Here is a 43,024-nt window from a genome sequence, read left to right on the forward strand (position 1 = left end):
TGCCTCCGGCTTCCTTCAGATTCCGCCTCGCGACGGACACCCTTGCCCTTGGCTACGGTAGGCGCTCGCCAGCCCCCGTTCAGGACTTTCACCCTAAAGATGACGCCCATGCTGGGCGTACTACAAAGAAAAAAGCATCTGCGTGATTTCGCAGATGCTTTTTTTGAAGCTCTAGCCGTTCAAACTGCCATTGCGCTTAACCTGACTATTCCCACTCGATCGTTGCCGGCGGTTTGGAGGTAATATCATAGACCACACGGTTGACGTTATCCACTTCGTTGACGATACGCACGGAGATTTTTTCGAGCACATCCCAAGGAATGCGGGCCCAGTCCGCCGTCATGCCGTCGATGGATGTTACGGCGCGGATGCCGACGGTGTAGGAGTACGTACGGGCATCGCCCATGACACCGACACTCTTCATATTCGGCAGTGCAGTGAAGTACTGCCAGATTTCACGGTCAAGCCCCGCTTTGGCGATTTCATCGCGGAGAATCGCATCGGATTCACGCACAATCTCCAGCTTCTCCTCCGTCACTTCGCCAAGCACGCGAATCGCAAGTCCCGGACCCGGGAACGGCTGACGCCATACGATTTCCGCCGGCAAGCCGCACTCTTCCCCTACCTTGCGCACTTCGTCCTTGAACAGCGCCTTTAACGGCTCAACCAGCTTGAACTTCATATCTTCCGGCAGGCCGCCGACGTTGTGATGCGATTTGATCGTTTGCGCCGTGGCCGTACCGCTTTCCACAATATCCGTGTAAAGCGTGCCTTGTGCGAGGAACGCAAAGTCGTCGAACTGCGCCGACTCTTCTTCAAATACGCGGATAAATTCGTTGCCGATGATTTTCCGTTTTTGCTCCGGATCGTCCACACCGTTCAATTTGCCGAGGAACCGCTCGCTCGCGTCGATTTTGACGACTTTCATATCGAACTTGCCGACGAACGTTTCCATGACGCTCTCCGCTTCGCCTTTACGCAGAAGACCGTGGTCAATAAACATACAAGTAAGCTGGTCGCCGATCGCCTTGTGGATCAGAATCGCCACGACGGACGAGTCCACGCCGCCGCTCAGCGCGCAAAGCACCTTCTGGTCGCCTACCTGCTCGCGGATTTCGCGAACCGTGTCTTCAATAAAGGTTTCCATGCTCCAGGTCCCTTCACATTCGCACACATGAAACAGGAAATTGCGGATCATGTCATTGCCGTAAACGGAGTGACGCACTTCCGGGTGGAACTGGACGGCGAACATTTTTTTGTCCGGATGGCTCATCGCCGCAATCGGCGCATGTTCGGTGCTCGCATCGACCACGAACCCTTCCGGCGGCTGAACAACCAGATCGCTGTGGCTCATCCAGACTGTCTGCTTCTTTTCAAGACCGTGCACCAGACCGCAGGCATCGGCAAAATCAACCTCCGCCTTGCCGTATTCCCGTTTCGAAGCGCGCTCCACTTTGCCCTGCAGCTGATGAGCCATCATCTGCATGCCGTAGCAAATGCCGAAGATCGGTACGCCGAGCTCGTAAACGGCAGGATCCACCAGCGGGGACTCTTCCCCGTATACGCTGGCAGGACCGCCTGAGAAGACGATACCCTTGGGTTTCAGCTCTCTGATTTTCTCGACGGGGGTGTTATATGGCAGCAGCTCGCTGTACACGCCCAAGTCGCGGATCCGGCGGGCGATCAGCTGGTTGTACTGTCCTCCGAAGTCGAGCACCACAATGATTTCATTAGGTTTTTCCATGGTTAATAGGTTCCTCCTGCTTGTATCGTTCCTTTTTTTCAATGAACCTAATTATAAGCTTCCGTCGGATAAAGGGCAATGCCTGTACATCAAAAGTCGTGTCGAAACGTGTACAAAGCTGACCTGTTTTGTCCACAGCTGTAAAAAAGCAGCCGCAAAAGCCTGCATCCGGCGAAGCTGCGGAACAGCAGCTTCGCGGCTACAGGCTTTGCTTTAGGCTCCGCCAGGCTTCGGCCAGCGTGCGCCGCGTCACCAACGTATCCGGACAGACCGGATCGGCGTAGTACAGCATCTCCAGCTGCCTTGCCAGCTGGAGCAGGGCCATGCGCTGCATCTCGGTCCGGCAGCGGCGGGAGGCGGCGTACTCACGAAGCGTCATTGACGGTTCCGCATGCCCGTACGAGCGCTGCAGGCGGCGCCACAGCCGATCGCCGAAGCGCTGCAGCGCCGCACGGCGCAAGCTGTACACCGCGATAGCGACTGCGCCCACCGAAGAGGAGGCCGCGCGAGCTTTCCTTGTCCACAAGTGCATAATGAGCATAAAAGCCGCCATTCCCGCAGCTGCGATCCCCAGGGATAACTGCGCCAAAGAGCTTATCCCTGGTGTGGACAGCAGCTTGGGGATGAATGCCCTAGCCGCGTTATAGGCTGTGGACAAGCTGTCGTAAGCCCAACGTGCCATGGATAATAGGGAGTCCATTTCGCTTCGGAGCTGAAGCCGCATCCGCTCCCAAGCATTGGTGCCGCCTGTGTCAGGGTCGGCCGACGCGGGCGAAGCTGACGCCTCCCCGCTGCCGGATCCGCCGGAGGCGGGCGTCGGCTCGAAGGGAACCCATCCGACGGAAGGAAAATACACTTCCGCCCAGGAATGCGCGTGGCTTTGCCTTACCTGTACGGTATACCGCTCGCTGCCGGGCTCCCCGTCTACGGCCAGAACCTCGCCGGGCGTAAATCCCTTAACCCATCGGGCAGGTACGCCGACAGAGCGGAGGAGCACCACCATGGAGGTGGAAAAGTGGTCGCAGTATCCGGTTTTTTGCTCGAACAAGAACAGGTCCGCCGCATCTTCCTTTCCCTGCACCGTTCTGGTCTCCCGAAGACTGTAAGTGTAATGCTCGCGAAGGTAGCGCTCCACAGCCTCCGCTTTGGCCAAGGTCGAGGTCTCCCCGCCCGCGATGCTCGCAGCCAGCTGCTTTACGCGCACCGGAAGCGAATCAGGCAGCTGCAAAAACCGTTCTTTTATCTCGGGAGAATAGGAAGCATCGCTTTCCTCCAAAAGAGTCTTGAGAACCGTCCGGTCCGCAGGGGCCAGCGACTCAATCTCATACTCGGCCAAAGGATCTTCCATAGCCGGAAGCGTGATCCGTTCCGACCACAGCTGTCTCCAGATCACATTCACGGGAATAGCCTGTCCTCCGGCGGATTGCAGTGAGTTCACCCGGATGAGCTCGCCCCCGGCAAATAGCTGACCGTTCTGCACCGCATCTTGGATGCGGATCGTTTGCTTCACGGGAACAAAATACGCACGTTCTATAGCCGCATCCGGATCCCATCCCGGGGAATCGGCCAAATACTGCACCATGCGGCTGTCCGGCTGAAGCCACCCTTGCCCGGTATAGTAGCTCTTTGCCTCCCCCCGCCAATAGGTAAGCCGCGGAGTCACGGCGACAAAGACAGGACTATGATCGGGCTGCAGCGGCTGTCCGAGCCGGGTATCGTCCGAGCCATAGCCTGTACGTCCGCTGTTGGCTATATCCGCGGCATGCCTTTGCTTCCAGGCCTCGCTGTGGAACCGCTCCTCGAACGCCCGAATGTAGCGGGACCAATCGAGCTCACGCATCTCCTGCGGATGCAGCAGCGTTCCAAGCCAGCCCGCAGCCATACAGGCCGCGGCTACCAGCAAACCGGCCAACGGTGCGGCAGGGCTCTTCATCGCGGCGTCCCGCTCCCCGGACACAAGGGCCTGAGCCGAAGCGTCGGAATCCTCCAAACGCCAGTCATGCCATCTTCCCTGCTGTAGCAGTCCTTGGAGCAGCAGGCTGATGCCCGTGCAGCGCAGAACGGCCGGGAACATATCGATGGAAAAGATCAATTGGACAAATACCAAAAAGAAGAGCGTCATTCCCCAGAACCACAGCACCTGCCGCCGCTCCAGCACAAACGATTGAAGCACGGAGATGAATAACGCCCATCCCGTCATAAACAGCAGGGTCCGCGTAGCCGGCTCCCATGCCGCCAGATTGCCTTCCAGGCCCTCCGCCGCGTCCTTCCCCACCTCACGCCCGAACTCCGCCCACCAGTCCAGGGAAGGAACCCCTTGTCCATTGTGCAGCCAAGCCGTCATACCGACGATCCACAGCATCTTGACCGGCCATAGCGCCCAGCCGGGCAAACGAAGCGTATCCGCCGCCACCAGGAACACAAAGGTAACCGCAAAAGGAACGATGGACGTCACCTCGGTGATCTCTCCAAGCCGGCGCAGCGGGTAGAGCCATTCCAGCAGCAGCAGGAGCAGCAGCCCGCTGAGCGCCGCATCGGCCGCCCATGACCCGGGAGCGGCCGTTCGCAAAGCCGCGGCATGACGGGCCGCGGCTTGTTCAGGTGCCGGATATGGCATGGCCGGCACCTCCCTTCAGCGGCGCGGCCGGACCGCCTGCCGGCGCCAGCGTCACGCGGCAGCCGAGCGACTCGACCTGCCGCTTCCACGCGAGCACGGGAGCGGTCAGCGCCCCCGGCCCGTGCACAAAAATCACGCGCGCGGCGCCCCGCGGCAGCCGGCGCAAAGCCGCGGCCAGCTGCAGGTCGGCGCGGGCCGTGACGAGCGTGACCGCCCCGCCGCCGGCCTGCCGGGCCTCGCGCAGCGCGAGCTCGGCGAAGGCTTCGGGGCGGGCGCCGCCCCGCGGCACCGCCGCCAGCAGCTGCAGCAGCTCGCCGAGGCGCTCGCGCCCCTGCGCCTCCGCTACACTCCCCTGCCCGTCGCTGACGGCAAGGCGCACGCGCCCGCCCAGCTCGAGCCCTCGCCGGGCAATGCCCGCCGCGGCCTCCACCGCCGCCTCCAGCGCAGGATCCGCCCACAGGGCGGCTCCCATGCTCTCCACGGCTCCGGCCGCGTCCAACACCACGAGCTGCCGCACCCCGGCGGGCAGCTCCATTTCCTTCGCGCGCAGCTTGCCCGTGCGCGCGGTGCTGCGCCAGTGGATCCGCCCCAGCGGATCCCCCGGCGCATAAGGCCGCGTGCCGCTCACCTGCGCCGCGGCCGTCCATGCCTGCGGCTGCCATGCCGCCGCACGCGCGCCTTCCGGCAGCGCACCCGGCTCCGCAGCCGCAATCCCCGCCCGGGGCAGCACCCACAGCTGCCCCCCGCCGCCGCTCCTGCGCTGCACACGCAGGAGGCCGAAGGCATCGCTGGCGCGAATCACCTGCGCCTCACGCACATATACCCCGCGCGCCGGAGCTTTGAGGGCGCAGCGTACCACCACCGTTCGGCCGAAGCCTGCCGCGCCTACACCGCGCAGCGTCATCCGCTCGCCCGTGCCCTCATGGACCCAGATCTCTTCCAGCCGAAGCCAGACCCCCGGGGTGATGCCTGGAGCCGTCAACCGGTAGGAAAACGCAGGAGACTCCCCTGTAAAGATACAGAGCGGGTCCCTAAAATCTTTGCCCTCATGATACTCTGAATCTCGTTTCGCTTCCGGTCCAAACCGCTCCTGCACAACTTGGATTCCCCGCTTTACGGACATATATACAAGCAAAACATACGTACACAAAAACAACGAAACATAGAACAAAAACCAGGCCGTTCGGCCTCCCCAGGATACCGCCCACCATCCCGAAGCAACCGGAAGGCCGATTATACCCAAGAGGACGATAACACTACGCATCACCGCATCAGCCGCCCCTCTCAACCGGCCGCATGCCTGCGGACCGGTACCGGCGCTGCGGAAACAACCGCATCCATGACCGCTTCAGCGGTACGTCCCCCAAGCAGGGCGGAGGACGACAGCAGCAGCCGATGCGCAAGGACGGGCACGCTCAGCTCTTTGACATCGTCGGGAATGACATATCTTCTGCCCTTCAGGAAAGCCTGAGCCTGAGAGGCCCGCATCAGCGCAATCGACGCCCGCGGACTGGCCCCCAGCGTCACGTCCGGATGCTGCCTCGTAGCCGTGGTCAGCCCGACAATATATTGCTTGATCGTCTCATCGACATGGACCGTACGGGCTTCTTTTTGAAGGGCCGTAAATTCCTCCTGAAGAACAACCGTCCGGATGCGCGACAACGGAAACGCTTCCTCCATCCGGCTGAGCATCTCCACTTCATCCCGGGCGTCTGGATAGCCGAGATGAAGCTTTAATAAAAAGCGGTCCAGCTGTGCCTCCGGCAGCGGGAAGGTTCCTTCGAAATCGACGGGATTTTGCGTCGCCAGAATAAAAAACGGCTCCGGCAGCGGATACGTTGTCCCGTCGACCGTTACCCGCTTCTCCTCCATCGCCTCCAGCATGGCCGCCTGTGTCCGGGGCGACGTCCGATTGAGCTCGTCGGCCAGAATGATATTGGCCAGCAGCGGTCCGGGGCGAAATTCAAAATCAGCGGTCCTTTGGTTATAGACCGAGACTCCCGTCAAATCGGACGGCAGTAAATCAGGCGTACATTGAATGCGCTTAAACCGGCTGTCCATCGTTCGGGCCAGCGCGCGGACGAGCATCGTTTTGCCGACGCCGGGTACGTCCTCCAACAGAACATGGCCGCCGCAGAGCAGCGCTACGAGCAGCTTCTCGATCACGCCGCGCTTGCCTATGATCACCTTTTCCACTTGATACACAATACGTTCCAATACCAGATCCGGCGAATCCGGTTGAACGGAGGGCGTCGTCATCTCCTCATACCTCCCGAAAATTTCGGCAAGTCGGGCAGCGCCCCGGCTTCGGCAAATCGCTCTAACCTTTCCACCGTCAACGCGGACTCCCCGTCTTGCACTCTATGTTTCTAGTATGTCCGGGTTTCAGAGCTTTTAGACGAGCAAGCCTTCTACTTCAGCTTTTGATAGGATCCCAGCCAGCTTCCGTATGGACTCGAAAGAGAAATACTCACTTCCGCAGTTCCCGGCTCCGCCTCGGCAAGATAAGCCGTTACCCGGCCGCCGAACAGTTCCACCGTTTTGCGCAGCGGAACGTACAGCACGCCATCATTCACTTCCATTTCTGGCAGCGAAACGGTCTGCCGTTCTCCATCCGGCTTCCGCACGCGAAGCTCCATTTGTGCAAAATCGTATTCCGCCTTATAAAGCCCCCTGGTAACCGCAACGGTGCGAGTTTCTTCGTTCCACTCCACCTCACCTCCCATCAAGGAGGAGAGCTGCCGGATCGGCACCGAATAATTTCCGCCCCGATAAATCATTTCCGTCCTTCCCAGACTGACAGTGGTTCCTTCCGCCCGCAGCCGAAGCCGTTCAGGACCGGGCACCGCTCCTGCATCGGCATTTACTGTTTTGAGGGCCTGACCCATGTCCGGCTCAGACCACAGCTTCCCACGCTCCCTTGCGGCCGCAGCCATTTGTTCAAACTTCTGCTTGCTAACGATACGGGGCCCCTTCTGCTCGCCAAGTGAAAACTGGATCGGTTTCACGCCGGAGGAAAGCGGGGCAAAGACATATCCCTTTTCTTTAAACAGACGGATGATCCGCGGAAGCGCTTTTACACTTTCTTCATGCTTCGTGCTGTCGTGCATCAGAACGATCAATTCGTGACGGAAGGGTCCTTTTTCCACCGTACGATAAATGCTCTCCGCCGTCATGCCGGGCCTCCTCGAATCCCCGCTATCGATGTTCCAGTCATACACCCCGTACCCCGCCAAGCTTAAATAGTAATGGTAGAATGCATCAAAATGGCCGAACGTCCCGCCGGGCGCACGCACTAACCGCGTTCGCTCTCCCGTAATGTCCGCCAGCGCCTTCTCCGTTTGCTGCACCTGCTCCCAGAACACACTGAAATCGGAGTAAAGCTCATGATATCTATGATTATACGTATGGTTGCCCAGGGCATGCCCTTCCTGTACAATACGCTGCACAATCTCCGGCCGCGCTTGCGCCTGTTCCCCCAGCACAAAGAAAGTCGCCCGAACCCCTTCATCCCGCAAAATATCCAACACCTTCGGAGTCAGCCCGCTGGGTCCATCGTCAAAGGTCAAATAGACCGTCGGGTTCTCCGGCGCTGTATACGTTCTTTCGGCATCCATCCGTTGACCTGCTTGCAGCTGCGCAAATACAGCACCTTCTTCCCCCTTATCGCCGGAGGCAGTCCATCCCATAATCGGAGAGACCGTGCACAAAAGCATCAAACAAAGCATCAGTAAGTAAAACGGTACAATTCGGCTGCGGCTAAAAATACATATGGCGCGCATCATGAGCAATCCCTCCGTAAAGTCTATTAAAACCACGTCAATAGACTTTATGGGAGAAGCAGCCTGATTATGTCCTGTTCACGATTGCAGTTCTGAAGCTCACTAATATATAACTTGTAATCATTCATCGCCCGAGAAAAATTTAACTGGCATAATAATACGCTCGATATACTATTTCATCCATTAATCATCAAACTTGTAAAGCAATCCATGGGATAGTGTCGGAAGCATTCCGAAAAGAATTTTTATACGAGGGAGGTGATCATATATGGCCACCATCATGCGAAAAAAACGAGGCAAAAAACGTAAAACCGGGAGAACTTACAGTTGACAAGACCAGCCTTCTGCAGGGTTCTCCCATTGCGTCAGGAACTCGGGAACAATAGCCGAGCCGGCAGAGAGCTGCCATGCTTTGGAGCCATGAACCAAGGCTTACAACGCCTTCACAGCCTCCAGCACCTGCTCCACATGCCCCTTCACTCTGACCTTGCGCCATTCTTTTACCAGTCTGCCTTCTTCGTCGATCAGGAACGTGGACCTTTCAACCCCCATGTACTCTTTACCGTACATCTTCTTTAAGGTCCATACCCCGAACAGCTCACATACCGCATGATCCGGATCGGAGAGCAGCAGAAAGGGCAGCTCGTGCTTCGCCGCAAATTTCTCATGAGATTTCAAGTCGTCGGGGCTAATGCCGATCACTTCCGTGTTAAGCTGCTTGAACTGACCGTTATAATCGCGAAAATGACACGACTCTTCCGTGCACGTCGGCGTCATATCCTTGGGATAAAAATAAATAACGACCTTACGGCCGCGGAATTGCTCCAGCGATACTTCTTCTCCACCACCGGCTTGAAGTGTAAAATCGGGCACAATTTGCCCCACTTCGATAGATGACATGAATGCTCCCTCCTTGCCAATTTATACAAGCATTATAACGTCTTGGCAGGTCATACTCAACAATGCCCAATCACAATGATGTTGCTTGAACCGTTGCATCCTCAATTGATTCTCTTAGCCATCCATTTCGTCGCTCTATCTCCATATGCCTTCCATGGTCAGTATACTTCAATGATTTTTCTGCATATAAGCATACTCATTCTGAACCTGCGGATTTTACAAACTGCCCTGACAAGCATCGTTATCTCCCAAAGTATACAAAAAGAAAACCACACCACGAGAGCTAGTCACATTGTGGCAAATAATTTATATTCGAAAACGTTACTTTAGCAAATCAAAAATAATAAATAACAAACCAACAAGAACAGTACCCAATCCCCCATATTTCACTTGTTCTCTAGTTTTTATTCCCTGCAATCTAATCTTTAGAAAAAAATCAGGAATTAATATTTGTAGAACACCAACGACCATTCCTATAAATCCCATAACCGATATAAAACTCATTGAAGTTGTCCGCCCCTTTCCAAGAACCCTTCACCATTGAGCATGGACCTCTATCAATAAATCGGACACATCGAACCGAGAAAATTACGCAGCTTTTCGGTACATTCGTTCAAACTGGTTGGGCGTAAAGTAGCCAAGGGAGGAATGGATCCGTTTCCCATTATAGAAACAGGTAATATACTCGAAAATTCGAGCTTTAGCTTCTTTACGCGTCCTGAATTTCTCAAGATAAACCAGTTCCTTCTTCAGCACACTGTGGAAGGATTCAATACAGGCATTGTCGTAACAATTGCCTTTACGACTCATACTGCCTTTCATCTTGTACTTCGTGAGTCTACCTTGGTAGTCGTGCGACGCGTACTGGCTGCCGCGATCGGAATGATGCAAGAGGCCTTCGCCGGGGCGTTGCCGGCTATAAGCCTGATCCAACGCCTTGACGACCAGCTCCTTTGTCATCCGCTCATCCATATGGAAGCCAACGATTTTACGGCTGTACAAGTCCATAACGCTGGCTAAATATAGCCAGCCCTCGTCAGTCGAAATATACGTAATATCCGTCATCCACACCGCATTGGGAGCTTTCGCGGTGAACTGCTGATTCAGCACATTCTCTGTCACGGGCAGATTGTGTTTGGAGTTGGTGGTAGCCTTGTACTTCTTTACGGTGCGGGACTTCAGACCGAGTGCTTTCATGATGCGTGCCACGGTTTTCTCCGACACCTGAACGCCTTGTTTCTTCAAGGTTTCCCATACTTTTATGCTCCCATATAGGCGCCTTGAATCCACGAACACTCGGCGTATCCGTTGCTCAAGCCATTGTCTGCGTTTCGCGCGTTTGCTTTCTTTACGCTGGGTCCATGCATAATAGCCGCTTCGAGAAACTTCAAAAACAGCGCACATCTTTGCGACACGGAGCTTGAAGCGGTGATCGTAGATAAATTTGTAGATCAGCGTCGGTCTTTTGCAAAGTAGTGCATGGCCTTTTTTAAGATGTCATTCTCCTCTTCGAGCTCACGAATGCGCTTTTGAAGTTCACGCGCTGCCTTGTCTTCGGGCTTTAGTTGGCCGCTGCCAGGGAACGCTTGCTTGCCATCTTGCTTGAATTCGGCGACCCATCGATAGACCGTATTCTCATGTAAACCCATTTCGCGGGCTACCTGCGCCACCGATTTCCCTTCTTCTTGGATAAATCGCACGGTTTGGATCTTGAATTCTTTGTCGTACTTTTTTGTCATATTGGACACCTCGATTATGAATGCATTTATTTTCGCACTCTCGGTTCTTCGTGTCCAGAATTCAGTCTAGCATCAGAAGGTCAACGCCCACGTAAATCAATTTGTCTTGTTGTACCATGTTGATTCACTCCTTGTTGGTTGTATTGAATGGTTACTGATGGGTTGAAATTGCATCCTCAGCACAAGTGAACACCGCCACAAAGACACGTAAGCATAGTTCCAACCCATGAGTAACCACCCAATCGGATGGTCAGGAACACTTCGGAAAATCCAAGTCGCATCCTCAGTTCGAGCGGACAAAAGCCGCAAAGACACGTTAGCGAATCATAGATTTCCATATATGTTCCGTTTAGATGATTGCTTGGTGAAGCCCCTCGGCTTCAATGCCGCCGTAGCGGTAAAGCCCTTGGTAGAAGTCTCTGCGGTCTAATATCCGCTTGACCTGTACCTTCGTGAACAACTTGCCTTGCTGTGTGGTAAAGCCTTCTTGATTCAATACTGACGCTAGTTCAGATAGCGTCCATGTCGGGTTCTGTTCCCGTATGTCAAAGAGCCGTTTTACTGCTTGGGCTTGCTTGTCATGTACTTCGATTGCTTTATGTCCCTTGCCTGCTTTGTAGCCGAACGCCACACGACCTCCGGCATAGCCGCCTTGCTGTGCTTTCTTGTTGCGTCCTCGGCATAGCTTCATGGCGATTTCAAGCCGTTGGTAAGCGTCAAGCAGTTCCATCAATCCATTAATAAGGAAGTCGCTTGGGTTTTTCTTGTAGATGCTATAGGTAGGCTGTTCGATGCTTTTGACATCTATGCCGTATTTCTTGAACTCCCGATGTACCAATACTTTGACGATGTCAGAACGCCATAAACGGCTTGTATTGAGCACGACAACCGCGTCTATGTCTTGGGCGGCTATAGCGGCTAGCATCGCCTGAAAGCCAATTCTATCCACCTCTAGGGCTTCTTCATCGATCTTAGCCCCTGATATACCTTCGTCTGTGTAGATATGCAATAAGTTCCATCCTTGAGCCTGACAATAGGAGCGGATTTCGTCTTGTTGGTAAGCTAAACTGTATCCGTCCTTGGCTTGTCCGCTTGTCGATACTCTGACGTAACCGATAACATTCATGCCGTTTCCTCCCCCACCGTTACGATAATTGAGATTAACGTAACGCTTAACCGAATCATTAAAGTTATTATATACCGCTTAACCGAAACAAACAATGACTTTCTACATGTACGGTGATATAATTGCCTCATAAATTCAGTACGGTTAAGCGTTACTCGTCAGGAGGATAAGCATGGCAATTCGAGTAAAGTTGCGCCAGTTGTTAGAGCAGAAAGGAATATCTCAACGGGAACTGGCACGATTAACAGGATTACGAGCAAGCACAATCAACCATCTTTGTTCTGACAATGTTGACAGGGTTTACTTAGAGACATTGGAACTCGTTTGTAAGAAACTGAACGTCAGGATTGAAGAACTAATAGAGATTGATTAAGCAAGCATACCGCCTACGGCGACAGCAGAATTTCTCTATTCATGTAAAAAGTTATCTGCCATCTTTACCAATCCCCTTCTAGAACCAAGAATCTCCCCCGAAATCGCAGACCGCCAACGACGTGTCTGCCTATTTCTCTTTCTCTCTATCTCTTTACTTGATTCTTTTTAAGTTCTTATTATTCTGAGATGATTTGCAACTCCCTCAAAGTCGACATTTAACCGTACCGACAGTGAGAGTTACCTGTCTCATAGTTTTATTTCACCTCTGAGAGCCTTAATTATTGCCCTTGAGTTTGGTCTCCTTCGTCCTTCAGATGCTCGTCCCAATCACATTCGTCTCCATCTTCAAAGCCAATGCTTTCGAAGTAAAGATTGGCATAGTACTGGAAATCAGAATATATCGGTAAGGATGTCTTTATCCCTTTATCTAGCCAAAGCCTCTCCCTAATCTCGTCTAGCAGTTCCATTACGGTTTCATATGCGATATCGAGATACGGTTGCTTCGAATGATATGCCTCATACAATCTATTTGCATATGATTTATATGAGTCGCCGTTAATGATATTCGTAATAACGGATTGAATCAGGGTCTTCTTGATATACCTTGGCTGATAAAGTCTTAGGAAGAAATGTACGTTCTCAGAGAGCACTAGATACGGGTTAGCCTCTAACTGGTCAATTCTATAACGATTTACTTGCCCCCTTCTGCGTACTGTTTTGATGAACTTTTTTTCCTCAAGTGAGGTTATAGCCGACTTTACAGTGGATTCACTAATACCCAAATTACATGCAATAGTCTCTTGAGAGGGAAAGGCTTCTTCGTTCTCCCCTAAATGAGATAGGATGTCTAGTAGTACGCCTCGTTCATTCATGCTCATGCCATAGCACTTCCTAATCATATGAGGATACGGAATGTAATACTTATTTTGTTGGAATGTGCTATGAAAGCAGTGCCAATTCTCGTCCGATGATAGCTTTATCAATCTTTCTTGAATATTTTTCGCCATGCTAATTCTCCCTTTCAATTTCGGTTTATATAACGAGTGGGCGGCTAGCCGTACCGTGTCCTACTTCTATGTAAACTGCTCGTCAGCAGAGTTCTTTCTTCGCTGTAACAATCGCTTTAATGGTCAGTTGAGTTGCGGACAGAATCAAAATTCTTTAACTTAGTCGCCCCTACTATGAATTGTCGTGCTATCCATCCTAGAAGATGCGACTTCTGACCGTTTCACTGTCCCTATCGGGACAGGGTATTATACAGTTGCGGTTAATTATGAAATAAACGGGGGAAAGAGAAGATAACAAAAAACAGGTTAATTATGGTGGTATCTGACCATAATCGACCTGTTCAATGTAACGGAATAGAGTTATTTAGGATATAAAATTCAAGCATTGATGTGCGTACAAGCATGAAGAAAAACAATTGTACAGGAATTACGAGGATAAAGTTTATTCTCTTGTGATACAGTAGTTCATTCGGCACTGGATGGGGTCTTTCAGATTAGCCACCGCGCCGAACATAAAAAGAAAACCACAACACGAGGTTAGTCGCATTGTGGTATCCGTTAGGGCATTATTTTTTCTTAGTTAAAATTTTGACAATAACATCATACAGAGCATACTCGGCTGTTCCACCTTTACCAATAAGACTGTTGCCATCCGTATCCGTCACAACAACCTTAAAACCTCTTGCCCGTTCTTTTGTTTCCAAAGTAAGCGCATAATCGTTATCACTCAACCAATACAATAAGTCATATAGACTAGGTAACCAAATGCCCTTTTGATAAACATTAGAACTAGCTAAAACATTTCCTTCTGGTAAAATCCTACCCCCAAGCACCCATTCCTCATCATCTAGCTGATAGTAGTCGAATGGGGCAATCTCATCCTCATAGTACGTCCTTTGGAATCCCATTTCTTTAAGTTTTAATGCAAACTCTTTGGACAAATACATTTGTATTAGCACCTACTATTTTATTTTTATTCTTAATCCGGTCGTACCTTTATGTTTGTTGGGAATATAATTACCATATTCATCAGAATCAGCCACCCAACGTAGTTCATTACCTCTTTTTTCAAATACCTTGTAAGCAGAACCACCATGACCTTCGGTATCTCTTGACCAATATAGTCCAGTCTTCGAGTCTTGATAAGCAGATACCTTAGAACCATTAATATTATAATCTATCTTATTGCTAGCGCCCGTCTTAATATCCCAAGGTGTCGTCCTATTCATCATTCCAAGGATTAATGCTTGTTGAGGGTCGCTTAATGCGAGAAAATCATATGCAAACCCTGCTTGAAGGTCAGGAAATCCATTTTTAATTTGGTACTCCATATAACTTTGAAGTGCCCATTTCCTCATCTGTAACTGGTCAATTCTATTTGAATCCAGGTAAACCTCATTGTCACCACGAATCCATAATACATACTTATCATCGACAGAGAGAGAATTTTTACTAAAGTATTCTCCATATTCCTCCCCATCACTTAACGCTTTCTCCCCAATATGGTTATGGTCGGGACTCCAAGTTGAGGACGCATCCTCACAAGCCCCCGGATGACTCCAATTTCCATCCGGTGAAGTACACCAATGACCACTTGGGTCTATCCAATTTATCGGATTATTATGCACATAAGTATACCCGTTCTGACTCTGCGGATTCCACAAACTGCCTTTATACGTATCCTCACTAATAAACCGGCCGATCTCCGGCTTATAGTAACGGGCACGGGCATAGTTCAGTCCGGTGGAACGATCATACTCCAATCCGGTATAGCCGAACATATTTCTTTGTGCCGACGAGACTCCATATTTCCATTGGCTTTGGGGGATACCGAACTCATCATACTGCCAGCGGCCATCCAGGTGTCCCCTTTGCTCCACCATTCCGATTATACTGCCCAGAGCATCCTGAAGATAGTAGCTCGTATTTGCCCACTTACCATGATGATCATGATCATCATCATGATCCCCGTTTATTTTTTCCGGGTATGTCATGCTTAGACGCTCTTGTCCGGCTCCGTATACAAATGAAGTGCGCAATTGTTCCCAGCGGCCGTCGTTATGATGGTCATCACGGCTCTCATGGCCTTCCCCATGGTAATCCTTATGTCCTTTGGCGGTCACCTGAATGACTTCAGGCAGAAGGAGACTTACGTCGTTTGTATAACTAAAACGCGTCACATATTCTTCATCATCGTCATGATCATCCCAATGACCGAACCCGAATCCAAAACCATGATCTTTTCCGTCCCAATCCTTCCCAGAACCTTCCTTTGACTCTTCCCAAGATCTTATATCCTGACCTACACGGTTACCATCACCGTCATAGCTGAACCGGGTAAGGTCACCTTTGAGATTTGTTTTTTGTGCAAGACGATTGGCCGCATTCCACTTGTACTCTTCAAGAACGTAAGGAAGATGCTCTTTATCTCCATGATAATCATCCCGGTCATCTTTGTCATTGTCTTCATAATAGTCGTCGTCTCGGTCATCTCTGTTGTTGCCTTCTTGATGGCCACCTTGGTTCCGATCAAACCTTTCGTTCGATCTGCCTAAATATACGTTGCCGGAAACCGACGAACCATAGACATTGTTGGAAACTCGCTCATCATCATTAAAATCCCAGAAATGATCATCATCATCAGCTATTTTCCCTGTTACTTTCAACAGGTTACCGCGATCATCGTACGTATAATCTTTGAAATATTTCCCGTTCTGCCAATGGGTTAAACGGTCTGCCTCGTTATACGTATAATGTTCCAAACTTTTCTTTTTGCCGTAGGGGACCGTCTTAGAAAGTCGATTGCCGACCGTATCATAACTGTAATCTGTCACTTCCGGTTTGCCGTGTTTCCAATCATCATACTCATTATACTGCTGAACCCGTGTAAGCTGATTTAACGCGTCATATGCGTAGTTTGTGATTAGCGGTTTGCGGTGGTCATGATCATCCTCATGATGTTCGCCATATTGTGTATAGCGGTCACCTTCTTCGTGAGGCTCGTCGTTTGGTTCATCGTGCTCATAGCCGTGCGAGCGCTCCATTTGCGTTCGATTGCCTACAGGGTCATACACATATTTTAACTGTTCCATGGCTTTGCCGAACCGATTGGCATGGCGGATTTCAAGTACTTGCCCGAGGGCGTCATATTGATAAGTACTGACTCCTTCCGTCGGTAATGTCTTGGAAGTGATATGCCCTTTAGCATCATATTCATACCGGGTCGTCTGACCATTCCCATCCGTGACGCTGGTCATTCGGTCCATCAGATCATAGCCATAATTCACAGCTTTGCCGTCCGGATATACTACTTTACTCCGTTGGCTGGTTGGGGTCCACTCGTAACCAATCGTTTGGTCGGCCCCATTCTTCACTTGCGTCAATCGGTTTAACGCATCGTACAGATAACTAGTCGTTCCCGTCGAGTCCTTCATGGCCGTACGCCTGCCGAGCATATCGTAGGTATAATTTACATTACTGCTATCGGCATACAGAATGTCGGTCAGACGGTTCATCACATCATACTGATAGGAAGTGGATTGTCCGTCCGGGTGAATCATGCTAAGCATATTGCCGTTCCCGTCATAAGCCAGCTTCGTTATTTCTTGCAGTGGGTTGATCACCTGCTTCAGTAATCCCCTTGGATTATACTGATAGCTGGTTACCCGTCCAAGCGCATCGGTTTTGCCGGTAATGTTGCCGACCGCATCGTATGCATAGCTCGTCTTGTTATGAAGTGCATTGGTCACCGCTGTTAGTCGACCAACCACATCATAATCGTACTCGGTAGTCTGCTGTTTGGCGTCCGTCATCTTCTTAACGCGTCCAACCGCGTCGTAATCAATCGAAGTGACATGGCCTAGCGCGTTGACTATCGTCGTCACTCGTCCTAATGCGTCGTATCCATACGTAGTGGCATTACCTGCCTCGTCCTTCGATACAGTTACACGACCCAATGCATCACGTTCCAGCCGAGTTGTATGCCCCAGCGGATCGATGGTGCCGGTAAGTTGCCCGCGAGCATCATATTGCATTTGCCACACAGCTCCATTGGGCTGCGTCACCCGGTCTAACCGACCCGCTTCGTTGTACGCGTACGAAGTGATATTACTCATAGCATCGGTGACTTTGGTCACCCGTCCCAGTACATCGTATGCATACTGAGTACCGTAGCCTAGCGCACTCTCTTCATGCACAAGACGGCCCAGGATGTCGTACGTCAGCTTGGTTATAGCTCCGCTTGCATCCTTGATTTCAACAGGCTGGTTACGTTCATCGTACTTAATTTCCGTTCGTCCGCCCTTTGGATCCTCCAGCGTAAGCAGGTTGCCGTTGCCATCATAAATCAGGTTCGTCTCGAACCCTTCTGGGTCAATGATCTTCTCAATGCGATTTACATTATTGTATTTGTACTCCGTTACCGCCCCGTTCGCATCCGTTACCTTGGTACGATTACCAACCTCATCATACGCGTAGGTCGTCTTTTGCTGCATCGCATCGGTCACCGAGATAAGACGATCAAACGAATCGTATTCGTATTTCATTCGAGCTCCCGCAGCATCGGTATGGCCGGTCAAATTGCAGTTCTTGTCATATTCGAAGCTTTCTTGATGCTGCAGCGCATCAATTCTGGTCTTCATCCGGTCACGCGGATCATATTCAATCTTTGAAATGTTGCCGAGCGCATCCTTTACTTCCTGCACCCGGTGCAGCGGGTCTCTCTTTAACTCCTGGGCATGCCCCGCCGGGTCATTAATTACACGGGCAAAGCCTGACGCATCCAGCGTCATCGTGACGGCTTCGCCGAGCGGGTTGGTGATTTTCGTCGGTACCCCCCGTGCATCCAATTCAAGCGACATCGTTTGACCAAGCGCATTGGTAACCGTCTTCATGTTGCCTCGATCATCATAAGCAATGACTGTCTTATTTCCGAGCGCATCCGTCATTTCTTCCGGCTTGCCAAAAGCGTTATATCTCAACGATGTGGTCGCGCCACGCGGATCGGTGACTTGGATCAGGTTACCCAGCGCATCGTAATCAAATTTGGTTGTATAGCCGTTACGGTCGGTTTTTGCGGTCATATGATCGTTCTCATCATAAGCAAAACGTTCCGTTGTTCCATCCGGGTAATGAATAGCTGTTTGGCGAAAACGTTCATCGTACTCAAATGTTTTGATTCGTCCCAGCGGGTCTTTGGTAACCGCGCTGCCTCCACCAGGCATATTACCGTTGACCGGCGCATTCGGCATATACTGAACTTCTCCCGTTGCTCCGCTAAAGTCTGTCTGGCGAATCACCCGGCCTTGCGCATCATATTCGTTAATCAGTTTTGACGTTTTGTTCGGATTGCTGATTTCCGTCATTTGATGCTCTACGTCGTACTTGAACGAGATCACAGCCGCATCCGGCAGCACAATGTCGGTCAGATTACGGTTCACTTCATCATACCGGTATTCCGTCGAACGCCCGCTGTGATCCGTGACTTTGGTAAGCTTTCCTACCGTATCATATGCGAAAGACATTTCCGCCCCTGTAGTCACTGCTTTTACCAACACGGATCCCCGGTACTGGAGTGTAATTTCGTTACCGTTCGTGTCTTGTATCTTATGCAGCAAGCCGTCCTCACGGAATAAATATTTCCACTGATTCGGCATTACCAGCTCATACGTTCCGTTGCTTAATTGAGTCAGTGTATTGTGGGTCCCTTTGGGAGTCAAAAATTGGCCGCTGCCGACCGGTGCATAGTTATACCTTGCGCCCTCCGGCGTGGTCACATAAATGTGTCCTTGATCCCATTCATGAAGCACCCATTCAAACGAATGATGCCAGCCGACACCAACCGCTCCTTCGTACTTGTCCCTGCTGTGATAAGTGAGTGCAAATTCAAGCGGCATCACTGCCTGCAGCGACATGTTCGTATGATGGAAACTGAAAGAACCGTTGGCCAGATTGATCGGGTCCCACCATGCGGGAAAATGATGTTGAAGCCGCTGGGCAATCTTCTCTATTGTCAGATCTTCAAGCTCTTTGTATCCAATTTCCCCGGCAAGCATGGGGTTGATAATCAGCAGGTTTTCCCCGCTTTTCAGGTTCTTTTGGCATGTTTCACCGTCCACGCATGTAAACTGCGGATAGTTATTGAACGATGCTATTTCGTTAATACGATTCACTGTTTCAGCAATACCGGTCGTTTTATAGTAATACCCCGCGACCGCCGTCCAAGGCACATTCCAGTCGGGGGCCTTATAACGCAGCACCTTCAGCGGACTCGAAACAGGTGAGATCTGCTCGCCCTTCTTCGCTCTTGCGGTAATCGTGGCTATCTCGTAAGCGTCAAGCTGCTTGATAGTACTCCAATTGCCCGAGCTGTCCGCCATGATGCCACTAACTACCTTAGTACCTCCCGGTACCTGATTATTGCCCTCCCGTTTTATATATTGAATGGTAAGCGTTACTTCGGAATCAGGGTCAGCTGTTCCTTTAATTTCATGGCTCTCACTAGTTAAATTAGGAAAAATCGCAAGAGTCGGACTCGACAGAGGCGGAAGCTGCGGATCGTAAATTTCCAATGGTGCTATTGTTCCGTAAAATTCTGTCTGCCCCGGTATCCTGGGATCCACACATACATTATAATTTCCTACCGGAATACTGGACCCGGCGGCCCATGGTACTTGATGCTGCATATAGGTCCCATCGGGATTTTTAATGACAAATGTATCCGTCTTGATCATCCCACCCTGAACTTTAGCGGGCGGCTCGCTGCTGTTTGCGCCGGGCTCGCATAGGTATATTTCCGTATAATGCGCGGTTTGACCAACGTCCGCATCATTAAAACTAAATTTAATCACCGTGCTTCCGGTATTAACCGGAATACGGTTCGGTTCTAATATAAGGTCTGTACCCGCATGCACTTTGGATAGTCCCCCGCCGGGAATAAACGGAATTCCCGTCAGCAAGATCACCATTGCCATGAAAACGGAAATCATCGATTTGAATCTTGCTTTTATCATTTCATTGCTCCCTCTTCAAAATTTGTATATTTCAAAGCTTCCCCTGCTTCAGGATGAATCGGTATAGCACTGCCGCCGCTTGCGCTCGCGTGGAGGATTGCTGCGGCATCAAAGAGTTCCGATCTCCTTCAATCAGCCCTTGGTTCACGCCAAGCGCCATATAAGGCTCGGACCATCCGCTAATGCCTTGACGGTCGCCGTATGCGGACAATGCCGACTGCCGCTCCTGCTCAGCCAGACGAAGCGCCGCCGATTGCTCTCCGGCAGCACGTACAAGCATTGCCACCATCTGTTCACGGGTCAGACGATCATCCGGATGAAACATTCCGCCATCGCCCTCCACGAGTCCTGCTTGTGCAGCGGCTTCAATCCATCTATAACCCCAATGCCCGGAACCCACGTCCTGGAATGTAGCCGCAGACGGAGAGTCAGAATCCATCCCCAATGCACCTACGAGCAGCTTCGCAAACTGCGCACGGGTCAGTGTCTCATCCGGGCCGAATATTCCCGACGCCACTCCTTCAACAATACCCCTCGCGGCAAGCGTATCGACGTACTGCTCCGACCAATGTCCTTGCATGTCTGCAAATGCTACATCGTTCAGTATAACGGCATATGTACCTGCGCTTGTTATAGGGCCATTCACGGCGAACTTGCCTGCAGACATGTTTCCGCTAATGAAGCCCCAACGCTCTAATGCCGTATCATACTGATACAGACCGAGTTTTCGCTGTTTGCTTTCCGAAAGCAAGTCACCGTCATACTGCATCTCCAGTGTAGCCGGAACTTTAAAAGACTGCGGCACTGTCAGTTCAACCGGTCCCGCGATCAACTGCCCGGCAGCCGGCATTCCTTTGGCTTGCATGCCTGCCGCATCCTGCGGCATACCCAAGGTTATCCTCGTATCACGGTCAAGGGCGCCGGCCAGGACGCTCAGCTTCGCACTGCCATCGGTTGAAAGCACTTCGCCTCCATTGGGGCCGATTATGGCGCCAACTGGTTCAATGGAACCTGCAAAGGAACGGCTTTGTCCTGTATTTTGCCTGATGAACGTTCGCATGATTAACTTATTGTCCTTACCTGCAAGAAACTGATCGCCCCAAAAAGGGTACACCGTTTCTCCAGGCTGTCGTGCTACTGTGAATGTTTCGCCGGTTTTTAAGTTAACGCCAATCATCACAGCTTTCCCATCACGTTCCTCAATCCAAGCTCCCATCGTTTTGCCGATGGTCAAATAGGTATCGCTGAATTCCTTGGTCTCATAATCAGTTAAGCTCCTTGGACTGAAGGCCGCATTATCCAAACGGAGCATCGCCATCTTGGTCTTTAATTGTTTATTCATCTGTCTCCACAGCACGGTATTGCCGTTAAATACGAAGCGGTCCACATAATGATCTTTAGGCAGCTTCACAAGCGGGCGAATCTCACCGGTTGCAAGGGTCAACATATCCAACCCGCTGTCCGAATTTTTATACAAGACCTGGCCTTCAAAAACCACATGTTCCCGCCCCTTGCCAAGACTTGTTTCTTTTGCTGTGGACAGATCGTAATGCAGCATCTCCGACGTCTCATTGTTATGCCAAACGACATCATTACCATGAATAGCCGGATGTGACATCATACCCAACGAGAAATTAATTCGCTGCCGTTCTCCGGTAGTCAAATCGTATTTGAATACATTCCACCAATAACTGGCAGGATCAGGCAAGCCTAGCTTGTCGAGCCAAACAACCGTATTACCGTATATGACAGGATTGTCCTTCCGGGTAGGCGTGTTGGTGATCGTCTTTGTTTGCCCTGTAGACAGGTTAGCCATATGGATTTGTCTGTTGCCTTCCCCATCCGGCTCATACCAAACCATAGAATCACCGTTAATATAAACGAGTCCGCTGTTATCCGGCAGTCCTGCGAAAGCCGGCAGTCCCTCTGACTGACTATACTGCGCAGCCCATGCCGCAGGTGTTGCGACAGCCATGACGGCTGCAGCAGCCCAACCGATCAGCATGGCGTTTCTTGCAAACTGCAGTAATTTGCTTTTCACTCTGTCTTTCCCCCTTTACCTCAACAAACAAAAAAATACAGCACCCCAACCGAGCGGCCCGGCTATCATTCCACCGTTTAGTACCGATGGATTAGACCCGTGGCTTTGCGTCTCCGACTTTCGAACGGATTTGCCTTTTATCCAGCTTATTGGCAGCTGTATTTTTTTCTTCTAAATACTACTATAGGGGCTAAATAACTAAGAACCAAGAGTTTTTTTGTCATTTTGTGTAAAATTTCACAGAAAGTGAATAAAGGGTATCGCATCATACTTCTTTCCAAAGGTAGTCCTTAAAGATTTCCCATTGAATATTAAAAAAGCACGGAATCGCGCAGCCAGCGCGATTCCGTGCTTTTTTTCATGCTATGCTTTTCTTAAGATTATCCGTTACGATCCCGCTCCGCGGTACCTCTTTACTCCGTAATTCCATACCGTCAGCCCGAGGGTCAGGAAGACCGCTCCTACCAACGGCGTCAGCAATGCGAACGAACCCCAATTGGCCCGGTCCAAAAAGTACGCCGCAGGGTAAAAGCCTACAAACCCGAACGGAAGCACCCAGGTCAGCATAATATTGATCAGCCGGTTGTAGATGGTCATCGGATATCGGCCGTAGTTTTGCAAATTCCACAGCATCGGCGTAATGCCGGTCGGCGAATCCGAAAAAAACGACAGCGAAGTAAAGAAGATATAGATTCCCCCATAGATCATCATCGAACCGGCAACCAACAGAATAAATACGAACGGATCATACCACATCAGCCCGAGATCAAGCCGGCTCCAGGAATAGCCCATAATGATCATGCCGGTCAATGCGCTGAACAAGGACGACGGATCCATATTTTCCAGCATCAGCTGCACGAGATTGTGCGCCGGCCGCGTCAGAATCCGGTCCATCTCCCCTTTGACAATATACCGCTCGCTGAAGCCCCACAGATTGAAAAAGGTAATAAACAGGCCGTAAGGCACCATAAAATAACCGTAAATAAACAAAATTTGATGCTGGTTCCATTCACCGATCGCAGCCGTATGCTGGAATACGACCAGAATGAAGAAAAGATTCAAACCGTTAAACAGCAGGTCCGATACGACCTCCATCCAAAAATCGGAACGGTAGGTCAGCCTCGTTTTCATGTAGTTTTTCAAATAATTGATCAAAAGTCCCGCATAAAACATATGTTCCTCAACCTCCCTGCACGAACAGGCGCGACCGCGCGCTGCGCCAGAGTACAAAAAGCGGGATAATCAGCAGCAGGAACCACAGGAGCTGGGTGCCGAACACTCCGTACACCGCCGTTCCGGTTACCTTTCCTGTAAAGACGGAGCCAGGCAAATACGTAATGGCGGGAAAAGGAAGAAACTTCATCAGCCCTTCGGCCCACCCGGGGAAGAACGAAATCGGCACCACCAGGCCGGAGAATAAGTCGACGGCCACCCGTTTCATGCGCATCAAGCCTTCATTGTTTTCAAGAAAAAAAGCAAATAAGCCGGTAATAATATTAATTTGTGAATTGATCAAAAAGCTGAAGAACAGCATGACCATAAACACGAGCCAAACCTGCGGATCCGTCGGCAAACTGACGGGAAACAAAAAAGAAACGATCGCCATTCCCGGTACGGAAAACAACAGCAGACGAAATAAGCCTTCGCCGAGGCCCTGCATCATTTTGACAATAATATAGTTGTAAGGACGGATGAACTGAATGGCCACACTGCCGTCTTTGATTTCATTGGCGATTTCTCTGTCCAGGTTATTAAAATAAAACGCCCGCGCCATCCAGGAAACAGCCACATAAGTGGTCATCTGGGTGACGGTCATACCGCCGAGCAGCTCCTTCGATCCGTAAATCGCCTTCCATAGAAAGTAGTATGCGCCAATATTGAGTGCATAAATGATAATTCCGCTGTAATAATTGACCCGGTAAGCAAGCATCATCAGAAATCGGATGCGGATGATATCCAAATAAGCGCTAGACATGCAGGGTCACTTCCCGTTCATCAGGCTCTTCCTGAACCCGCCGTTTGACGTCGCTTGAACCGGTTTTGTAGATTTCCCGTACGATATCGTCGGTGTTCGTTTCGACAATCTTGATATCTTCAATGCTCATCGCGCCCACGACGCGGGCCAATACATCCGAGACGCTGCTCCGCTGCTGCGGAATCCATACTTTGGCCGTCAGCTCGTTATCCAGCGACCAATCTACTTCCAGGCCGCGGGTCAATTCCTTCAAACGCTGCAGCGCCACCGGCTCCGCAAACCGCAGGATGACTTCCTTGCCTTTGCCCCAGCGTTCCTTGAGCTCTTCCAAGCCGCCGTCATAGATAATCTTCCCGTCATCGAGCATAATGACCCGGGAACACAGCGCTTCAATATCTTGAAGATCGTGGGTCGTAAGCAGGATGGTTGTGCCGAACCTCTTGTTCAGTGATTTCAAAAACTCGCGGATTTCCGTTTTTACTACAATGTCCAGTCCAATGGTCGGCTCGTCCAGGAACAGGATTTGCGGGTTGTGAATCAACGAAGCCGCCAGCTCGCAGCGCATCCGCTGCCCGAGACTCAGCTTGCGCACCGGCCGGTTCAACAGGTCGCCCAGCCGCAGCCTGTCCACCAATTCATCCAGCCTGGCGCGGTAGTCGCTCTCGGATACGCGATACACCTTCTTCAGCAGCTCAAACGACTCGATCACGCCGATATCCCACCACAGCTGGCTGCGTTGGCCGAACACGACTCCGATGCCGCGGACAAACTTTTCACGTTCCTTATAAGGAATGTAGCCGTTGACCCGAATGTCGCCCGAGGTCGGTACAAGAATGCCGGTAAGCATTTTGATCGTCGTTGATTTACCGGCTCCGTTCTCCCCGATATAGCCGCAAATTTCCCCTTGGGGGATTTGAAAGCTGATATCCTTGACGGCCCTGACCTGGGTATACTCTCTGTTAAATAGATCGCGAATGGCACCTTTTAAGCCTTCGCGGTTCTTTTGCACCTTAAACTCCTTGCGGAGCTCATGAACATCGATGGCCCAACTCATGGCACATCATTCCTCCTGTCAGAAAATGCCGAAGCTTGCAGGGACGGCTCGAAACCTTTTATAATGAAATGTAATAGTTTCCTGCCCTTTATTGCGCATGTTTCAGCTGTATTGTCTAATCCTATACACGTTATCATACACGAACGGCCCGGTTTGGAAAAGCGGACACCCCGCAGGAAAGGATTTGATTTCCATGGCACGCGCGTTCAAAAGAATTTTCATCATCGCTCTGCTTCTTCTGCTCGCAGGCATCGGCTATTATACATATGCCTTTTTAAATTTTGCGAACAATATTCAACAATCGGATTCAGGAAGGTTTGGAGGGCTGTTGCCCAAACAAGTCAGTATGGCCGGCAACGACGCTCCTCCTCGATGGGAAGGCAACGAACGGGTCAATATCCTTATTCTCGGAGGAGATTCCCGCGGCGGCAAGGGCGACGTAGGCCGTTCCGATTCGATCATGGTCGCTTCTATCGACCCTATGACAAAAAAGGCGCACTTATTCTCTATTTTGCGTGACACTTATGTGAAGATCCCGGGAGCAGGAAACGATAGGATTAACGCAGCCTATGCCCTCGGCGGACCGAATCTGTCGATGAAAACGGTCGGCGAGCTGCTCGGCATTCCGATTCAATACTACGTCATGACTGATTTTGAGGGCTTTATCGCGCTTGTGGACGCTATCGGCGGCATTGAAATCGACGTGGAGAAGGATATGCGCTACAAGGATTCCGCGGACAATCATCAGTATGATATCAACCTGAAAAAAGGGCTTCAGCAGCTCGACGGAGAGCAGGCGCTGCAGTACGTGCGGTTCCGTCATGACGCGCTGAGCGATTTTGCCCGCACGGAGCGGCAGCGCAAGTTTCTTCAGGCGGTGGCGGAGAAGATGCAGACGACCGGCTCCCTGATCCGTCTGCCCAAAATTTTGACCAGCATTGACCCGTACATCCAAACCAACCTGACCACCGCCGATATGCTGAAGCTTGGAGCTCTTGCCTATGAGGCTAAAGCGGAGGGCATGGTCACCAAACAAATTCCCCCGACGGAGCTGCTCAAAGAAAGACGGGTCGGTGGAGCGGCTGTGCTAAGCGTGGACCAGAAAAAGCTGCATTCTTATGTCAAGACCCTGTTCGAAGGCCGCGATCCGTACGCTCCTGAGGAAAAGCCCGCGGCACAGACCCATGAGGCCCTCGGCAAGGACAGCGGCAGCGGGACCAAAAAATAATATCAAGTTTCGATCAACGGGAAGCTGCGGCTTCCTCTTTTTTGTAAGATTAATCAAGGAAATGGAGTAGTTATACCGTGAAAGAACCAACGGAGATTTTTATTATCGATGCATTTACGGGCCAACCGTTTCGCGGCAATCCGGCTGCAGTCTGTTTGTTGAACCGCTATCCTTCGGATCACCGGCTGCAGCAGGTAGCGATGGAGATGAACCAAGCCGAAACCGCCTTCCTCTGTCCTTCAGACGACGGCGGCTTCCGGCTGCGCTGGTTCACCCCACAGGCTGAAGTTGATTTGTGCGGTCACGCGACGCTCGCTTCCGCCCATTATTTATGGCAGACGGGTAAAGTGCCGAAGGAGCAAATGATTTCATTCCATACGCTTAGCGGACAATTAACGGCCAAGTCAACGGCCGACGGATGGATCGAACTGGACTTCCCTGCTGAGAAAGCGGCTGACACCGCCGTGCCGGAGCGGCTCCAAGCTGCACTCCGCCTGGAAGGCGAAATTCGGTATGTCGGCAGAAACCGGTTGGACCTGCTGGTGGAGCTGGCGACAGAGGCGGAGGTTCGCGGGCTGCAGCCCGATTATGCCATCATGGCGGAGCTGGATGTCCGCGGCGTGATGGTAACCGCCCCATCGGAAGATCCCCGGTATGATTTTGTTTCCCGCTGCTTCCTCCCGGCCGTCGGCATTAATGAAGATCCGGTAACCGGCTCGGCACACTGCGCGCTTGCACCTTACTGGAAGAAAAAGCTCGGCAAGGAGCGGCTGACAGGGATTCAGCTTTCTGACCGTACGGGCGTTCTGCGTATGCAGTGTGCCGGTAACCGCGTTCTGATCTCCGGTCTGGCCGTAACCGTACTTCAAGGCTCGCTGCTAGCATCAGGGGACGAAATTTAATTCGATACCTTTCAGCATCTGGTTGCAGCACCTTGGCGTTATTTTCATGCATAAACAAAGGCTGCATATATAATAGGAATATCGACTACAGAGAGGAATGACAAAGATGAATCAACCGTTGGATTACGGCAAACCAAGATCACGCTCGGAAAGCTTATATCGAGAAGCACTGGAACATATTGTGGGCGGGGTGAACAGCCCCTCCCGCTCATTTAAAGCGGTCGGCGGCGGGGCTCCGGTCTTTATGAAACGCGGCAAGGGCGCATACTTTTGGGACGAGGACGGAAACCGCTACATTGATTACCTCGCTGCGTATGGCCCGATCATCCTGGGTCACGCACATCCTTCGGTTACCGAAGCGATCTGTCGCGCGGCGGAGAACGGAACGCTTTACGGTACGCCTACCGAGCTTGAAATTGAGTTTGCCCGTATGCTGAAGGCGGCCATCCCTTCGATGGATAAGGTGCGCTTTGTCAATTCGGGCACCGAGGCCGTCATGACGACGATCCGTGTGGCACGTGCCTACACAGGCCGCAATAAGATCATCAAATTCGCCGGCTGCTATCACGGCCACTCGGATCTGGTGCTGGTTGCCGCAGGCTCCGGTCCCTCCACGCTCGGGATCCCCGACAGCGCCGGCATCCCGGTGAGCATCGCGCATGAAGTGATTACGGTACCTTACAACGATCTTGCAGCGCTTGACGAAGCTCTTGCCCGTTGGGGCGAGGACGTAGCCGCAGTCATGGTCGAGCCCATCGTAGGCAACTTCGGCATGGTGATGCCCAAGCCGGGCTTCCTCGAGGGACTTTGTTCCGCCGCCCGCCGCAACGGCTCCCTCGTCATCTACGACGAGGTAATTACGGCTTTCCGGTTCCACTACGGATCGGCGCAAACCTTCGAGGGCCTGCCTGCGGGAACGGACTTCGCGGCCATCGAACCCGACCTGACAGCCCTGGGCAAAATCATCGGCGGCGGTCTGCCGATCGGAGCCTACGGAGGCCGTCAAGAAATCATGTCGCAGGTGGCTCCCCTCGGACCGGCTTATCAAGCCGGTACCATGGCAGGCAACCCTGCGTCGATCTCCGCAGGCATCGCATGCCTGCAGGCGCTGCAGGAGCCGGGCACATACGCCCGGCTGGACAAGCTCGGCGCGGCGCTTGAGGCCGGTCTGACGGCCGCCGCCGGCAAGCACGGCATCGCGCTTACCGTCAATCGCATTTGCGGCGCTTTATCGACGCACTTTTGCAGCCATCCGGTTACCAATTACGAGGAAGCGCAGGATACGGACAGCGAAAGGTTCGCGCAGTTCTTCCGGCACATGCTGGAAGAAGGCATCTGCCTGGCTCCGTCCAAATATGAAGCATGGTTTACGACTACGGCACATACGGAGGCCGATATCGCTTATACTATCGAGGCCGCTGAACGGGCCTTTACACGCATGGTTTAACCGATGGCCACATGACAATAAATTCCCTTTATCACCCGAATCACGAACTATTATCGACTTACGGTAATAGTTCGTTCGTTTTTTGTTTTCCGCATAACAACGCCTTAAAACTGCCTTTATTCACCATTTATGCAAAATAGAGAGCGCTTACAAACGGTTAACAGCCTGAATGTTCTATTGTATCAAAGACAATTTCGTGTTATTCTATAAATACTTTTGAAACTTAATACTATCGGCTAAATGTAAGGTTTTAGTCATGATAGCTATGAAGATATGCGCTCAATAGAATGACGTGGGCACATTTATTTTTTTATTATTGCCCTATTAGGCATATCTTCCAAAGAAACGAGAACCCGCCGGCGTAGTCGATTATGCAGAATAAATGCATTTTTATTCAACGCGTTATCTCCGTTGGCTTTGACCGCTTTCTTACAGCGACATGAGCAAAGCCTTGATCTCTGAACGAATCGCACTTTTAACTACCAGGGAGGTGACGGTCAGCCTGCTGACCACGAGAATGAATGAAGTAATGCGTAATGAAGGCCGCTTTCAGAATCTGTTGGCCACCGAACATGATAGCTGCGGCATCATTTGTATTGTAGAAAAAGATGGTTTCCCTTCCCGCGATAACATCCAAAAAACGATCGATGCCCTTGTAAAAATGGAGCATCGTTCAGGTTTTATTAATGGCGAAGGAGACGGCTGCGGCATTTTGACCGATATTCCCAGAGCGCTGTGGGAGAAAAAACTGACGGATGCCGGACTGGACGGCAAGCTCGCATACGATGAGCGTTTTTCCGTTGCCCATATTTTTGTTCCCCGCAAGCTGGATATTTCCGTTGCCGACATGCAAAAGGGAATCCGGGAATTATTCTCCCAGTTTGAAGTCAGCATTCTTCTTGAGCAAGAAAACCAGGTCGACAGCAGCGTGCTTGGCCCGAACGGCCGCAACGACGAGCCTACCTTCTGGCAAATCGCAGGTCTGTGCGACAAGCAGGAAGCAAAAGTAGCCGACCATTTGTTTGAGCTTCATGTCGCCATTGAAGCCAAATATACTGTACATGTGGCTACGTTGAGCAATGTAACGGCAGCTTACAAGGTTATGGGTGCGGCAAGCATTTTGCCTAAATACTTTAACGATACGCGTGACCCTCTGTTTGCGGCTCAGGTGACGATCGGCCATAACCGTTACTCCACGAATACACAATCAAGCTTTTTCCGTGTCCAACCGTTTTCCTTGCTCGGTCACAACGGCGAGATCAATACGGTAAAGAAATTGCGCCTGGAAGCCGACATGGTTGGCGTACCGCTCGTAGACGGCGGAAGCGACTCTCAGGATATGAACCGGACGATCGAAACGTTCATCCACCGTTTTGGGCTTAGCCTGTTCGAAGCGATGGAAGTCGTCTTCCCGCCGATTCTCAACGAAATGAAGCTGTACCGTCCTGAGCTTCAGGATCTCTATGTATACTATCGCCAAACTTGGGGCCATTATGCCCAAGGTCCGGCCGGGATCGTATCCCGCTACGGCAATGAATGTATTTTCAGCGTAGATGCCCTTGGTCTTCGTCCGGTATGGATGGTAGAGAGCGAAACCTCTCTTTATTTCTCCTCCGAGCAAGGCGTGATCACGGTAGGCGAGATGGTGGCGGATCCTAAGCCGATCGCTCCGGGCGAGAAAATCGGTGTCGTTCTGACATCGGGAGAGCATGTACAGGTTATTCCTTACCATCAAGTTCAAAATACCGTGCTGAGCCGCGCCCAAGCCCGTATCGGCTTTGAAGGCCTGCGCAAGCATTTGAATAATGAATTACCGTCGGTTGAAGCCGCTCCTTCGGCGGACATTACACCGACTGACGCGCTCTACAGCTCCTTCGGCTGGGACCGCGACGGCATCCAGATGATTGAGACGACGGCACAAACCGGTGCAGAGCCGATCCGTTCCCTCGGTCACGACAGCCCGCACGCCGCTTTGAACCCGGAACGTGTGAACATCCCGGACTTCATTAAAGAGAGCGTTGCTGTCGTTACGAATCCGGCGATCGACCGCGACCGCGAAATGGAGCATTTCTCCACCCGTATCGTAGTAGGTCCACGCCCGGCCCTGTACGGCCAGCCGGACCATCGTCTTCGCGTCGAACTGCTTTATCCGGTTGTACTGGAAGGAAGCAACGGTACGGACTCTTTAGCTGAGCTGAAGCAGCCGAGCTTCGAACAGCTCCTGGCATTGTTTGGCGCTCATAGCGGCGATGCCGTAGCGACGCTTTCCACAACGTTCGCTCGCGGAACATCGCTTCAAGAAGCACTCGACAAACTTGCTGCCGACGCTGTACAAGCGGTTCGTAACGGAGCCATGCTGTTGGTACTCGATGACAGTCAGGCGCATCAGAACGACCGCCTGTGGATGGATCCGCATCTTGCGGTATCCAAAGTGGATATTGCCTTGAGAGCCGAAAAGCTCGGTCACGGCAATAACCTGCGCCGCCAAACGACACTGGTATTGCGCAGCGCTTCGATCCGCAACCTGCATGACATCGCAGTAGCCTGTGGCTTGGGCGCGGATGTGCTGTCTCCATACCTCATGTTTGCAACGGCTTCGTCCAAAGACGGCGCACCGGCTGCACGCAAGGTGTTCACGGCTTTGATGAAAGGCTTGGAGAAAGTCATCTCCACCATCGGTACACATGAGCTTCGCGGCTACACCCGCTTCTTCTCCTCCATTGGATTGAAGCCGGAGCTGGCTGAAGTGCTGGATATCGTCAATTACTTGGGCAGCGACAACGCGGGTACCGGCTTTGCCGAGCTCGAAACGGATGCAGAAGCCCGTTATAACGACTATACGAATCCGAAGGCCAAAGCGGCGAAGAACTTCCGCTTCTTCCAACGGATGTGGAAGGCCCTCGGCGATGCGGCTTCCGGAGCGGCTCCTTATACGGATTACCGCGACAAGCTGCGCGAAGAGGAAAAGAAAAATCCGATTTCGATCCGTCACGTGGCCGATTTCAACTTTGAGAAATCCCACGCTGAAGGTCGCAAGCCCCTCGATCCTTCACAAGTAAATATCGGTATCGGCGGCCACGACCTGCCTATGCTGATTTCTTCCATGTCTTTCGGCTCGCAGAACGAAACGGCATTCCGTGCTTATGCAGAGGCCGGTGAACGCTTGAACATGGTTACGATGAACGGCGAAGGCGGAGAGATCAAAGACATGCTCGGCCGCTATAAGCGGACTCGCGGCGCACAAGTAGCTTCCGGACGTTTCGGCGTAAACGTGGAGCTGGCCAACGCCGTAGCATTCCTTGAGATCAAGATCGGTCAAGGCGCAAAGCCGGGCGAAGGCGGTCACTTGCCAGGCTCGAAAGTTACGGCTAAAATCGCGGCTGCACGGAATGCGACCATCGGTTCCGATCTGATCTCGCCATCGAACAACCATGACATTTATTCGATCGAGGACTTGGCGCAAATTATTTCCGAGCTTAAAGAAGCCAGCGGACGTAAAGCGCAAATCATCGTCAAAATTCCGGTAGTTCCGGGTATCGGCACGATTGCCGTCGGTGTTGCCAAGGCAGGTGCGGACGTCATTACGCTTTCCGGCTTTGACGGCGGTACAGGTGCGGCGCGGATCCACTCCATCACGCATGTCGGACTTCCGACGGAAATCGGTACGAAGCTCGCTCACCTCGCGCTGATCGACGCCGGTCTGCGTCATAAGGTTGAGCTTTGGTCCGACGGCGGTATGAAGTCCGGTGCGGACGTCGTCAAAATGTTTATGCTTGGTGCAAACCGCGTCGGCTTCGGTTCCATCGCCATGCAATCGATCGGTTGTACGACCTGCCGCGGCTGTCACTTGGATACCTGCCACGTAGGTATCGCAACGCAAATCGACTCGATGGAAGAGGCTGAAGAGAAAGGCCTGCGCCGCTTCGTACCTCGTGTGTACGATACGGCTGTTGAATCGCTTGTCCGCTTGTTCAGCGGCATAGGTGAAGAGATCCGAGAAGTCGTCGCTCAGCTGGGCTTCAAGGACGCACAAGAGCTGGTAGGACGTTCCGACCTGCTGCAGCAAACCGGCTATCTGGAGCGCATCGATCTCTCCGATCTGCTTCGTCCGGCTCCGATTTCCTTCGCTGCGGCCAAAGATGCCGAGCTTGAGGTCGCTGCCGCGGTATCCTCGGATATCCGTATCGCAGCCGGTGCGGAAGGCCAAGAGTTCTTCCCGGATGCCGTATCGTTCAAAGCTCCGGTAGAACGCACGTGGAGCAAAGTAGACGCGGAATCCCGTATCTTGGGCAGCCGCTATGCTAGCCATCGGGTAAGAGACCGCTTTGACGGCAGCTATGACGAGCTTCCTCCGGTCAACATTACGATGACCGACGGTTCCGTACCGGGTAACGGACTCGCTGCCTTTAACGCCCGCGGCGTAGACATCACGGTTCACGGCGGCGCAGAAGACGGCGTCGGCAAAATGTCGCTCGGCGGTAATGTCTCCATCCTGAAAGCACCAAGCAAGCACAAGCAGTTCATTAACGGCTCCGTAGGTAAATCGTTCGGCTACGGCGCACAGAAGGGCTTGTTCCTGATTCAAGGCAATGCCGATACCCGCGCATGCATCCGTTTCTCCGGCGCTGATGTGGTGTTCGGCGGCGAAATCACTTCCCCGCTCCGCGATGAGCTGGGCGGTCTGGCAGCCCGTGCGAACCTCAAAGGCTTCGCGTTTGAGTATATGACCAACGGCCGTGCCGTTGTTATGGGCGATCCGGGTCCATGGATCTGCGCAGGGATGACCGGCGGTGTGATCTACCAGCGTCTTGTTCCTGAAATGGGACTGGATCAAGCGGCAATTGAACGCCGTATTGCCAAAGGTGCGAAGGTAAAAATCGAACCTGTAGGTCCTCAAAGCATCAAGGATCTTAACGAGCTGCTCGGCGCCTACCGCGATGCGCTTGCCGCATCCGGCCAACCGGAAGCCGCTGCAAAAGTCGAAAACCTGCTGAACAACCTGCAGGCAAACTTCGTACGCATCGCTCCAGTTGGACTGCAAGCCGATCAGTCGGTTGCTACGGAATAATATAAAATGACCTAATAACCCCCAGGGCTATAATCAGCTCTGGGGGTTTGTCTTTGAATCAACGCTTCCTGCGTTTCACGGGGAACAAATGTTCTTTTTTTGCCAATTTCGATCTGCAACCTTACCTGGCACAGTTTTATAGCTTAATGTTCATTATCATTAATCATTGATATCCCTTACTATTAAAAAACAGGCCCTTCGCTTCCCATGCTCCCGGCATGAAAGAAAAAGGGCCTGCTTAGCTTTTCGTTCAACCTTTGGCCGTGCGGTAAGCTTCGATATACTGCGCCGCTTTTTTGGCTACCAGACTGTAGTCTCCGGTTTTTACGGCATCCGTCGTCAAATCGGAGCCGATTCCGACCGCAACAGCGCCGGCTTTGATCCATTCGCCCAGATTGCTTAACGATACGCCGCCTGTCGGCATGACATTAGCCTGCGGCAGCGGTCCTTTAATCGCTTTGATCATGGAAGGCGAATACAGATTACCCGGGAACAGCTTTACTACGTCCACTCCCAGCTCCAACGCCCGTTGAATCTCTTGGATCGTCATCACGCCAGGCATAATAGGCACACGGTAACGGTTGCAAAGCGTGACCGTGTCCGGATTCAGCGAAGGCCCTACAACGAATTCGGAGCCGCTCAGAATAGCTGCCCTAGCGGTTTCCGGATCCAGCACCGTACCTACGCCGATGATGGCGTATTTGCCCGGATCCTGCGCCGTGCTGGAATACTTCTTCGAAAGCTTTTCAATCGCTTGTAATGCGAACGGCACCGTCATCGTCACTTCAATAACCTTAATGCCGCCTTCGATAGCCTGCTCCGCCATTTCAACCACTTCGTCAGGCGTATCGCCACGCAACACCGCGACAACGCCTTCATTCACCAATTGCTGCATCAGCTTGATTTTCTTCATCCTGCCCTCATCCGCCCTTTCTTTCTACCGCTCCACATGCTTCTCATTGTTTAAGAATGCTTCAACCTGCTCCCAAGTCGGAGCCCCTTCCCAGTCGCCCTCCATCTGTACGATCATACAGCCGATGAGATTGCCGAGACGGACCGCTTCGGTCAAGCTGTAATTCTTAAGCAAGCCGACGATGAAACCGGCGCAAAAGCCGTCTCCCGCACCCACCGTGTCCACCACTCGCTCAGCTTTGAAATACGGCACCGAACTGACTTGTCCTTGTTCGACAATGAACGTTTCGTCATTGCCGCCTTTGATGATAGAAATCGCACGCAGCTTGCTGAGATGATCGACGATTTCCTCGAAGCTCTCCGTTTGGTAGAGCAGCTTGAGCTCGTCCAATCCCGGGAGGAAGTAATCCGCATCCTTCGCAAGCTCCAGCAGAACCTCGCGCGCTTCATCCAGCGGCCAGAGCTTGAGCCGAAGGTTCGGATCAAAACATACCTTAACCCCATGCTTACGCGCCATTCGGATCGCTTCCTTGACAGCTTCGCGGCAGCTTGAGCTAAGCGCCGGCGTAATCCCTGTAACGTGCAGATATTTCGCCTGCTTAATGTATTCTTCATCCAGGTGCTCCGGACCCAAGGTGCTGGCCGCGGAGCCTTTACGGTAATAGTACACCGAAGGCTTGCCGGATACGTCTTCACGCAGCATCAAGCCGGTCGGCGCTTCCGGAGTCAGCTCAGCACGGGAAACGTCCACGCCTTCACCGCGGATTCGCTTCAAGATCATCCGTCCGAACGGGTCCTTCCCCAGTCGGCTGAACCAGCCGGCCCGGTGGCCTAACCGGGAGATGCCGATGGCCAGATTCCCTTCCGCTCCGCCGAACATCCCTTGAAATTGCTGTGCATATTCAATTCCTTTGGGGTTCTCCGGAATCATCAGCGCCATCGACTCACCAAACGTAATGACTTCAGGTTGAAACATCTGCAAAGCTTCTGGTTGTCTGCTCGTCGTCATTATCTTGTCATCCACCCTCCGTCTACGCATAACACGTGACCGCTCATATAGTTGGAAGCTTGCGAAGCCAAGAACACAACAGGGCCTTGCAGATCTTCCGGCAAACCCCAACGCCCTGCCGGAATGCGTCCCAAGATTTGCGAGCTGCGCTCCTCATCGGCACGAAGCGCCGCCGTGTTGTCCGTAGACATATAGCCCGGTGCAATCGCATTCACTTGAATGCCTTTACCGGCCCATTCGTTAGCAAGCGCTTTCGTTACGCCCGCAATTGCATGCTTGGAAGCGGTGTATCCCGGAACATTAATGCCGCCTTGAAAAGATAGCATCGAAGCGATATTGATGATTTTACCCGATCCCTGCTTGATCATTTCGCGGCCTACAAGCTGCGACAGAAAAAAAGCCGAGTTCAAATTCAGATTCAACACGTCATGCCAGTCCTGAGCTGCATGGTCTGCAGCTGGCGTCCGGCGAATAATGCCTGAGTTATTGACCAAAATGTCGATTTTACCGAAAACGGACAGCGTCTCGTCCACGATACGTTTGAGCGCGCTATCATCCATCAGATTCGCAACAATCGTATGCGTCTTTCGGCCCATAGCCTGGATTTGCTGCTCAATCTCGCGCGTCCGGTCGTTACTGGTAACGATTACAACATCGGCCCCCGCATTGGCCAGCCCCAAGGAAATCCCTCCGCCAAGACCGACCGCACCTCCGGTGACAATGGCTACCTTTCCGGTTAAATCAAACAAATGCATCTCCACACCCCATTTAAACGTTTTAAGCTCATCCGGTTTTGTACGTCAGCAGATTGCCTGACCTAATTATTATAAGGCAATTAGCCGCAAATCGCTATACTATGGGTACAAAAAGAAGCCTTCCCGGCACTGTATTATTCAGCACCGAAAAGGCCGTAAAGCAAATGATATGTCGCAGGAATCCCATCTTTGCTCTTTGCACAACGCTCCATATACTTTTTTTCCATCTCTGCAAAAAGCCGCCGTCCTGCCCGCTGCGTCTCTGAAGAATCCGAATTGGCGTTGCCTGCCCCTACCCGCTTCACACTGTACAAAAAGCTTCTGACATCCCCGAAGGTCTGTACATCCATATTCTCCAGTCCGGTAAAGGCAAAGCCGGTCTGCAGCCCGTCGGCATTTTGGAACAACAGTTGTTCCCACTCTTTTAGACTTAGGAAGTCCTGTCCATGGGACATTTCCGGAAGCCCGAGCTCCCGTTCTGCCGCTCTGAAGGCTTCATGCAGTTCGATAAAGGTCTGCGGACCGAATGTGGAGAACGCAAGCGCTCCTCTTGGACTGAGCCGTTCAAGCCAAGCCTTCATGGTTCGTTCCGGCTCGTCAAACCATTGAAACGTGGCGCTTGATATGATCAAATCAGCCTGTCCGTACTCCGCTGCCTCTTGGCTGATATCGCCCCCCAGCTCCTCCGCATCACCAACCAGCGTTTGGAGCCGACCGGCGGCAGCGCCGCCGCAGCGCTGCCGCGTGCGCTCTACCATCTGGGGAGACAAATCGATCGCCAGTACGTTCGCTTCGGGATAAGCCTCAAGCAGCTTGTAAGTAAGCAGTCCCGTACCGCAGCCGATCTCGATAATGCGGCTTATATCCTGCGGTGCTTTTCGCTGCAAAACCAGCTCCAGCAGGCGATCCGACATTGTCCGCTGCACTACCGCATACTGATCATAGCTTCCGGCATGACGGTCAAAGTGCCGCCTTACCTTGCTTTTATCAATCCTTGTCGTCATCAAGAAAACCCCTCAGCTGTTCGTAAAAAGCCGTCTGCTGTGTCATGAATGGAGCATGGCCCGCGCCCTTAAGAACCACGCGCCGCACGCCTTCCATTTCTTCCGGCATCGCCTCCACCGGACAGATGCCATCCTCGCTTCCATGAATCCACAGAATCCGGCCTCCTGCCGATGTGAACTCCGGAACCAGGAGATTAGACCATGCCTCGGTCACATCAGACTCGATTAAATACCGCAGGCCGGCCTTGAGACCTTCCAATGAGAAATCGGGTTCGCCTGCCGTCATGCCCTTTCCTTCAGCCCGTTCTTGTGCAGATATCATCGCATCCGCGAACTGGCTTAGTACAAGATTGCGATCCGTTTCCAGCTTGTCGAGCATTCGCTCTACAATCCGTCTTGGCCAGCCCATCTTCCGGTCGCCACTGACAAAACGCAGAGTTGATCCGACCACAATAAGCCGCTTGATCCCCAGCGCCCCCAGTGCCGTTCCAGGCCCGTCTTTGCTCTGGCCAGGCAGCTTCGATAGCCTGTCTACCGCTAGTATACCGCCCATAGACCAGCCTACTATCACTTCAGGCTTTACGTCCCGGAGCACCCGGTCCAAGGCTTCTTGGAACGCTTCGATCGAATGACCTTCGGCATACGAAAAAAAATGAGGCTCCATCCCCAGCCCTGTGCATTGTTGTGTAACGGATGGCTCCCAGAGCTTTGCGGACATGCCCCAGCCATGAATCCATAATATTCGTCTTATTGCGTCTGACATTTGCCCCACCGACTTCCCTACCAACGTGTTCACAAAGACAAGCCCCGAGCCTAACCTAATTCTCGTGCTGCATTGTCCATTTGCTCGACCGCCCACTGCAGATCCTCGTCCCGATGGATAGCCATCAGCGAAAAACGTATTCTGGCCGTTCCCTCCGGCACCGTAGGAGGACGAATCGCTACCGCGGCAATCCCTGCCTGCTGCAGCTTTTCGCTAAACCGCACCGTCCGTTCATTGCTGCCCAACAGCAGCGGCACAATGTGGGATTCGCTTTCGCCCGTATCAAACCCGCGCTTCCTCAGCTCCTCACGTAACCAGGCGGACTTTCGCGAGAGCTCCCGGCGCCGCCAGCCCTCCTCCCGCGCCTGAAGCCAGCTGCGCCTTACCGATTCAATGACGGCTGGCGGCAGCGCCGTCGTATAGATAAAGCTGCGGGCCTTGTTGACAAGATAGTGCTTGAGCACCTCATCCCCCGCAATATAAGCACCATAGCCGCCGTAGGCTTTGCTGAACGTGCCCATTTGGATTTCCACCCGATCGGTTAGCCCAAGCTCATGCACCAGCCCTTGTCCCTGCTCTCCGTACAGTCCGCCGCTGTGTGCTTCGTCAACCATCAGCATGGCCCCGTAGCGATCCTTGAGCTCCACCAGCTCGCGTAACGGAGCTATACTGCCATCCATACTGAAGATCGAATCGGTAACGATCAATTTTTTACCGCCTGCTTCCGTTTTACGCAGCAGCGCTTCCAGATGATCCAGATCCCGATGGCGGTACCGGACCTGCTCCGCGCGGCTGAGCACAATGCCATCGATAATGCTTGCATGATTCAACCGATCGCTGAACACGACGTCATGTCGTCCCATTAAAGCCGGAATGACTCCGACATTAGCCATATACCCGCTGCTGAACAGCAGACAGCTTTCCGTCCCTTTAAATTGGGCAAACTCCTCTTCAAACTGCCGATACACCGGATCGTTGCCCACAATCAATCGCGAAGCGGCAGCCCCCATCCGCGCATCGGCGACTCCGCTTTGCTGCTGCAGCCCCAAATAATCGTTCGAGGCCAGATTCAGCATCCTGCGTCCATCCCGCAGCAGCCAGCCTTGCTCCTGCAGCTCCGATTCCACTAAAGAACGGAACTGGGCCCGTTCCTTCAGCGATTCCAGCTCCGTATGCATCCACTGCCAAACCGGTTTTTTCATCTCCAAGCATCACCTTATAGAGCGCACAGCTCGATCTCGAAGCCAAGATCCTCGATCATTTTGTGGTCGGCGGTCGCCTCTTGACCTTCCGTAGTCAAATAATCGCCGACAAATACGGAATTGGCCGCATATAATCCCAACGCCTGTAGTGACCTCAGGTTCACCTCGCGTCCTCCGGCTACCCGAACCTCTTTGGACGGATTAATGAACCTCATCAAAGCCAGAACCTTCAGACATTTGCGCGGATTCAGCTCGCTGTTGTTCTCCAGCGGCGTTCCCGGAATCGCGTTCAGGAAATTGACCGGAATCGAATCCGCATCCAGCTCCCGTAAAGCATAAGCCATCTCTACGATCTCCTCATTCGTCTCACCCATGCCGATAATACAGCCCGAACAAGGGGACATTCCTGCTGCTTTTGCTTTTTCTACCGTCTCTACCCGGTCGTCATATGTATGTGTTGTTGTTATATTGGAGAAATTTTGCTTGCTCGTATTCAAATTATGGTTATACCGGTCTACGCCGGCATCTTTCAGCTTTGCAGCCTGCTCCTCGCTCAGAATCCCCAGGCAGGCGCAAATCTTCATCGGCATCGTCGACTTAATCTCTTTGACGGCCTCCACAACCTGATCCAGCTCTTTGTTCGACGGACCGCGGCCGCTGGCCACAATACAATACGTTCCCACCTTGAGCTCCATCGCTTTGCGTGCGCCGTCTACCAGCGTTTCCTTCTCCAGCAGCGGGTACTTTTGAATCGCCGCTTTCGATACGATCGATTGCGAGCAATAACCGCAGTCCTCCGGGCAAAGTCCGCTTTTTGCATTGATGATCAGGTTTAGCTTCACCTTTTTCCCGTAGTAATGCTTTCTCACTTTAAAGGCCGCTTGCATAATGGAAAGCACTTCATCGTCATCGGCTTCAAGCACCGATAAGCTCTCCTCCAAAGTCAGCAATTCGCCGCGAATGGATTTATCCGCCAGCTCGTTCCAATTAGTCTGCATTGTCAACATCCGAATGGTCCTCCCGCATAAATAAACTTTTTTGTCCCTTAAAAATATGCCATAACCGCCTGCATATCGATCCGCCGCTCGATCGTCTCCACCCAAAGCTCACGCCAGGCTGACCAGGCCGCATCGGTTTGCGGACTTTCTCCGTTCCAAGGCAGCATGCCCCATACGCGAACTTGACCAAAGGTTTCGATCATGCGCCGGTTTTCCGCCAAGCTTGGATCGTGCTCATCCTCATAGCCGTTCATAATGACGCCGGCTACCTGCAGTCCTCTCTGCCTTGCGTACGCTACAGTCAGCAGCGTATGGTTCACTGTTCCCAGCTTAGGTCGGGCAACAATCAGCAAAGGCAGGCTCATAGCGGCAGCTAAATCAGCAACCAGACACCGCTCGGTCAAGGGCACGATCAATCCGCCGGCCCCCTCCACCAGAAGCGGACCATCAGCTTGAAGCCTTTGCTGTCCCTCCCGAATCAGAGCTTCCCAGTCGAGCGTCTTGCCCTCCCGATTTGCCGCCATCCAGGGAGCCAGCGGCGCCTCAAGCGTGATCGTTGCCGTATCCGATTCACGTTGCGGAAGGCCGCTGCCTTGTACAAGACGATAACTATCCGCTTGGGCTTCACCCATTCGAACTCCGGACTGCACTGGCTTCCACAGACGAAGAGTTTGATTACACTCCTTACTTGCCAGTCTACGGTTAATAGCTGCAGCAAGTGCGCCTGTCACCCATGTTTTACCTACATCCGTATCCGTACCGGTTACAAACAATCCTTTATTCATCGATTATACCTCTATACGTAAGTCTCTAATTGTTAACCTAATTTAATTATGAATGGTTAACAATTGAACTAAAACGTATTTTACTACACACCGTTGCCGAGGACAAGTCATTCATTTTAATTCCTTTTGCCTGCTCGGTCATCTTCAATCCTGAGTCAGAAAAAGGAATATATAGGTCCATGTATCTAATTATAATTTTGTAATTGATAAAATAGACCTATCGACAAGTGCTAAAATTGTTGAAAAAAATAAAAATATTTTCTGGAGTTATGTTATGTTAACATGTTAAAATAAGCTCACAACGTTTTTTCCCCACCAGATTGCATTGAATTACTCTTTTTTACCTTCCTTCATCTCCTATCACATTCCAATAAAGTGGTGATCCTAACATGAACGACAGCCTTCTTCAGACAAGATACGGTTCTAAATCTTTAATGGAAGCTGCAACCCATATCCTGGAAGTACTTAGCCGTTTTATTAAGGTGAATACTTTTTTTGTTGCTTTGAACGATGAAATCAGCAATTCTATTGTTAAAGCATTTAATCGGGAAGAATCTATCATTCAAGAGGGGATATCTTTACCTTTTGAACAAACCTACTGCAGCCTGGTTGTGAATCATCAAGCTCCCTTAGTCATCGATGATACGCAAACAGATGCAAAGACCAGATGCATGCCGATAACGGGAAATCTTGGATCCACATGGTTTGTCGGGGTGCCTATCATTTTAAAAGATGGCCGCTGCTGCGGCACGATTTGCGTCATGGACAGAGAGCGGTATCCCTATAATAAAGACGAAATTTCCTTATTAGAGACTATGGCCTCTTTCTTAAGTTATGTTATCGATCTGGAGAATAAAGCTTTTATTGATAGCTTGACCCTTATTTACAACCGAACTTACTTACAGGAATATTACAATGAAGTCATGCTCGCCCAAAAATCCTCATTAGCCATTTTGTTTGTGGATATGGATAATTTCAAAGAAATCAATGACACTTACGGTCATGATGTCGGCGATGAGCTGCTTAAACAAGCAGCCCAAACCATCCATAAATATAAAGGGAAAAAGGACGTATTGGCCAGGTTAGGCGGGGATGAGTTTCTAATGCTGCTCTGTGACTATCAGGACCGTCATGCGGTCGAGATCATAGCAAAGAACATTCAAGAAGAGTTCTCTAAGCCTTTTGAAATAAACAACCGCAACATGAGAATAACCACAAGTATTGGGATCAGCTTTTACCCGGAGGATGGAGAGAACCTGAACACTCTGATTAAAAATGCCGATAAAGCCATGTATGAAGTGAAAAAAGCAGGTAAGAACAACGTGGCCGTTTACCAACCGCAATAAACGAATTGGAAATATATAGTTTAATCTTTCCTGGAATATACCCTAGGAGAGATTAAACTCAAATACGGAAAATATGTCCCAAGGAAACCTCTGGGGTTCTCTCCCTATAATCGAGTAGGAGGGGGCGCCTAGCCCCCGACCTCTCACACCACCGTACATGCGGGTCCGCATACGGCGGTTCCAAAAGGTTAACAAAGCTCTAAATAACGAGAAAGCAAACTTCTCAGCCCTTTCG

At 51.8% G+C, this 43,024-nt stretch carries 30 protein-coding genes and 1 riboswitch; of the genes, 6 read left to right on the top strand and 24 right to left on the bottom strand.

Annotated elements, in window-relative coordinates; translation table 11 throughout:
- Positions 1-205: 205 nt before the first annotated feature.
- The 9 genes from guaA to ACZYR9_RS22345 form a co-directional block, all read right to left on the bottom strand.
- Positions 206-1,744 (bottom strand): glutamine-hydrolyzing GMP synthase, encoded by a 1,539-nt coding sequence (gene guaA / locus ACZYR9_RS22305; RefSeq protein ID WP_488980641.1) that lies wholly within the window; start codon positions 1,742-1,744, stop codon positions 206-208.
- A 199-nt stretch (positions 1,745-1,943) separates the two neighbouring features.
- Positions 1,944-4,361 (bottom strand): transglutaminase-like domain-containing protein, encoded by a 2,418-nt coding sequence (locus ACZYR9_RS22310; protein ID WP_488980642.1) that lies wholly within the window; start codon positions 4,359-4,361, stop codon positions 1,944-1,946.
- Positions 4,342-5,265, bottom strand: coding sequence for a DUF58 domain-containing protein (locus tag ACZYR9_RS22315; RefSeq protein ID WP_488980643.1), 924 nt, complete (start codon positions 5,263-5,265; stop codon positions 4,342-4,344). Before ACZYR9_RS22315 ends, ACZYR9_RS22310 begins: the two co-directional genes overlap by 20 nt.
- Positions 5,266-5,645: 380 nt before the next feature.
- The gene (locus ACZYR9_RS22320) at positions 5,646-6,620 is read right to left on the bottom strand and encodes an AAA family ATPase (RefSeq protein ID WP_488980644.1); all 975 of its coding nucleotides are present in this window, start codon (positions 6,618-6,620) and stop codon (positions 5,646-5,648) included.
- A gap of 152 nt (positions 6,621-6,772) precedes the next feature.
- A complete protein-coding gene (locus ACZYR9_RS22325) occupies positions 6,773-8,146 on the bottom strand; it encodes a polysaccharide deacetylase family protein (protein WP_488980645.1) in 1,374 nt (457 codons plus the stop codon).
- 429 nt (positions 8,147-8,575) lie between these two features.
- Positions 8,576-9,043 carry a thioredoxin-dependent thiol peroxidase gene (gene bcp / locus ACZYR9_RS22330; protein WP_488980646.1) on the bottom strand — a complete coding sequence of 156 codons (468 nt, stop codon included), beginning with the start codon at positions 9,041-9,043 and terminating at the stop codon, positions 8,576-8,578.
- A gap of 321 nt (positions 9,044-9,364) precedes the next feature.
- Complete coding sequence (locus ACZYR9_RS22335) at positions 9,365-9,547, bottom strand: hypothetical protein (RefSeq protein ID WP_488980647.1); 183 nt, start codon at positions 9,545-9,547, stop codon at positions 9,365-9,367.
- A gap of 84 nt (positions 9,548-9,631) precedes the next feature.
- Positions 9,632-10,782, bottom strand: a protein-coding gene (locus ACZYR9_RS22340; protein ID WP_488980648.1) for an IS3 family transposase whose coding sequence is annotated in 2 segments (ribosomal slippage) — positions 9,632-10,527 and positions 10,527-10,782 — 1,152 coding nt in all. Because the reading frame shifts where the segments join, the coding sequence is not laid out codon by codon here.
- Between the two features lie 349 nt (positions 10,783-11,131).
- The gene (locus tag ACZYR9_RS22345; protein WP_488980649.1) at positions 11,132-11,908 is read right to left on the bottom strand and encodes a recombinase family protein; all 777 of its coding nucleotides are present in this window, start codon (positions 11,906-11,908) and stop codon (positions 11,132-11,134) included.
- 172 nt (positions 11,909-12,080) lie between these two features.
- On the opposite strand from ACZYR9_RS22345, the gene ACZYR9_RS22350 reads away from it, so the two are divergent.
- Positions 12,081-12,281 carry a helix-turn-helix domain-containing protein gene (locus tag ACZYR9_RS22350; protein WP_488980650.1) on the top strand — a complete coding sequence of 67 codons (201 nt, stop codon included), beginning with the start codon at positions 12,081-12,083 and terminating at the stop codon, positions 12,279-12,281.
- A gap of 280 nt (positions 12,282-12,561) precedes the next feature.
- Here ACZYR9_RS22350 and ACZYR9_RS22355 read toward each other — a convergent pair whose 3' ends face one another.
- The 7 genes from ACZYR9_RS22355 to ACZYR9_RS22385 form a co-directional block, all read right to left on the bottom strand.
- Positions 12,562-13,161 (bottom strand): helix-turn-helix domain-containing protein, encoded by a 600-nt coding sequence (locus ACZYR9_RS22355; RefSeq protein ID WP_488980651.1) that lies wholly within the window; start codon positions 13,159-13,161, stop codon positions 12,562-12,564.
- A 695-nt stretch (positions 13,162-13,856) separates the two neighbouring features.
- The gene (locus tag ACZYR9_RS22360) at positions 13,857-14,237 is read right to left on the bottom strand and encodes a hypothetical protein (protein ID WP_488980652.1); all 381 of its coding nucleotides are present in this window, start codon (positions 14,235-14,237) and stop codon (positions 13,857-13,859) included.
- Positions 14,238-14,252: 15 nt separating this feature from the next.
- Positions 14,253-20,300: an RHS repeat-associated core domain-containing protein gene (locus tag ACZYR9_RS22365; protein ID WP_488980653.1), complete on the bottom strand. Its 6,048-nt coding sequence runs from the start codon at positions 20,298-20,300 to the stop codon at positions 14,253-14,255.
- A gap of 31 nt (positions 20,301-20,331) precedes the next feature.
- Positions 20,332-22,341, bottom strand: a complete 2,010-nt coding sequence (locus ACZYR9_RS22370) for an S-layer homology domain-containing protein (protein ID WP_488980654.1) — start codon at positions 22,339-22,341, stop codon at positions 20,332-20,334.
- Between the two features lie 49 nt (positions 22,342-22,390).
- Positions 22,391-22,486: riboswitch (cyclic di-GMP riboswitch) on the bottom strand.
- Positions 22,487-22,728: 242 nt separating this feature from the next.
- Positions 22,729-23,514, bottom strand: a complete 786-nt coding sequence (locus ACZYR9_RS22375; RefSeq protein WP_488980655.1) for an ABC transporter permease — start codon at positions 23,512-23,514, stop codon at positions 22,729-22,731.
- Between the two features lie 7 nt (positions 23,515-23,521).
- On the bottom strand, positions 23,522-24,316 hold the full coding sequence (locus tag ACZYR9_RS22380; protein WP_488980656.1) for an ABC transporter permease: 795 nt from the start codon (positions 24,314-24,316) through the stop codon (positions 23,522-23,524).
- Positions 24,309-25,370 (bottom strand): ABC transporter ATP-binding protein, encoded by a 1,062-nt coding sequence (locus tag ACZYR9_RS22385; RefSeq protein ID WP_488980657.1) that lies wholly within the window; start codon positions 25,368-25,370, stop codon positions 24,309-24,311. Before ACZYR9_RS22385 ends, ACZYR9_RS22380 begins: the two co-directional genes overlap by 8 nt.
- A gap of 193 nt (positions 25,371-25,563) precedes the next feature.
- Here ACZYR9_RS22385 and ACZYR9_RS22390 point away from each other — a divergent pair, with 193 nt between their 5' ends.
- The 4 genes from ACZYR9_RS22390 (at position 25,564) to ACZYR9_RS22405 (ending at position 34,015) form a co-directional block, all read left to right on the top strand.
- Positions 25,564-26,598 carry an LCP family protein gene (locus tag ACZYR9_RS22390; protein WP_488980658.1) on the top strand — a complete coding sequence of 345 codons (1,035 nt, stop codon included), beginning with the start codon at positions 25,564-25,566 and terminating at the stop codon, positions 26,596-26,598.
- Between the two features lie 77 nt (positions 26,599-26,675).
- Positions 26,676-27,500 (top strand): PhzF family phenazine biosynthesis protein, encoded by an 825-nt coding sequence (locus ACZYR9_RS22395; protein WP_488980659.1) that lies wholly within the window; start codon positions 26,676-26,678, stop codon positions 27,498-27,500.
- A gap of 106 nt (positions 27,501-27,606) precedes the next feature.
- Entirely contained in the window at positions 27,607-28,947 is a 1,341-nt protein-coding gene (locus ACZYR9_RS22400) for a glutamate-1-semialdehyde 2,1-aminomutase (protein WP_488980660.1), read from the top strand.
- A 529-nt stretch (positions 28,948-29,476) separates the two neighbouring features.
- Positions 29,477-34,015 (top strand): glutamate synthase-related protein, encoded by a 4,539-nt coding sequence (locus ACZYR9_RS22405; protein WP_488980670.1) that lies wholly within the window; start codon positions 29,477-29,479, stop codon positions 34,013-34,015.
- 250 nt (positions 34,016-34,265) lie between these two features.
- Here the strand turns inward: ACZYR9_RS22405 and ACZYR9_RS22410 are convergent, their stop codons facing one another.
- From ACZYR9_RS22410 to bioD, 8 genes are all read right to left on the bottom strand, one after another.
- Positions 34,266-34,928 carry a bifunctional 2-keto-4-hydroxyglutarate aldolase/2-keto-3-deoxy-6-phosphogluconate aldolase gene (locus ACZYR9_RS22410; protein ID WP_488980661.1) on the bottom strand — a complete coding sequence of 221 codons (663 nt, stop codon included), beginning with the start codon at positions 34,926-34,928 and terminating at the stop codon, positions 34,266-34,268.
- Positions 34,929-34,952: 24 nt separating this feature from the next.
- Complete coding sequence (locus ACZYR9_RS22415) at positions 34,953-35,936, bottom strand: sugar kinase (protein WP_488980662.1); 984 nt, start codon at positions 35,934-35,936, stop codon at positions 34,953-34,955.
- Positions 35,936-36,691 carry a 2-dehydro-3-deoxy-D-gluconate 5-dehydrogenase KduD gene (gene kduD, locus ACZYR9_RS22420; RefSeq protein WP_488980663.1) on the bottom strand — a complete coding sequence of 252 codons (756 nt, stop codon included), beginning with the start codon at positions 36,689-36,691 and terminating at the stop codon, positions 35,936-35,938. The genes ACZYR9_RS22415 and kduD overlap by 1 nt, the downstream gene beginning before the upstream one ends.
- Before the next feature lie 134 nt (positions 36,692-36,825).
- A complete protein-coding gene (gene bioC, locus ACZYR9_RS22425; protein ID WP_488980664.1) occupies positions 36,826-37,695 on the bottom strand; it encodes a malonyl-ACP O-methyltransferase BioC in 870 nt (289 codons plus the stop codon).
- Positions 37,679-38,491: an alpha/beta fold hydrolase gene (locus tag ACZYR9_RS22430; RefSeq protein WP_488980665.1), complete on the bottom strand. Its 813-nt coding sequence runs from the start codon at positions 38,489-38,491 to the stop codon at positions 37,679-37,681. Before ACZYR9_RS22430 ends, bioC begins: the two co-directional genes overlap by 17 nt.
- 17 nt (positions 38,492-38,508) lie before the next feature.
- On the bottom strand, positions 38,509-39,660 hold the full coding sequence (bioF, locus tag ACZYR9_RS22435; RefSeq protein ID WP_488980666.1) for an 8-amino-7-oxononanoate synthase: 1,152 nt from the start codon (positions 39,658-39,660) through the stop codon (positions 38,509-38,511).
- Between the two features lie 14 nt (positions 39,661-39,674).
- A complete protein-coding gene (gene bioB / locus ACZYR9_RS22440; protein WP_488980667.1) occupies positions 39,675-40,667 on the bottom strand; it encodes a biotin synthase BioB in 993 nt (330 codons plus the stop codon).
- Positions 40,668-40,705: 38 nt separating this feature from the next.
- On the bottom strand, positions 40,706-41,443 hold the full coding sequence (gene bioD / locus ACZYR9_RS22445) for a dethiobiotin synthase (protein ID WP_488980668.1): 738 nt from the start codon (positions 41,441-41,443) through the stop codon (positions 40,706-40,708).
- A gap of 389 nt (positions 41,444-41,832) precedes the next feature.
- On the opposite strand from bioD, the gene ACZYR9_RS22450 reads away from it, so the two are divergent.
- Positions 41,833-42,789 (top strand): diguanylate cyclase domain-containing protein, encoded by a 957-nt coding sequence (locus ACZYR9_RS22450; protein ID WP_488980669.1) that lies wholly within the window; start codon positions 41,833-41,835, stop codon positions 42,787-42,789.
- The last annotated feature ends 235 nt before the right edge of the window (positions 42,790-43,024 follow it).

Source organism: Paenibacillus sp. F024, assembly GCF_057814255.1.

Coding starts and splice junctions, on each gene's coding strand:
- guaA (WP_488980641.1), bottom strand. CDS start 1,744: ATGGAAAAACCTAATGAAATCATTGTGGTGCTCGACTTCGGAGGACAG.
- ACZYR9_RS22310 (WP_488980642.1), bottom strand. CDS start 4,361: ATGCCATATCCGGCACCTGAACAAGCCGCGGCCCGTCATGCCGCGGCT.
- ACZYR9_RS22315 (WP_488980643.1), bottom strand. CDS start 5,265: ATGACGCTGCGCGGTGTAGGCGCGGCAGGCTTCGGCCGAACGGTGGTG.
- ACZYR9_RS22320 (WP_488980644.1), bottom strand. CDS start 6,620: ATGACGACGCCCTCCGTTCAACCGGATTCGCCGGATCTGGTATTGGAA.
- ACZYR9_RS22325 (WP_488980645.1), bottom strand. CDS start 8,146: ATGATGCGCGCCATATGTATTTTTAGCCGCAGCCGAATTGTACCGTTT.
- bcp (WP_488980646.1), bottom strand. CDS start 9,043: ATGTCATCTATCGAAGTGGGGCAAATTGTGCCCGATTTTACACTTCAA.
- ACZYR9_RS22335 (WP_488980647.1), bottom strand. CDS start 9,547: ATGAGTTTTATATCGGTTATGGGATTTATAGGAATGGTCGTTGGTGTT.
- ACZYR9_RS22345 (WP_488980649.1), bottom strand. CDS start 11,908: ATGAATGTTATCGGTTACGTCAGAGTATCGACAAGCGGACAAGCCAAG.
- ACZYR9_RS22350 (WP_488980650.1), top strand. CDS start 12,081: ATGGCAATTCGAGTAAAGTTGCGCCAGTTGTTAGAGCAGAAAGGAATA.
- ACZYR9_RS22355 (WP_488980651.1), bottom strand. CDS start 13,161: ATGAGCATGAATGAACGAGGCGTACTACTAGACATCCTATCTCATTTA.
- ACZYR9_RS22360 (WP_488980652.1), bottom strand. CDS start 14,237: ATGTATTTGTCCAAAGAGTTTGCATTAAAACTTAAAGAAATGGGATTC.
- ACZYR9_RS22365 (WP_488980653.1), bottom strand. CDS start 20,300: ATGATAAAAGCAAGATTCAAATCGATGATTTCCGTTTTCATGGCAATG.
- ACZYR9_RS22375 (WP_488980655.1), bottom strand. CDS start 23,514: ATGTTTTATGCGGGACTTTTGATCAATTATTTGAAAAACTACATGAAA.
- ACZYR9_RS22380 (WP_488980656.1), bottom strand. CDS start 24,316: ATGTCTAGCGCTTATTTGGATATCATCCGCATCCGATTTCTGATGATG.
- ACZYR9_RS22385 (WP_488980657.1), bottom strand. CDS start 25,370: ATGAGTTGGGCCATCGATGTTCATGAGCTCCGCAAGGAGTTTAAGGTG.
- ACZYR9_RS22390 (WP_488980658.1), top strand. CDS start 25,564: ATGGCACGCGCGTTCAAAAGAATTTTCATCATCGCTCTGCTTCTTCTG.
- ACZYR9_RS22400 (WP_488980660.1), top strand. CDS start 27,607: ATGAATCAACCGTTGGATTACGGCAAACCAAGATCACGCTCGGAAAGC.
- ACZYR9_RS22405 (WP_488980670.1), top strand. CDS start 29,477: ATGCGTAATGAAGGCCGCTTTCAGAATCTGTTGGCCACCGAACATGAT.
- ACZYR9_RS22410 (WP_488980661.1), bottom strand. CDS start 34,928: ATGAAGAAAATCAAGCTGATGCAGCAATTGGTGAATGAAGGCGTTGTC.
- ACZYR9_RS22415 (WP_488980662.1), bottom strand. CDS start 35,936: ATGACGACGAGCAGACAACCAGAAGCTTTGCAGATGTTTCAACCTGAA.
- kduD (WP_488980663.1), bottom strand. CDS start 36,691: ATGCATTTGTTTGATTTAACCGGAAAGGTAGCCATTGTCACCGGAGGT.
- bioC (WP_488980664.1), bottom strand. CDS start 37,695: ATGACGACAAGGATTGATAAAAGCAAGGTAAGGCGGCACTTTGACCGT.
- bioF (WP_488980666.1), bottom strand. CDS start 39,660: ATGAAAAAACCGGTTTGGCAGTGGATGCATACGGAGCTGGAATCGCTG.
- bioB (WP_488980667.1), bottom strand. CDS start 40,667: ATGTTGACAATGCAGACTAATTGGAACGAGCTGGCGGATAAATCCATT.
- bioD (WP_488980668.1), bottom strand. CDS start 41,443: ATGAATAAAGGATTGTTTGTAACCGGTACGGATACGGATGTAGGTAAA.
- ACZYR9_RS22450 (WP_488980669.1), top strand. CDS start 41,833: ATGAACGACAGCCTTCTTCAGACAAGATACGGTTCTAAATCTTTAATG.